Source organism: Psychrobacillus sp. FJAT-21963 (assembly GCF_001420585.1).
Classification (GTDB): Bacteria; Bacillota; Bacilli; order Bacillales_A; family Planococcaceae; genus Psychrobacillus.
Window position 1 is genome coordinate 495,194 of the sequence record NZ_LJIY01000002.1, and the last position, 57,671, is coordinate 552,864.

The 57,671-nt window shown below is 34.8% G+C and carries 50 protein-coding genes, 1 tRNA gene, 1 pseudogene and 3 other annotated features (1 of these 55 cut by a window edge); of the genes and pseudogenes, 43 read left to right on the top strand and 9 right to left on the bottom strand.

The genetic code is table 11. The annotated features are described in order from the left end of the window. Positions 1 to 607 precede the first annotated feature (607 nt). Positions 608 to 850: a binding site (T-box leader), on the top strand. Between the two features lie 53 nt (positions 851 to 903). The 8 genes and pseudogenes from ileS to AN959_RS08325 all read left to right on the top strand — a co-directional run bounded on the left by ileS (position 904) and on the right by AN959_RS08325 (position 10,428). Beyond that, the gene (gene ileS / locus AN959_RS08290) at positions 904 to 3,993 is read left to right on the top strand and encodes an isoleucine--tRNA ligase (RefSeq protein ID WP_056829813.1); all 3,090 of its coding nucleotides are present in this window, start codon (positions 904 to 906) and stop codon (positions 3,991 to 3,993) included. 886 nt (positions 3,994 to 4,879) lie between these two features. Further along, positions 4,880 to 5,097 (top strand) — a binding site (T-box leader). A 177-nt stretch (positions 5,098 to 5,274) separates the two neighbouring features. Continuing rightward, on the top strand, positions 5,275 to 6,306 hold the full coding sequence (trpD, locus tag AN959_RS08300; protein ID WP_056829816.1) for an anthranilate phosphoribosyltransferase: 1,032 nt from the start codon (positions 5,275 to 5,277) through the stop codon (positions 6,304 to 6,306). After that, complete coding sequence (trpC, locus tag AN959_RS08305) at positions 6,303 to 7,094, top strand: indole-3-glycerol phosphate synthase TrpC (protein WP_056829818.1); 792 nt, start codon at positions 6,303 to 6,305, stop codon at positions 7,092 to 7,094. The genes trpD and trpC overlap by 4 nt, the downstream gene beginning before the upstream one ends. Then, positions 7,091 to 7,711: a phosphoribosylanthranilate isomerase gene (locus AN959_RS08310; RefSeq protein ID WP_056829820.1), complete on the top strand. Its 621-nt coding sequence runs from the start codon at positions 7,091 to 7,093 to the stop codon at positions 7,709 to 7,711. Before trpC ends, AN959_RS08310 begins: the two co-directional genes overlap by 4 nt. Further along, on the top strand, positions 7,698 to 8,900 hold the full coding sequence (trpB, locus tag AN959_RS08315) for a tryptophan synthase subunit beta (protein ID WP_056829822.1): 1,203 nt from the start codon (positions 7,698 to 7,700) through the stop codon (positions 8,898 to 8,900). Before AN959_RS08310 ends, trpB begins: the two co-directional genes overlap by 14 nt. Then, the gene (gene trpA, locus AN959_RS08320) at positions 8,897 to 9,688 is read left to right on the top strand and encodes a tryptophan synthase subunit alpha (RefSeq protein WP_056829824.1); all 792 of its coding nucleotides are present in this window, start codon (positions 8,897 to 8,899) and stop codon (positions 9,686 to 9,688) included. Before trpB ends, trpA begins: the two co-directional genes overlap by 4 nt. A gap of 57 nt (positions 9,689 to 9,745) precedes the next feature. Continuing rightward, positions 9,746 to 9,895 (top strand): annotated as a pseudogene (locus tag AN959_RS22020) (transposase); the annotation flags it as partial. Positions 9,896 to 10,158: 263 nt separating this feature from the next. Continuing rightward, the gene (locus AN959_RS08325) at positions 10,159 to 10,428 is read left to right on the top strand and encodes a YqhV family protein (RefSeq protein WP_053589571.1); all 270 of its coding nucleotides are present in this window, start codon (positions 10,159 to 10,161) and stop codon (positions 10,426 to 10,428) included. A gap of 47 nt (positions 10,429 to 10,475) precedes the next feature. On the opposite strand, the gene AN959_RS08330 is transcribed toward AN959_RS08325, so the two are convergent. Both AN959_RS08330 and AN959_RS08335 read right to left on the bottom strand, forming a co-directional pair. Further along, positions 10,476 to 11,717 carry an MFS transporter gene (locus AN959_RS08330; protein WP_172794335.1) on the bottom strand — a complete coding sequence of 414 codons (1,242 nt, stop codon included), beginning with the start codon at positions 11,715 to 11,717 and terminating at the stop codon, positions 10,476 to 10,478. Between the two features lie 96 nt (positions 11,718 to 11,813). Continuing rightward, positions 11,814 to 12,452 (bottom strand): LysE family transporter, encoded by a 639-nt coding sequence (locus AN959_RS08335; RefSeq protein ID WP_056829825.1) that lies wholly within the window; start codon positions 12,450 to 12,452, stop codon positions 11,814 to 11,816. Between the two features lie 165 nt (positions 12,453 to 12,617). On the opposite strand from AN959_RS08335, the gene AN959_RS08340 reads away from it, so the two are divergent. The 15 genes from AN959_RS08340 to AN959_RS08410 all read left to right on the top strand — a co-directional run bounded on the left by AN959_RS08340 (position 12,618) and on the right by AN959_RS08410 (position 27,893). Beyond that, positions 12,618 to 13,514 (top strand): N-acetyltransferase, encoded by an 897-nt coding sequence (locus tag AN959_RS08340; protein WP_056829827.1) that lies wholly within the window; start codon positions 12,618 to 12,620, stop codon positions 13,512 to 13,514. 17 nt (positions 13,515 to 13,531) lie between these two features. After that, positions 13,532 to 14,017 carry a tetratricopeptide repeat protein gene (locus tag AN959_RS08345; protein ID WP_056829829.1) on the top strand — a complete coding sequence of 162 codons (486 nt, stop codon included), beginning with the start codon at positions 13,532 to 13,534 and terminating at the stop codon, positions 14,015 to 14,017. 95 nt (positions 14,018 to 14,112) lie between these two features. Further along, positions 14,113 to 14,484 carry a hypothetical protein gene (locus AN959_RS08350; RefSeq protein ID WP_056829831.1) on the top strand — a complete coding sequence of 124 codons (372 nt, stop codon included), beginning with the start codon at positions 14,113 to 14,115 and terminating at the stop codon, positions 14,482 to 14,484. Between the two features lie 147 nt (positions 14,485 to 14,631). Further along, positions 14,632 to 15,528 carry an aminoglycoside phosphotransferase family protein gene (locus AN959_RS08355; RefSeq protein ID WP_056829833.1) on the top strand — a complete coding sequence of 299 codons (897 nt, stop codon included), beginning with the start codon at positions 14,632 to 14,634 and terminating at the stop codon, positions 15,526 to 15,528. A gap of 80 nt (positions 15,529 to 15,608) precedes the next feature. Then, complete coding sequence (locus AN959_RS08360) at positions 15,609 to 16,184, top strand: 1-acyl-sn-glycerol-3-phosphate acyltransferase (RefSeq protein WP_056829835.1); 576 nt, start codon at positions 15,609 to 15,611, stop codon at positions 16,182 to 16,184. Between the two features lie 149 nt (positions 16,185 to 16,333). Continuing rightward, a complete protein-coding gene (locus AN959_RS08365; protein ID WP_056829837.1) occupies positions 16,334 to 17,137 on the top strand; it encodes a DUF4097 family beta strand repeat-containing protein in 804 nt (267 codons plus the stop codon). 565 nt (positions 17,138 to 17,702) lie between these two features. Further along, on the top strand, positions 17,703 to 18,509 hold the full coding sequence (locus tag AN959_RS08370) for a YitT family protein (RefSeq protein WP_056829839.1): 807 nt from the start codon (positions 17,703 to 17,705) through the stop codon (positions 18,507 to 18,509). Positions 18,510 to 18,598: 89 nt separating this feature from the next. Next, positions 18,599 to 19,546 (top strand): aminoglycoside phosphotransferase family protein, encoded by a 948-nt coding sequence (locus tag AN959_RS08375; protein WP_216598634.1) that lies wholly within the window; start codon positions 18,599 to 18,601, stop codon positions 19,544 to 19,546. Between the two features lie 103 nt (positions 19,547 to 19,649). Further along, positions 19,650 to 21,014: a sigma-54-dependent Fis family transcriptional regulator gene (locus AN959_RS08380; protein ID WP_056829844.1), complete on the top strand. Its 1,365-nt coding sequence runs from the start codon at positions 19,650 to 19,652 to the stop codon at positions 21,012 to 21,014. Between the two features lie 166 nt (positions 21,015 to 21,180). Continuing rightward, positions 21,181 to 22,503, top strand: a complete 1,323-nt coding sequence (brnQ, locus tag AN959_RS08385; protein ID WP_082460887.1) for a branched-chain amino acid transport system II carrier protein — start codon at positions 21,181 to 21,183, stop codon at positions 22,501 to 22,503. Positions 22,504 to 22,684: 181 nt separating this feature from the next. Beyond that, complete coding sequence (locus AN959_RS08390; protein WP_056829846.1) at positions 22,685 to 24,268, top strand: spore germination protein; 1,584 nt, start codon at positions 22,685 to 22,687, stop codon at positions 24,266 to 24,268. Beyond that, entirely contained in the window at positions 24,269 to 25,459 is a 1,191-nt protein-coding gene (locus tag AN959_RS08395; protein ID WP_056829848.1) for a Ger(x)C family spore germination protein, read from the top strand. It abuts the gene before it with no gap. A 5-nt stretch (positions 25,460 to 25,464) separates the two neighbouring features. Then, positions 25,465 to 25,692, top strand: coding sequence for a hypothetical protein (locus AN959_RS08400; RefSeq protein WP_056829850.1), 228 nt, complete (start codon positions 25,465 to 25,467; stop codon positions 25,690 to 25,692). Between the two features lie 20 nt (positions 25,693 to 25,712). After that, positions 25,713 to 26,825: an endospore germination permease gene (locus AN959_RS08405; RefSeq protein ID WP_056829852.1), complete on the top strand. Its 1,113-nt coding sequence runs from the start codon at positions 25,713 to 25,715 to the stop codon at positions 26,823 to 26,825. A gap of 111 nt (positions 26,826 to 26,936) precedes the next feature. Further along, a complete protein-coding gene (locus AN959_RS08410; protein WP_156350761.1) occupies positions 26,937 to 27,893 on the top strand; it encodes a tyrosine recombinase XerC in 957 nt (318 codons plus the stop codon). Between the two features lie 204 nt (positions 27,894 to 28,097). On the opposite strand, the gene AN959_RS08415 is transcribed toward AN959_RS08410, so the two are convergent. Continuing rightward, complete coding sequence (locus AN959_RS08415; RefSeq protein WP_056829854.1) at positions 28,098 to 29,843, bottom strand: glycoside hydrolase family 13 protein; 1,746 nt, start codon at positions 29,841 to 29,843, stop codon at positions 28,098 to 28,100. A gap of 364 nt (positions 29,844 to 30,207) precedes the next feature. On the opposite strand from AN959_RS08415, the gene AN959_RS08420 reads away from it, so the two are divergent. The 8 genes from AN959_RS08420 to AN959_RS08455 all read left to right on the top strand — a co-directional run bounded on the left by AN959_RS08420 (position 30,208) and on the right by AN959_RS08455 (position 39,337). Next, positions 30,208 to 31,500: an extracellular solute-binding protein gene (locus tag AN959_RS08420; protein ID WP_056829856.1), complete on the top strand. Its 1,293-nt coding sequence runs from the start codon at positions 30,208 to 30,210 to the stop codon at positions 31,498 to 31,500. A gap of 144 nt (positions 31,501 to 31,644) precedes the next feature. Beyond that, positions 31,645 to 32,925 carry a carbohydrate ABC transporter permease gene (locus tag AN959_RS08425; RefSeq protein WP_056829858.1) on the top strand — a complete coding sequence of 427 codons (1,281 nt, stop codon included), beginning with the start codon at positions 31,645 to 31,647 and terminating at the stop codon, positions 32,923 to 32,925. Further along, positions 32,925 to 33,767, top strand: a complete 843-nt coding sequence (locus AN959_RS08430) for a sugar ABC transporter permease (protein WP_056829860.1) — start codon at positions 32,925 to 32,927, stop codon at positions 33,765 to 33,767. The genes AN959_RS08425 and AN959_RS08430 overlap by 1 nt, the downstream gene beginning before the upstream one ends. Positions 33,768 to 33,788: 21 nt before the next feature. Then, positions 33,789 to 35,318 carry an alpha-amylase family glycosyl hydrolase gene (locus tag AN959_RS08435; protein WP_056829862.1) on the top strand — a complete coding sequence of 510 codons (1,530 nt, stop codon included), beginning with the start codon at positions 33,789 to 33,791 and terminating at the stop codon, positions 35,316 to 35,318. A gap of 85 nt (positions 35,319 to 35,403) precedes the next feature. Beyond that, positions 35,404 to 37,068, top strand: coding sequence for an alpha-glucosidase (locus AN959_RS08440; RefSeq protein WP_056829864.1), 1,665 nt, complete (start codon positions 35,404 to 35,406; stop codon positions 37,066 to 37,068). 114 nt (positions 37,069 to 37,182) lie between these two features. Beyond that, on the top strand, positions 37,183 to 38,229 hold the full coding sequence (locus AN959_RS08445; RefSeq protein ID WP_056829866.1) for a LacI family DNA-binding transcriptional regulator: 1,047 nt from the start codon (positions 37,183 to 37,185) through the stop codon (positions 38,227 to 38,229). Between the two features lie 201 nt (positions 38,230 to 38,430). After that, positions 38,431 to 38,997, top strand: a complete 567-nt coding sequence (locus AN959_RS08450) for a GNAT family N-acetyltransferase (RefSeq protein WP_056829868.1) — start codon at positions 38,431 to 38,433, stop codon at positions 38,995 to 38,997. Between the two features lie 82 nt (positions 38,998 to 39,079). Continuing rightward, complete coding sequence (locus tag AN959_RS08455; RefSeq protein WP_056829870.1) at positions 39,080 to 39,337, top strand: phage holin; 258 nt, start codon at positions 39,080 to 39,082, stop codon at positions 39,335 to 39,337. A 50-nt stretch (positions 39,338 to 39,387) separates the two neighbouring features. Here AN959_RS08455 and AN959_RS08460 read toward each other — a convergent pair whose 3' ends face one another. Next, positions 39,388 to 40,206 carry a GNAT family N-acetyltransferase gene (locus AN959_RS08460; RefSeq protein ID WP_056829872.1) on the bottom strand — a complete coding sequence of 273 codons (819 nt, stop codon included), beginning with the start codon at positions 40,204 to 40,206 and terminating at the stop codon, positions 39,388 to 39,390. 276 nt (positions 40,207 to 40,482) lie between these two features. Here AN959_RS08460 and AN959_RS08465 point away from each other — a divergent pair, with 276 nt between their 5' ends. Beyond that, positions 40,483 to 41,775, top strand: a complete 1,293-nt coding sequence (locus AN959_RS08465) for a CitMHS family transporter (protein ID WP_056829874.1) — start codon at positions 40,483 to 40,485, stop codon at positions 41,773 to 41,775. Positions 41,776 to 42,123: 348 nt separating this feature from the next. Continuing rightward, the gene (locus tag AN959_RS21860) at positions 42,124 to 42,246 is read left to right on the top strand and encodes a hypothetical protein (protein ID WP_256363922.1); all 123 of its coding nucleotides are present in this window, start codon (positions 42,124 to 42,126) and stop codon (positions 42,244 to 42,246) included. Positions 42,247 to 42,345: 99 nt separating this feature from the next. Here AN959_RS21860 and AN959_RS08470 read toward each other — a convergent pair whose 3' ends face one another. From AN959_RS08470 to AN959_RS08480, 3 genes are all read right to left on the bottom strand, one after another. Next, positions 42,346 to 42,567, bottom strand: coding sequence for a (4Fe-4S)-binding protein (locus AN959_RS08470; RefSeq protein ID WP_053589545.1), 222 nt, complete (start codon positions 42,565 to 42,567; stop codon positions 42,346 to 42,348). 29 nt (positions 42,568 to 42,596) lie between these two features. Next, positions 42,597 to 44,267: a ribonuclease J gene (locus AN959_RS08475; protein WP_053589544.1), complete on the bottom strand. Its 1,671-nt coding sequence runs from the start codon at positions 44,265 to 44,267 to the stop codon at positions 42,597 to 42,599. Between the two features lie 514 nt (positions 44,268 to 44,781). Continuing rightward, positions 44,782 to 44,853, bottom strand: a tRNA-Asn gene (locus AN959_RS08480). 141 nt (positions 44,854 to 44,994) lie between these two features. Here AN959_RS08480 and AN959_RS08485 point away from each other — a divergent pair. The 5 genes from AN959_RS08485 (at position 44,995) to AN959_RS08505 (ending at position 49,614) form a co-directional block, all read left to right on the top strand. Continuing rightward, positions 44,995 to 45,783, top strand: coding sequence for an ion transporter (locus tag AN959_RS08485; protein WP_056829875.1), 789 nt, complete (start codon positions 44,995 to 44,997; stop codon positions 45,781 to 45,783). A 299-nt stretch (positions 45,784 to 46,082) separates the two neighbouring features. Continuing rightward, positions 46,083 to 47,393, top strand: a complete 1,311-nt coding sequence (locus AN959_RS08490; protein ID WP_056829877.1) for an aspartate aminotransferase family protein — start codon at positions 46,083 to 46,085, stop codon at positions 47,391 to 47,393. Between the two features lie 22 nt (positions 47,394 to 47,415). Beyond that, complete coding sequence (locus AN959_RS08495) at positions 47,416 to 48,210, top strand: transporter substrate-binding domain-containing protein (protein WP_056829879.1); 795 nt, start codon at positions 47,416 to 47,418, stop codon at positions 48,208 to 48,210. Positions 48,211 to 48,239: 29 nt separating this feature from the next. Continuing rightward, on the top strand, positions 48,240 to 48,899 hold the full coding sequence (locus AN959_RS08500; protein ID WP_053589540.1) for an amino acid ABC transporter permease: 660 nt from the start codon (positions 48,240 to 48,242) through the stop codon (positions 48,897 to 48,899). Continuing rightward, entirely contained in the window at positions 48,892 to 49,614 is a 723-nt protein-coding gene (locus AN959_RS08505; protein WP_056829882.1) for an amino acid ABC transporter ATP-binding protein, read from the top strand. The genes AN959_RS08500 and AN959_RS08505 overlap by 8 nt, the downstream gene beginning before the upstream one ends. Positions 49,615 to 49,974: 360 nt before the next feature. Here AN959_RS08505 and AN959_RS08510 read toward each other — a convergent pair whose 3' ends face one another. Next, a complete protein-coding gene (locus AN959_RS08510; RefSeq protein WP_082460889.1) occupies positions 49,975 to 51,819 on the bottom strand; it encodes a penicillin-binding transpeptidase domain-containing protein in 1,845 nt (614 codons plus the stop codon). A 281-nt stretch (positions 51,820 to 52,100) separates the two neighbouring features. Here AN959_RS08510 and AN959_RS08515 point away from each other — a divergent pair, with 281 nt between their 5' ends. The 3 genes from AN959_RS08515 (at position 52,101) to lysS (ending at position 55,371) form a co-directional block, all read left to right on the top strand. After that, complete coding sequence (locus AN959_RS08515) at positions 52,101 to 53,285, top strand: GTP-binding protein (protein ID WP_056829886.1); 1,185 nt, start codon at positions 52,101 to 52,103, stop codon at positions 53,283 to 53,285. A gap of 57 nt (positions 53,286 to 53,342) precedes the next feature. Continuing rightward, positions 53,343 to 53,492, top strand: a complete 150-nt coding sequence (gene rpmG, locus AN959_RS08520; protein ID WP_053589536.1) for a 50S ribosomal protein L33 — start codon at positions 53,343 to 53,345, stop codon at positions 53,490 to 53,492. Positions 53,493 to 53,557: 65 nt separating this feature from the next. Then, positions 53,558 to 53,823, top strand: a binding site (T-box leader). A gap of 87 nt (positions 53,824 to 53,910) precedes the next feature. Further along, complete coding sequence (gene lysS, locus AN959_RS08525) at positions 53,911 to 55,371, top strand: lysine--tRNA ligase (RefSeq protein ID WP_056829888.1); 1,461 nt, start codon at positions 53,911 to 53,913, stop codon at positions 55,369 to 55,371. 107 nt (positions 55,372 to 55,478) lie between these two features. On the opposite strand, the gene AN959_RS08530 is transcribed toward lysS, so the two are convergent. Next, positions 55,479 to 55,748: a hypothetical protein gene (locus AN959_RS08530; RefSeq protein WP_056829890.1), complete on the bottom strand. Its 270-nt coding sequence runs from the start codon at positions 55,746 to 55,748 to the stop codon at positions 55,479 to 55,481. A gap of 607 nt (positions 55,749 to 56,355) precedes the next feature. Between AN959_RS08530 and AN959_RS08535 the strand changes: the two genes are divergently transcribed. Next, positions 56,356 to 57,072 (top strand): SDR family oxidoreductase, encoded by a 717-nt coding sequence (locus tag AN959_RS08535; protein ID WP_056829892.1) that lies wholly within the window; start codon positions 56,356 to 56,358, stop codon positions 57,070 to 57,072. Between the two features lie 214 nt (positions 57,073 to 57,286). Continuing rightward, a protein-coding gene (locus tag AN959_RS08540; RefSeq protein ID WP_056829894.1) for an alpha/beta fold hydrolase crosses the window boundary here: on the top strand, positions 57,287 to 57,671 show its 5' portion. 365 nt of this gene lie beyond the right edge of the window; the window shows 385 of its 750 coding nt (coding positions 1-385); the start codon lies at positions 57,287 to 57,289; its stop codon lies beyond the right edge, outside the window.

The following is a 57,671-nucleotide window of genomic DNA, read 5'->3' on the forward strand; positions in this document are numbered from 1 at the left end:
TATTTAAAGAAAAATTTATTAATAAATGGGAGGATTTATAAATTGAAAAAGAGAATTGTATTTTTAGCCCTTTCTAGCATGGCCATCTTAGCTTTGAGCTTTACAACTAATTCAAAACAGATGGTAGAAGAAGAAACTCCAAGACCAACAACTATAGAAAATTCGTATATTTGAAAATTTTACAAGTGAAGAGATTTTGAGTACTGAAACGTGACACTCATTAGCTTGAAGGAGACATTGAATAGATTCTTCCTCTTGGCTCCAACAAACTTATGAGTGTCTTGTTAGTTTTAACCATATTACATAAATTGGGTTCATCTTTATGTAAAATTAGTGAGAATCGGATGGTTCCCATGGAAAATCGGGTGGTTCAACTGATTAATCGGTTGGATCTTTCAAATAATCGGGTGGCTATATACTAAAATCGGATGGTTTCATCAGAGTTTTCTATTGAAAATGATGAATGGACAGATTTTTTGATTTATTTTCAAAATAATACTGGAGTAGATAAAGTTAGAAAATCATTTGAGTAACTGGAACAAATTAAGCATATATTAAATTGACAGAACAATTTGATGTATGTTAAATTTATCCACAATAAAACCATACAAATTCGTTGATGAGAAAAAGTAGTTGTTGAAACTGTTCCAAAGAGAGCCGGCAAATGCTGAAAGTCGGTGTTCAGTTCATAGATGAAAATCCTCTCTGAGAAGTCGAGCTGAAAATGAGTAAGTGAGACCGGGTGTCTACCGTTAAAAGGAACACGTATGATTGTACGTGGCTAAGTGCTATTGTGTAACGAGAGTTCCAATAGAATTAGGGTGGTATCACGGTTAAACCCGTCCCTTTATACAGGGACGGGTTTTTTGTATGTTTTATTAATAAAAATAGGAGTGATATCGAATGGTTAAATCGAACGAAAAAGAAACTGTTCTACAAAGAGAAGCACGGATTCGAGCGCAATGGTTGAAAGGTGAAACCTTTAAGAAATCCATTGAGTACAGAGAAGATAGCCCGTCTTTTGTCTTTTATGAAGGACCACCTACTGCTAATGGCTTACCTCATGTAGGTCATGCATTAGGTCGGACAATTAAAGATGTCGTTGCAAGGTATAAAACAATGACAGGATATCAAGTAATACGTAAAGCTGGTTGGGATACACATGGTTTACCAGTCGAGCTTGGAGTAGAAAAGCAATTAGGCATTTCTGGGAAAAGCGAGATTGAAAAGTATGGTGTAGAGGCTTTTATTGAAAAGTGTAAAGAAAGTGTATTTACTTATGAAAAGCAGTGGCGAAATTTTACTGAACAGCTAGGTTATTGGGTAAATATGGATGATCCATATTTAACATTAAGTAACACTTATATTGAAAGTGAATGGAACGTACTCGGTACAATTCATGAAAAAGGATTACTTCAGAAAGGTCATAGGGTTTCTCCATACTGTCCTAGTTGTCAAACTTCTCTTAGCTCACATGAGGTATCACAAGGTTATAAGACTGTGAAAGACTTATCTGCTACGGCAAAATTTAAAATAACGGATCGAGAAAATGAATATTTTCTAGGATGGACAACGACTCCTTGGACTTTACCAGCAAATGTTGCATTGGCCGTTAACCCTTCGATGAAATACGTTCGAGCAAAACAAGGGCAAAACATATATATTGTTGCGGAAGCTTTAGTTAGCACTGTATTAACAAAAGATTTTGAGATACTTTCTATTCATTTAGGGGAAGATTTAAAAGATATTTCTTATATACCTCTATTTAATTTTGTTGATGTGGAAAAAGGACATAAAGTGGTATTGGCTGATTATGTATCATCAGAAAGTGGAACAGGCATCGTTCATATTGCTCCAGCTTACGGGGAAGAGGATTATAAAGTAGTGAAAGAAAACGAATTATCCTTCATCAATGTTGTAGATGAAAAAGGAATGTATACTTCTGATGTAAAAGGCTTTGAAGGAAGGTTTGTAAAAGATTGTGATGTGGATATTGTTCGTAATCTTGCGGAAAGAGAATTACTTTTCAATAAAGAAAAGTACGAACATAGTTATCCGCATTGCTGGCGTTGTGATTCGCCTCTTTTGTATTATGCAAGTGAAAGCTGGTTTATCAAAACAACAGCTCTAAAAGATCAATTTTTACGTAATAATGAAAGTGTTACTTGGCAGCCAGAGCATATTAAACATGGGAGGTTTGGAAACTTTTTAGATCAGATGGTAGACTGGAACATCAGTCGAAAACGCTATTGGGGTACACCTCTGAATATTTGGGAATGTGAGGAATGTAAGCATGAAATTGCACCCAAAAGTATCGAAGAATTAAAACTTCTCTCAATACAGCCTTTTGATGACATTGAATTGCACAAACCATATGTAGATAACATTAAGTTGAATTGTGTATGTTGTAACGGCACGATGATCAGAACACCTGAAGTAATTGATGTTTGGTTTGATAGTGGTTCAATGCCATTTGCACAATATCACTATCCCTTTGAAAATAAAGAGTTATTTGAAAAACAATTTCCTGCAGATGTAGTTATTGAAGGAATCGATCAAACTCGAGGGTGGTTTTACAGCTTACTCGCCGTATCCACTTTATTTACGGGAAAAGCACCTTATAAACGTGTAATTTCTACAGGTCATATTTTAGATGAAAATGGACAAAAAATGTCTAAAAGTAAAGGGAATGCACTAGATCCAGTAGAGTTAATTCAAAAATACGGAGCAGATGCATTAAGATGGGCGTTATTAGTTGACAGTGCACCATGGAATACTAAACGTTTTTCAGAACGGATTGTACAAGAGGCTAAATCCAAATTAGTCGATACATTAGATAATGTGCATAGTTTCTATTCTTTATATACTAATTTGGATAACTATAGTCCAGATGCGCAATATGAAGTAAAAAATAACAAATTGGATGAATGGATATTATCACGATTGCATAGCACTATTAAAATAGCTCGAATGAACTTTGATGCTTATCATTTTACAAACGCTGCAAGGGAAATCGCAAAGCTATTAGAAGAACTAAGCAATTGGTATGTTAGACGATCCCGAGAACGATTTTGGTCAAATGGCATGAATTCGGACAAAGCAGCTGCATATAAAACGCTCTATGAAGTTTTAACAAAAACTAGTCAATTATTAGCACCATTAACGCCGTTTATAGCAGAAGATGTGTTTATGGACTTGACAGGTAAAAGTGTACATTTATCAGATTTTCCCAAATCTGAAGAACACTTCATAAATCAGAAGCTTGAGAAAGAAATGGATGCAGTCCTTCAAGTAGTGGAGTTAGGAAGGAGTATAAGGAATACAACTTCATTGAAAATAAAACAACCATTAGGAAGTTTATCTCTAATGAGTTCGCAACAAGATGTAAACTGGGACTTATACGAAGATATCATCAAAGAAGAGTTGAATGTAAAGCTATTCCGGCGGATAGATAATGATGATCAGTTTGTTTCTACTAAATTAAAGCTGAATTTTAAAAAATCTGGTGCGAAGTTTGGAAAGCAGTCGAATGCAATAAATACTTTTCTACAAAACTTAGACGAAGAACAAGTTAAAAAATTTATACAAATTGGTTATTTAAATATGAGAAACGCTGAAGAATTACAAGTTTTAGTAGAAGATGTGCAGATTGAAAAAGTAGCGAAGCAAGGCTATGCTTCTGCTACAAGTGGAGATTATACAGTTACATTAGACCTTTCATTATCTGAAGAACTGATTCAAGAGGGAATGGCACGTGAATTAATCCGAGCGATACAGTCATATAGAAAACAGTTAAAGCTACCAATCGATATGCGTGTAGATATAATAGTAAAAACGGATGAAGAGCTACAAAGAGTAATTGAAAAGTTTAAGAATATGCTGCAACAAAACTTGTTGATGAATAGTTTAACATTTACTCAAAATGAAATGGTTGGTACAGAAATTGTAATAGGAAATCATACAATATTAATAAAACTTAAACCAACAAATTGAAACGATGCGATAGAGAAATCAGGCTTTCAGAAGCTTACCGCTCGCTTTCCGCGGGCGAGTGGTGAGCACGCTTGGGCCAACTCGATGTTGGTCATGAAGGCGTCGCCTCAGGACGAGGCGCCCTTAGCATTCCTTCCTCTAATACGCTGATGGGGCTGAAAAAGTATAGAGAATTTGACTTTCCTAAATAATGTCGACCGATAAATAAGAAAATCGTTGAAACGGCTCCCTTTCCGCGGGCCTTACCTTAGCCTCCTCGCTGCGCTGCGGGGTCTTCGGTTAACGCTATTCCCGCAGGAGTGTCGCCTTTTTCAACGATTTTCTATAAATATTAATGAAATATAAGTGATAAAAACTTGCTCTATTAATGGCATGATGGTTTTCCAATTGAAAAGCAAATAATAGTTGATTGGAGTGGAAGGCGGCGACTCCAGCCGGAATAGCAAATGTTTTCTGCACCGAAAGCGAAGCGTCAGGTGCATGAGGTGAAGACCCTGGACTGAGCGTAGTGAAGGAAGCGGCTGAAGCCATGCCGGCGGAACGCGTCCGCCTGGAACGTAATTTAACGGGTCTAACATAAAAATCAGTATGTGAAAACTTTGGTTCACATACTGTCATGATATCTCATTGAGGATTTTTTCAGTAACTCGCTAGGCCCCTGCAGGGTCACGTCTGTCTAGCTTTTTCTGTAGGAATCGAGCGAACGCTTCTCCAAACCAATAAATGCTACATTAAATAATTTATTATANATTATAAAAATATAATTTGACAATTGTAAGTATTCCTACTATCATAGTAGTAACTTTTATGTTCGGAAACGGGTAGAAGGAACCGAGAGCGGTTTCGCCCATTGAACAGACGAGCCGAGACTAGATGAGCATAGCTGAGAAATTGTTTGAATAAGAAGAGTAGCATTAGTTTGCAATGAAGAGAGTCAGTGGTTGGTGAGAACTGATTTGTATCTAGTGTGAATGGACTTATGAGAGCTATCTTGAGAACGACTATTCGTTTTAGAGGTAGACGTATTTCCTACGTTACAGGATAATGAAGTGGGAGCATTAAGCTCCAACTAGAGGTGGCAACGCGGTCAAAACCGTCCTCTTCAAAGGGATTCTTCTGAATTCCTTTGAAGAGGGCTTTTTTTGTTTTTTAGAAATCAAAGCACTTGCAGTTGTCTCAGATTTTTTATACGAAACAACACTTTAAATAAATCGAGACACAGATATGCAAATGCATATTGATTATAAGAAATTAGTTGAGATGAGAAGAGGAGAGATTGAGATGAGAGATTTTATTGAAAAAGTAGAGAAGCAAGAGCAATTATTGTATGACGAAATGGTGGAGGCATCTCGTCTGATGTTTCAAGAAAACACCAATTTACAAGATATTGTTGATTTTTTAATTGCTCTTTCGAAAAAAGGAGAAACAGCTGTAGAAGTTGCTGCTCTTGCTACAGTAATGAAGTCTTTGGCAATCCAGCTTAATGAACCACCTGGGGAGTATATGGATAACTGTGGTACAGGTGGAGATGGTTTAAATAGCTTTAACATTAGTACAACATCAGCATTTGTTCTAGCAAGTGCCGGAGCGACTATTGCCAAGCATGGAAATAGAAAAATCTCAAGTGCAGCAGGTAGCTCAGATGTATTAGAAGCTATAGGAATTCAACCTTCTATCGGTGCTGAAGCATCAATTGAACTGTTAAAACAAGAAGGTCTTACTTTTTTATATGCACCGAATGTTCATCCAAAGTTAAAACGTATTAGTAATGCGCGAAAGCAAATAGGAAAACCAACTATATTCAATCTAGTTGGACCTTTAACGAATCCTGTGGCACTTAAAACACAATATACAGGAATAAATAGAACAGATTTCACGATGGAATATGCAGAAGTATTACGAATACTTGGTAGAGAAAGAGCTATTGTCGTAAGTGGAGCTGGAGGTATGGATGAAGCATCCTTAGCAGGCAAAAACAAATTGGTTCTTGTAGACAAAGGTGATCTTATCCCATTTACCATTACACCAGATGATGTTGGATTATCATCTGCCCCTGTTACAGCAATACGTGGAGGAGACGGAGAAGCAAATGCAAAAATTATGCGAAAAGTTCTTCAGGGAGAAAGTAGTCCTTATTTAGATACAGTCCTATTTAATAGTGGTATCGGCCTCTTTGCGACCGGCATCGCGAGCTCTATCCAAGAAGGAGTTAAAATTGCGTCTGATACTATTCTATCTGGAAAAGCGCTAGAAAAATTAGAGGCAGTAATAGCTTTCAGTGAAAAAGCGGTTGTGCAGGAGGTTGTGTCATGACAACTATTTTAGATAAGATTCTAGAAAAGAAGAAGGACCAAATTGAGGAAATGTTAAAAGAGAATTTGCAAAAGAAAAATATACAAATCACAAGACCTTCACTTTTTGAAGTTATGTATCAAAATAATCATTTACAAGTAATTTCGGAAATAAAACGTGCTTCCCCGTCGAAGGGATTGATAGCAGAAGGTGTAAATCCTAGCGAACAAGCTACAGCCTATTACCAAGCTGGAGCTGCTTGTATATCCGTATTAACTGATACACCCTTCTTCCAAGGAACTTTTTCTGATTTAGAAGAGGTAGCTCGAATTGTGCCAATCCCAATATTGTGTAAAGATTTTGTAATACATCCTATTCAAATAGATTACGCTAAAAATGCAGGTGCCTCTGTTGTTTTACTTATTGTAGCGGCGCTCAGCGAAGAAGAGTTAGCTAAACTTTATTCGTATGCAATAGATCAAGGGCTTGAAGTATTAATGGAAGTACATGATGTAGAGGAATTGAAACGTGCCCTACAGCTCGATGCGAAGCTTATTGGGGTAAATAATCGAGATTTGCGTACATTTGAGGTCGATTTAGCTCGTACCGAAGAAATTGCATCTATCTTTCCTTTCCATGAGGAACGTGTATTAATAAGTGAAAGTGGTATTTGGACTTCTGAGGACGCATCTAAAGTTGCAGGATATGGAGCGAGTGGTGTCCTTGTAGGAGAATCGCTTATGAGAAGTGGAGATATCAAAAATGCAATAAGTTCTTTACAAGTGAAGCGTGGTGTTATAGCCAAATGACGAAAGTAAAGATTTGTGGATTGATGGAAAAAGAGGATGTAAGAGCAGCGATTGATGCTGGTGCTGACGCAGTTGGTTTTGTATTTGCACCAAGTAAACGAAAACTTACGATTGAACAGGCAAAAGAACTAGCTAAAGAGGTTCCGGTGGGCGTATTAAAGGTAGGGGTATTTGTTAACCCAACAGCTAAGGAATTAGAAGATACTGTAAGGGAAGTAGCATTAGATATAGTTCAGTATCATGGCATTGAAACGCCAGAATTTATTCAAGTGCATAATTACCCTTCCATAAAAGCATTTTCTGTACGAAGTGAGGAAGATGTTAAGCATTCCAAGCAGTATGACACAGATTTTTTATTGTTTGATGCACCCCAAGCCGGTAGTGGTATTGTGTTTGATTGGCGATTAATGAAAGGGCACGAGGTCAAGCAAGAAAAGATAATATTAGCTGGAGGATTAAATCCTACAAATGTGAAAGAGGCCATAAAACGTGTAAATCCTTATATGGTAGATGTCTCAAGTGGGGTAGAAATAGACGGTAGAAAAAATAGCGAGCTGATTCGAGCATTTATTAAAGCTGTTAAAGATGAGGAGAGAGAAGCAAATGGTCAAAACTAATGAGGAAGTAAAAGCTGGTAGATATGGACGTTTTGGCGGACAGTACGTTCCTGAAACATTGATGACCGCATTAAATGAATTAGAACAAGCGTATGATGAGGCAATTGCGGATCCTTCTTTTTTAGAAGAATTGAATTACTATTTAAAGGAATATAGTGGACGTGAAACACCTCTTTATTTTGCAGAACGACTTACACAATCACTTGGTGGAGCAAAAATATACCTAAAACGAGAAGATTTAAACCATACAGGAGCACATAAGATCAATAATACGATTGGTCAGGCAATACTTGCAAAACGTATGGGGAAAAATAAAATTGTTGCAGAAACAGGAGCAGGTCAGCATGGGGTTGCAACTGCAACCGTATGTGCATTATTCGATATGGATTGCGTTGTTTTTATGGGAAAAGAAGATGTACGTAGACAAGAATTAAACGTATTTCGGATGGAGTTGCTTGGGGCGAAGGTCGTTTCAGTTGATCAAGGCTCAGGAACTCTTAAAGATGCTGTCAATGAAGCACTTCGGTACTGGGTATCCAATGTAGAAGATACCCACTATATTTTAGGTTCTGCCCTTGGGCCACATCCATTTCCTAGAATTGTTCGAGATTTTCAACGTGTAATAGGTGTTGAAACTCGAAAGCAAATATTCGAAAAGGAAGGAAGATTACCAGACGCTGTAGTTGCATGTGTAGGTGGCGGAAGTAATGCAATCGGTATGTTCCACCCTTTTGTTGAGGATGATACAGTATCTTTATACGGTGTAGAGGCAGGTGGAAGTGGTATCGCTTCAGGTTTACATGCTTCAGCAACTGCAGAAGCAAAAGAAGGCGTATTGCATGGAGCATATATGTATATTTTACAGGATGAAAATGGATTTATCCAAGAAGCACACTCTATTTCAGCAGGTTTAGATTATCCAGCAGTTGGACCTGAACATAGTTATTTACATGATATTGGACGTGTAAAATATACATCTGTAACAGATTCAGAGGCACTCGAAGGCCTACAATTACTTTCAAAAAAGGAAGGTATTATTCCAGCTTTAGAGAGTTCTCATGCTGTTCATTTTGCTGCAAAATTAGCGAAGGAAATGAATGCAGACCAAATTTTGGTAATATGTTTATCTGGACGTGGCGATAAAGATGTTCAAACAGTACGAGATGCGTTAGGAGGTGCAGGGAAATGACTAAAACAAAACTAACAGCGGAAATTGAGGCAGTACTTTCAAAAGGTGAAAAAGCGTTTATTCCGTATATAATGGCTGGTGACGGAGGACTTGAATTATTAAAAGAGCAAATTCTCTTTCTTCAAGAAAATGGAGCAACTGCCATTGAAGTGGGAATTCCTTTTTCTGATCCTGTAGCAGATGGTCCTACCATACAAAGAGCTGGAGAACGTTCACTTGCCAATGGTACAAATCTTCGATTAATTATTCAAGCGTTAGATTCTTTTCATGAAAAAGTTCATATTCCACTTATATTAATGACATATTTCAACCCGATTTTAAGTTATGGTTTAGAAACATTTTCGAAAGACTGTCAACGAATTGGTATTGCTGGATTGATCGTTCCAGATGTACCTGTCGAAGAAAGTAATCAACTAAGAGCGTCCCTTCAAGATACTGATATAGCACTAGTTCCGCTAGTATCTTTGACAAGCCCACCTGAGCGTATTGCAAAAATTATTGCATTAGGGGAAGGATTTATTTATGCAGTTACTGTAAATGGTATTACTGGCGTTCGAAATGGTTTTGATGAACAGCTAGAGCAACATTTAATATTATTAAAAGAACTATGTCCTATTCCAGTACTCGCAGGATTCGGAATCTCCTCGCCAGAACAAGTAGTATCCATGGGTGCTATTACAGATGGTGTAATTGTAGGAAGTGCAATAGTAGAAGCGTTCCACTTGAATAACAAGGAGAAAATAGTCGAGCTTATACAAGCTTCCAAAAAACAAGTTTCCATATCATAATCTATCAACGATTAATACTTATAAAAATTTGCATGTAGAGATTTAAATAATTATGAATTTGCCTATTCGAATGGTTTTTTGGAAGGTATTAATAATTCATCAAAAGTTATTAATGGAAATGACGATGGTTATCGTAAGTTCGAGTATTTTAAGGCGAAGATTTTACTTAGTCATTTATATAAAAAAGTAGGAAATCATCTTGGATAGCAGCTTTGTTTGTAGCGAAAGGGAGGCGACACCACCGGGAACAGCACGAGCTGAAAAAAATTAGTTGAAGCCGTGCCCGGGGTAAGCGTCCGACCCGTAGCGAAAATCATCGCGCCATTATCAAGAAAGGGTGCAGTGAAATTATTTGAACAATATTACCACACCCCAACTTTAGATTTAGCACCTTTTTAATTTGCATAATCGTTTGTATTAACTCGTATATATATAGTAGTGGGTTATAATAAGTTGGGGAGCGGGTATTCATTTTAATAGAAAAGGCGCTATTTTTTATCATTTTACTAAGATTGATTTCAGGAAGTATAGAAATAACAGCTGCTTTATTTATGCTAAAATTTAATGATTTAGAAAAAGCATTTTATATTAATACATTACTTGCTCTAGTTGGACCAACTGTTTTAATCGTTACTACAGCAATTGGACTATCCGGATTAGCTGAAAAAATATCTCTTACACGAATTATTTGTCTTTTTGCAGGAATATTCCTTATCATTTTTAGTTTAAAGTCAGATTAAATATAAAAAGGATCGCTTCAGCGTAATAAGCTGTTCGATCCTTTTATTTATTTTGACGTCGATTTGCTTTCAAACTCATCAACTTTAACGTATTTAAATACCAAAAATAAAAGAAGAAGGCCAATGATCCCTCCAATAATATAACTTATATTGAGGTAGTTTTTCATTACTAAGGACATGATAGGAGGGCCAGCAGCAACACCTATAAACCTTGCAGAGCTATAAAAAGAAGAGACTGTTCCACGTTCTTCTTTTCTAATGTTCTCAGTTATAATTGCATCTAGAACGGGTAAAAGTGCACCTATAGCAATACCTACAATACTCGTTACGATTAATAGAAGAATAAGTTTTTCTTTTACAAAACCGACGAAGACGACACTTGCAGAGGTAATAATCAAACTTAGTACCATCATTCTTTTGATGGTCTTAATATCACCCTTAATGTTTCTACCGGTAATAAATGATGAAATACAAAGTAACAGTAGAGGAATAGCAATTACGAAACCTTTCTTAATCCCTTTTATGTTGTGTGTTATTTCTAGCATCTCGGATAAAAAGAAAAGAACTCCAAATAATATAAGCATTACGAAAGCTCCATTAAGAAATACGGTAAATAACCACTTACCTTCTTTTTTGAATGTTTTCTTTACATTACCAATAAATTCTTTGAGTTTTACAGGTTCATCGGAATCTTTTGGCACTTTAACAAAGAAAAATATTAGGATAATGGAAATCAAGCTGAATAAAGAGATAGAAAAGAACGGTAAAAACCATAGAATGGCTGCAAAAACAGATCCTAAGATAGGACTTAACACTTTTCCGAAGGTGTTCGAAGTTTCAATTATTCCTAAACACGAGCTTGTTTTTTCATCATCATCTTTATATAAGTCTCCGACTAGTGGTAATACGATTGGCATAGCTCCAGATGCTCCAATTCCTTGTAGAATCCTTCCTATAATAATCCATGTAAAAGGATTCTCCATTTTCCATGATGCATATCCAGCTATCAGACCACCAATAAGTGCAAGAATAAGACTCGGTAAGATAATTTTTTTCCTTCCCAGACGGTCAGATAAATAACCTGCTACGGGAATAAGTAAAATTGCAGCAATTGAATAACTTGTTATGATCATACTGGATTGAAAAGATGTAATTCCAACTTTTTTCTCTAAAATAGGTAGTACGGGTATAAGCATGGAGTTTCCAAGAGTCATGACGAGGGGGATTGATGCCAAGCTGACGATACACCATACACTAACCTGTGAATCCCCTCTGTTTATATTATTCATTATCACACCTCAACTTCTTATTGTTACAGGTATGATTCCCATGCACCAACGTATTATCCTTGAAAATATTTTTACAAAAAACGTAAAATAGTTAATTTAGTTTATTAAATTTATAAGGGAACGATAAGCTTGAATACCAAAATATATTCCAAATCCAATCATGGATAACGAGGAGATAAGGGAAATAATTTTCAAAAAAGGGCTCGATAAGATTTTTCGCGTGCTACTCGATAGGATAGACATTATTAAGTCTACTAAAGAGATACCGACTAATATGGTTAAACTGTAAATGATCACTTCATATCCAGTTAAATTCCCATTTCCCCCAATAAGTATCGAACCATAAATTCCTAACCAAAATAGAATAGTTAAAGGGTTCATTAGAGCCATTAAGAACCCTGCTAAAATAGAGTGTCTTAAACGGATCACTTTTCGAAATTTTGGATCCGTTGATATAGTATGGAGAGTCATGATATTTTCAATCCCTGTATACGTTAAGACAAAAAAACCGAAAGACCAAAGAAATGTCTTCATATAGGGAGAGTCAATGAATTGGGCTACTCCAAAATATACCATTAGCATATAAAGTATGTCTGTTACAATTGCACCTAAACCAAAAAACCAAGCATGATAAAACCCATTTTTAATACCAGTATTTAATAATGTTGCCTTAACAGGGCCGATAGGTGCTGCTAACGAAACACCTAATAGGAAATAGGTAATTAAAGAATTCATTTATTAGCCCTCCGAAATGTGATGTCTTAGAATCATATTCAAAGTGAACGAGCTATACGACTACTCCAAAGAAAATAATAATGAAAATTTTTTGTTGTTTCTGTTATTCTAAAATTATAAATAATTTCAGAGAATTCAAATATCACTTCAGATGAGGGTTAGAAATTGACAATAACATTTACCATTCCAACAGATTTAAAAAAAATGGCACACTTTCTAGCAAGCTTAAATAGTAATTCGAACTACCATATTGGTTATTGTGGAGAAAATGAAAATGAAATTTACCAAACACTTCTTAGCGATTTTTCTGTTTTAGAATCTTCAAATTCGTTCATTGTCGCATATGAAAATAAGGAAATCTTAGGAGCAATAGGCCTTGATATAGACGAAGGAAATAAACAGGCAGAAGTGTGGGGTCCTTATGTTAAAGATCCAGAGAGGTTTCAAGTTATAGCAACTCAATTATGGAGCAAGCTGTCTATTCTAAACCAAAAGACCGTAAAAAAGTATTCATTTTTTATAAATACAGAAAACACCTTAGTAAGACAATTTGTGTTGGATATGAATGGCATCGAAAATGGAAATTATTATATTTTGCATGCAAGTGCAGATAACATTGTTTGTGAAGAAGAACAAGAGATTATTTATTATGGTCCATCCTATTATGATTCTTTTGTAAATCTACATGAACTATCTTTTCCAGACACTTATTTTAAAGCGGATGAAATCATAAGTCGCATAAATGATTATAACCACTTATTAATTTACAAGGATAAAGATGAAGGGATAAAAGGATATGTGTATGTTGAAGCTGACCCTGACCCAAAACATGGAGAAGGCTCGATAGAATATGTATCGGTTTATCCTGAATATCAAAAACAAGGAGTTGGCACAAAGCTTGTACGAGCGGCTTTAAATCATCTAATCTTTAAGGATTCATTAATCGAAATTACTTTATGTGTTGGAGCAGAAAATGAAAAAGCAGTTCATTTATACAAAGCTTCTGGATTTCAAGTTAAACACGAATTAACTTATTTAAAAAAAGAAATCCCATCTACATAACCCTGGAGGAACAAAAGTTGAATGAAATAATGGAGATTGCGCTTAAATTAAGAGAAGAAGGAAAGAATAAGGAATCAAATCAGTTGTTGATCAAGTTAGCAGAAGCATTTCCTACTGATGCTATACTTCAATATCAATGTGCCTGGAGCTTTGATGTTTTAGGGGAAGAAGCAAAAGCTGCACCCTATTACGAAAGAGCGATTGAATATGGACTCCCTACAGAAGAATTAGAAGGTGCTATATTAGGCTTGGGAAGTACATATAGAACATTAGGAGAATACGAGAAATCAAAAAAGATATTTCTTAAAGGGCTTAACTTGTTCCCAAACAATAAGGCATTAAAAGTATTTTACTCGATGACTCTTTACAACCTAAACGAACATAATAAGGCTATGGAAATACTACTATCCAGTTTGCTGGATTCTACAAACGATGAAGAGATTATACGTTACCAAAAAGCGATCCGTTTTTATTCAGATAAATTAGATGATACGTGGAATTAATAAGTAACTGTGATAAGAATACTCACTTTATTCTCCAAATAGAATGTATAAGCACTTATTTTATTATTCTATTTCAATGGAGGAAAACGAGAAAAATGGGTATTAAATTTATTAAGATTTCGGTTGTTTATTTTGCCATAGGGGTGATCTTAGGTCTTTACATGTCTATGGTGCATGACTATGCATTAAAAGGAGTACATGTACACATCAATCTGATAGGATGGGCTTCTTTTGCTCTAGCTGGTTTTGTGTATCACTTATTCCCAAGTACAAGCAACAACTTGTATGCTAAGTTACACTTCTGGAGCAGCAATATTGGGCTTCCTATGATGATGATAGCTTTGGCAGTTCTAATATTAAATGGAGCTCAAATAGCAACTGTTTTTACAGCAATCGGTGGGGTATTAGTTGTGTTCAGCATTATTATGTTTGCTATAAACGTGTTCTTGAATTTGAAAGCTGTATAAAAAATTCGGATTCATTCAAAAGCCAGTCTCTTTTCTTTTAAAAGAAGAGCAGATTGGTTTTTTTGTTGTGTCATTGGGTGTAATAATTTAGTAATATTAATGCTAGTGTTGGAATTTTTAAAAAACAAAATTAGAAGGAGGTAAATGATGTTTAAACAAGATATTCCATTTCTAAAAAAATGTACATCTTATCAAAAAATAGATGAAGGTTATTCGGAAGACGAGAAATGGTGTGTAGATGGAATATACTTACTTCGTTTTTCTCCACAAACAGATATAAAAAAGTTAGAAATGCAAGCGGAACTAATAAATGCTGTTCATGCACTCGATTCCCATATTCCATTTGTACATAATATCGGAGTTTTTAATGGGAAAGCCTATATGATTTTGGACTATATAAATGGAGAAAATGGGGAAACTGCCTTGCCGATTAAAAGCGAAACGACTCAATACGAAATTGGCCTGCAGGTAGGAAAGACACTTAAGAACATGCATAGTATTTCAGCTCCTGTAGGGTATCCAAGTTGGGATGAAACACGGGGAAATAGAATAGCTAGACAAGCACCGCTGTTTGAAGAAATTGTTAGAAAAAATCCTAAATATAAATGCATATTGCCATTTATAAAGGAAAATCTTCATTTATTAAAAAATCGACCAAGTAGTATTCAACATTATGATTTTCATCCTGGTAATATATTAATCGATGAAAACCGATTTTCAGGCTTAATTGATATGCAAAAAATACGATATGCAGATCCTATCAATGAATTTTATAAGATGGAATATTTTAATGTACAGACAAGTAAAGCCTATTCATGTGGAGTAGTGGATGGTTATCACAACATGGAGGAGATCCCTTTCTCTTTTTGGGAATTACATCGGTTGTATGCAGCAATGCATATTGTGTCTGCAGAAGTATGGGGCCATGAAATTGCAATTAAACAGTTGGAGAAGTTTCAAGGATATACAAGGTTTACACTAGATCAGTTTGACAATTTTACGTTAGACGTTCCTAAATGGTACAACAAACCTAATTATTTTTAACCTTAAGTCTAGTTTTTTTAAAATTATTCTTTATAATTAGCACTAGGTACTAAAACTAGATGATAAAAAAGGTGAGAATTATGTATCGATTTACATTAACATTAGCAAAAATAATTGTACGGTTGTTTGGGAAAGTAGAGGTTCAAAACAAGCATTTGTTACTTAAAAACGAAGGATATATTGTTACTTGTACACATAGAGGATGGTTAGAAATAGTAATTCTAGGGATGTGTATCCCAAGTCCGATTCATTTTATGGCAAAGAAAGAGCTTTTTCAAAATAAAATAGTTGGTTCATTTTTGAAAAAAATAAATGCATTTCCTGTGGACAGAGAAAATACTTCTCCAAGCAGCATAAAGAAACCTGTAAAATTATTAAAAGCTGGAGAAGTAGTTGGAATATTTCCGAGCGGCACACGCACTGCTGAGGAAGTGCCTTTAAAAAGAGGTGCTGTTACGATAAGCAATTTAGCTAAAGCACCAATTATTCCTGCACTTTACGTTGGACCGCGTACACTAAAAGAGTTATGGAATATGAAAAAAGCAACGATTATCTTCGGTGAACCAATATATATAAAAACCAATAACAAAGAAGAATTGACCGTATATACAGAGCTATTAAACGAAAAAACGAAAGAATTAGAACAACAGATTTAGTATTTCAACTTAGTTTCTCCAATTATATACGTACTTTTAAATACGTCTTAAGGCTGAGATCATTTCACTTCTTCAGGCCATTGGAATGATTTCTGCCTACCGTATAATAAGGTTATAACAAGTAAACCATTAATTGGGGGATATAGAAGATGAATCTAAAGAAAATTGCTATCATATCATTGTTTATTTTATTGGCGGGAGCAGCAATTAATATTGTCTTGAACTTAAAAGATACACTCGTGCTGAAATCAGACGAAATAATTGTGAAAGATCAATCATACAACAATATTCAGATAACGTCTGATAATGCTACTGTAGAACTTTTACCTTCGAAAAGCGAAGAAGCAAAAGTTGTATTCTCTGGAAAATCAAAAAAAAGAACGAAATACAATTTTTCCGCTGATGTAAAAGGAGATACGTTGGAAATTGAATTAATAGAAAAACGCTGGGATTTCATTCAGTTTGGTTTTTCCTCTCTAAATACTAAGTTAACAGTATATGTACCAGAAAAAGAATACAATGAGTTAAAAACAGAGTTGGAAAATGGACGTATCATAGTGGATAATGCGCATTTCAAAGATGCATTTCTAGTTACTAACAATGGTTCTATCCAATTAAAAGATATTCAAGCAGAGAACGTAAATGTTGAATCTGATAATGGACAGATACTAATGGAAGAAGTAGATGGTAAGATTAAAGCGGAAACAAACAATGGACGAATCATATTTCTTTCAACTAATTTAGAAAGATCTATTGAGTTGGAAACAGATAATGGATTTATTGAAATACAAACTGACAAAGAACCTCAAAATGCTACAATTGATGCAAATGTAGATAACGGTAAGATTGATATCTTCGGTTCATCCAACAAACAATCTATATTTGGAAACGGTGAAAACTTAATCAAGTTAGAAACAGATAACGGAAAAATTACGGTTAAAAATACAAAATAGCAAAAAATGTTTGAGTATAAAATTTATAGGTAAGACTGTAGACAAACTTTAAGGATTTTGAGTTTTTCTATAGTCTTTTTTCTATTAAAATAAAAAAAATGATAAATAGAATTACGATTTCCGCTCGCGGCGGACGCTTTCCGCGGGCGGGGCCGAGCCGCTTCCGCTCCAATCGTTATATTGGATAATTACAATGATATAAGTTATGGATTTACATTTGCTGCCTTGAATTTGAAGAAACTCACCACTTTGAAATGGCTACGAGCTTAAGTATAAGGAAAAATGCTCAAAAAGTATTCCTTAAACTTAAGCTTGGTTTTTTCCTCGCCAAAATACATAATTATTGGCAAAAGGTATCGAGAGAAAGACCACTCGATACCTTTTGTCGAGAGTCTGATCTATTGATTAAAATCTATCGGCTTCTTCTTGTTGACTTGCTTAATTTTCTCTGATAAATTAAATTCTATCTAAATTTATAATGAATAAAACCTGTAAAAGATGTGAAAACTCGTCCTTTAATGAGGGCGAGTTTTTTTATGAAAAGGTAAGAAGGAGTATTAATTTTATGAAAAACTTAATAATTATCATCAGTTCACTCATTATAGCATTTGGTTTCAATTGCTTCCTAGTTCCGCATGGTATTTTGAGTAGTGGAATCAGTGGAATCGCTATTTTGCTTGGAATAATTACACCATTTGATACTGGTATCTTGAACTTTGCCCTAAATTTACCAATTATCATTTTAGGTTATTTTAAACTTGGAAAAATGATAACCTTTAATACGCTTTTATGCGTTGTTTCTCTTTCTTATTTCTTGTATATAATACCAACTGAACCAGTTACAAATAACATTTTGCTATCATCTATTTTTGGTGGGATTATAGGGGGACTTGGAGTAGGAATTATCTTAAAGTACTCAGGTACTTCAGGTGGTTTAGATATCATTGCCATTATTGTATCAAGAATGAGTAATGTAAGTGTTGGCATGTTACTAACTGCCATGAATGGACTGATTGTTTTAATATCTGGTACGATTTTTAACTGGGAAATTGCTTTATATACACTTTTATCTATTTATCTTACTGGAAAAATGGTGGACACCATTTATACGAATCATGAAAAATTAACGATGCAAATTGTTACTACACAAGGGGAACTGATTCGAAAAGAGCTTTTGACTACGATTTATCGTGGTGTAACAATTACTGATGGATACGGTGGTTATACATTAGAGCAGAAGCAAATTTTGATGATGGTCGTTACCCGATACGAAACTATGCAAATAAAACAAATAGTACGTAGGCATGATAACAATGCTTTCATTAACATATTTGAAACAATAGAAGTAGACGGAAAATTTGCTAGGAATTAAATTGAAAGCTGATGCCACCCAAGGTATCAGCTTTTTTTATTTACTCATTTTTGTCTTTGCTGTTTCGTGGAATAGGGTTACACTTTAAAATGAAAATTGAAAATGAAATTAGGGAAAAGGAGTTTTCATATAGTATGTACCCAGAAAGATTTGAGAAAAAAATAATAGGGGCTTTTGATGAAAACGGAAAGGAATTCTTATATTCCTTGGAGACGACCATAAATGAATTTTTACATAAATGGAACCTAATTTCAGAGGGGCCAGTCGATAATTTGTCTTATAATTATGTTTTAAAAGTAAAAGATCAAGATGGAAACCCTGCCATTTTAAAGCTAGGTGTTCCAGATTACGATTTTAAGAATGAGATTCGAACACTCCAAACTTATAACGGTAAGGGGTGTGTAAAATTATTAGATGCCGATGCTGAAAAAGGTGTAATGCTGTTAGAGCATTTACTTCCTGGAACTATGTTAAATACAGTGGAGGAACAGGAGGCTATTAAGTATTTTGCTAAAGTATGGATGGAGATTCGGAGAACGATCAAAGGAAATTCTGATCATCCTTTCATAAAAAATTGGCTAAGTGCATTTGATCGATATTTAGAGACCTATTCTATTGAAGAGGGACCAATATCAAATGATTATATCTACTTGGCAAAAACTTTCTATAGTGAAATATCAGATTCTTCTAAAGGTAATGAACTATTGCATGGAGATTTACATCATGAAAATATTTTATTTTCGGAAGCTTACGGTTGGATTGCTATTGATCCAAAAGGAGTAATTGGTGATACCTATTTTGATTTAATTTCTTTTCTCACGAATCAGTTGTTTGATAAACCAAATCCTCAGCAATTCTTTAAGAATAGGGTGGTTTCTCTTTGTGATGAGATGAATTTGGACAAAGACCGGCTTTTGAAAGCTGGCTTTACAATGTCTACTTTATATGCATGTTGGGGAATAGAGGATAATGATCCAGAATGGAAACGTTCTTTTACATGCGCGCAGTGGTTTAACGAACTAAGGGGTATCATATAATTGGTTACGCTACATCTAAATAGACTATAATAACAGAAAATATTGTATCTCAGTTGATCCCAATCTTCTCGAGTTGCTTAGTAAAGAAAGGACGGGCAAATATATGAATATCAATGAAATATATCATTTGTCTGATTATGACAATGTATTAATAGTCGATGAAAACGGGATAACAATTTTTTACGATCTGGCAGATTTAAATATCTTAAAACAACTCGGTCTTAGACCAGAAGAGTTTTTGCGAAAAAATGTTACATCTTTTTATCAAAACTTTACGAATGAAGATAGTACTTTAATGACCGTATTAAGCACAGGTGAAGCGTTATGGAATATAGAACAACGATTGACATCAACGAATGGTTTTTCTTATCTATCAAAAAGCGCTACCTTTCCTATAAAGAAAGGAGATTCAATTATAGGGGCTATCGAATTTTCTAAGCATTTTTACGAAAAACAAGATATGGAGAAGCTTGAACGATTTGCTGATCATAAAATTTATAGAAAAAATAATACAATCTATACAATCGATAATTTAATTTCTGAAAGTACTGTTATGCAAGAAGTAAAAAATAAAATTAGCAAAGTTTCCAATACTGATTCAACCGTTCTTATTTATGGAGAAACTGGGACCGGAAAAGAGATTGTTGCTCAATCTATACATAATTTAAGTACTCGATATACTCAGCCATATATATCTATAAATTGTGCGGAAATCCATGAGGACCTCTTGGAAAAAATTCTTTTTGGGACCGAAAAAGATAGTTCGACTTTAACACCGGTTATTACTGGTTTGTTAGAGCAAGCTAATGGCGGGACTATCTTTTTAGATGAAGTGAACGCATTGGATATTAAACTACAGGCGAGGCTATTAAAAGTAATTGAAGACAAAACGATCAGAAGAGTTGGAAGTAATCAGGATATTCACTTGAATATCCGTCTAATTGCTGCTACAAATGAGGATCCAGATAAGTTAGTAAGTGAAAAGGGATTAAGGGAAGATTTGTATTACCGTTTAAGCGTTTTCCGAATAGACTTACCTTTATTGGCAGAGCGAAAAGAGGATATTAGAGTCCTTACAAATTATTATATTCAATTTTATAATCGTCATATGCAAATGAAAATCGATCATATAGAAGACGATGTTTTACTTGTATTTCAGCAATATAACTGGCCAGGAAATGTTCGAGAATTAAAGAATGCTATTGAAACAGCCTATAATAATGCAAGTACAAAAAATATTACTCTGAATGATATACCTTCAAAAATTTCGAAATTCAAAAATAAATTGGTAAATATATTAAAATCAGATAAACTTATAAATTTGAAAGATAAAGTGGAGGAATATGAAAGAGGTTTGATTGTTCTTGAGCTACAGCATACTGGTGGGAAATTAGCCGAAACAGCAAGAAGACTAGGAATATCCAAACAATTACTTAAATACAAAATGGAAAAATATGAATTAAGGTAAAAATATTTTTACAAAAGGGGGTGAAAAATTTACCTCCTTTTATTATTGTCACTAATTAATTATTATAAGGATAACTATTAGAAAATTAAAAATAGACGAACTGCTCTTGATTTCTTGTTAATTTTGTAAGGGTTTTCAAAGTGGTTTTATGAAAGAGGGGTCAAAAATGAGTAAAACAGTTCAACATAGTTTATTAGTAGGATTTGCTTTATTTGCAATATTCTTTGGGGCAGGTAATTTAATTTTTCCGCCTTCCATTGGTAACGCTTCTGGAAGTGAATGGATTATAGCATTAATCGGTTTTTGTGTTACAGGAATCGTTTTGCCGCTTCTAGCAGTGATCGCTATATTAAATGCTGGAGGGAAATTTGAAGATTTAACGAGACCAATTAGCCCTTGGTTTTATAAAGTATTTAACTTATTATTAATGGTTGGTATTGGAATGTTCGTTACAATCCCACGTATGTCTGCAACGACGCATGAACTTGGTGTTCATCAATTGTTTCCAGGCGTTCCTTCCATTGTGACTATCATAGTATTTTTTGCTATTTGTTTTTACTTTGCTATGGATAAATCAAATGTAATCGATAAGATTGGTAAAGTCCTTACACCTTTGTTAGTCATTATTCTTCTATTTATCGTAGGAAAAGGTATTTTTGATCCAATTGGTATACCGGAAGTCTCAAATATTAAAAATGCTTTTTCAAATGCTTTTATTAGTGCTTACCAAACTGGAGATGTTGTAACAGGAATATTTTGTGCGCCTATATTTATAGCGGCTATTGCTAGTTATGGGTATAAGGGACAACAAGCACGTAGAATGGCTATTACTGGAACGATTATTGCCGGGTTAGGATTACTCGTTGTATATGGTGGATTATTATTTCTTGGAGCATCAGGAAGCGGATTATTCCCAACTGATATTGGAGATACAGCTTTAGTATCTGCGTTAATCGATATTTCACTTGGAGGTTTTGGTGCAATTGCCTTAGCAATCGCTATAGCATTGGCTTGTTTAACATCTGCTATTGGAGTTGTTGCAGTAATTGCAGATTTCTTGAATGATCTTACTAAAGAAAAATTAAGTTATCGTACTTGGGTTTTAATTATTTGTGTTACTGGAGTAGTTATCGGTTCATTTGGTGTCGAAAATATAGTGAATTATACAATGCCAATTTTCACAGCTTTATATCCCGTAGCAATCGTATTAGTTATATTAGGTACTTTCCGAAATTTTGTACCAAATGCTGGTTCATTTAGAGGAACAATCTTATTAACATTTATCGTTAGTTTAATAGAAACAGTTAGTTCTTTAGGGGTTAAAGTTCCATTATTATCGACATTTGTTACAAAATTACCATTGAGCTCAGATGGATTCAGCTGGTTAGTGCCAGCAATCGTAGGTTTTATTATTGGCACAATTCTTGACAAGTCTAAAGATCAACAGAATGACTCAATTAAACCAACTAAACCTATAGAAGCAGAATAAACATAAAAATTCGCATGTTAGGTGTTTTATGTAAGAGTTTCTGAGTGAAAATATATATATTGAAATACCAAGAGTGAAATGAACTCTTGGTATTTTTTTATTCTTATTCTAGTTAAAAAAGATTAAAACAACTAGTGATTGGTAATGCTTTCTTTATAATAGGAAAGAATTGAGGGAGATAATGAGTTTCTTTAAAAATAAACATAATATTGTCCTAAATCCCTTGTCTCCGCCCGCTAGTAAGAAAGTTGAGTCAAAGGACATGACTTTTTTATATTCAACCCTAAAAGAAAATTTACAACTTATAAAAGATTCCCTCGGAGAAAGCACAGATATTATTTTTCGTGAGCTTAAATTCGGTCCAGGTGGTGCTATAAGTGCCGGAATTATATATACAGATGGATTAAGCGATACAAGTTCTTTACAAAATTTCATTATGGAAACTTTGATGCTGGATTTTAAAAATAATGAACTAGAGACTAATCCTAATCTGATGAACAACTTAAAGGACTTCGCAATGACGGTTGGTGAAATTAAAGATTTAACTAGATTTGAGGATTTATTCACTGCTTTGTTATCTGGAGATGCGATATTTTTAGTCGATGGCTATTCGACTGGATTTATCATCGGTAATAAGCACTGGATAGAACGGGGAGTAACAGAACCATCAGCCCAAAGCGTTATTAGAGGTCCAAGAGAAGCATTCTCTGAAAATTTACGAGTTAATACTGCATTGATTCGAAGAATTATAAAAGACAAGAATTTATGGATGGAATCATCAGAAGTCGGGAAACGCACTAAAACAAATATTGCAATAATGTATATAAACGGAGTAGCTGATGAAAAAGTAATCCAAGAATTGCGACAAAGACTAAAACGGATAGATATAGATGGAATATTGGAAAGTGCAAATATTGAGGAGTTTATACAGGATTCTCAATATTCTCCTTTTCCAACTGTATATAATACAGAACGTCCAGATATAGTTTCAGCTGCATTATTAGAAGGCCGAGTAGCACTTTTAGTTGATGGGACACCTTTTGCATTAATTATTCCAGCATTATTTGTTCAGTTCTTTCAGTCTTCTGAGGATTATTATCAGCGTACAATCATGGCCAGTTTTATTCGATCTCTTCGATTTGTATCATTTGGAATATCCATGCTAGCTCCTTCCTTTTATATTGCTGTTATTACATTTCATCATGAAATTATTCCACCGGATTTACTCATTAGTTTGGCAGCACAACGTGAGGGAGTTCCTTTTCCTGCTTTTATAGAAGCAGTTATTATGGAACTTACCTTCGAAATATTACGCGAAGCAGGACTTAGAATGCCTCGTGTTATTGGTTCAGCAATGTCAATAGTAGGGGCATTTGTTATTGGAACCGCTGCGGTAGAAGCGGGTATTATTTCGGCAGCAATGGTTATCGTTGTATCTATTACTGCTATATCAAGCTTTGTATCCCCAACGTATGATATTGCAGTTGCCGGAAGAATACTACGTTTTCTTTTTATGATTATAGCAAGTGCGTTTGGATTATATGGCATACTCATAGCCTTAATCGCACTATTATTGCATTTATCTAGTTTAAAATCTTTTGGGGTTCCCTACATGTCTCCACTAGGACCATTTAGTGCTTCTGGACAAAAAGATACGTTTGTTCGTTTACCAATTTGGAAGATGTTATTTCGTCCTAGTTTAATATCAAAAAATAAAAGAAGACAAAATTACTCAAAACCATCTAGAGAATCAAGGGGAAAGTAAATGAAGAAATGCTTGATTGTTTTATCATTACTTAGTCTGATGTTAACTGGCTGTTGGGATAAACGAGAATTAAATGAGTTAGCTTTAGTAATGGGGCTAGGAATAGATAAGATAGATGATGAATATCTTGCTTCTATTCAAGTCGTCTTACCTGGAGAAGTTTCTCCTATAAAGGGAGGTACTGGTCGTTCTCCTGTTACTCTGTTTATAGCTAAAGGTAAAACTATTAATGAAGCGATTCGGAATGTAACATCCATTTCACCAAGAACATTGTACTTCGGACATCTTCAAATGGTGATTATTGGAGAGGAGTTGGCGCAAGAGGGAATTGGTTCCCTTTTAGATTATTTATCAAGATATTGGGAAGTTCGATCAGATTTTTATTTAGCTATTGCAAAAGATAGTACTGCTGAAAAAATATTAAACGTGCAAACTACTTTAGAAAACATACCTGCTAATAATTTCTTTCATATACTTAAAACATCCGAAGAAAGTTTATCCAGTACCACTGCAATGACACTAGTTAAACTTATTACTGATTTAGAACGAGAGGGTAAAGAAGGTGTTTTAACAGGAATTAAAGTGTTAGGAGATGAAAAGAGCGGCTCTAGTAAACAGAATGTGAAGACTATACTTCCTTCTGCATATTTAAAATTGGAAGAGATAGCTGTATTTAATCATGACAAGCTCGTAGGCTGGTTGTCTCCAGAGGAAGGTAAAGGATATAACAGTATAACGAATCATGTAAAAAATACGATAGGAATCTTGTCTTGCCCTGATGAAGGGACATTAAATGTGCATGGAATTACTTCTAAGACAAAATTAAAAAGTAAAATGGCGAATGGGAAACCAGAAATAGAAGTAAGTGTTCATCTCACTGGGAATGTTGGGGAAGTGGATTGTCAAATTGATCTAAATAAAGAAGAAACCTTTAAAAAGCTAAACAAGCTCTACGAAGAGGAAATTAAAAAAAATATAAATGATACGGTTAAATTTGTACAAGAGGATTTGGGTTCAGACATTTTTGGATTTGGTGCGAAAATCCATCAAGATCATCCAGAGGAATGGAAAAAATTAAAGAAGAATTGGGATGAAGAGTTTAAAGAAGTACCTGTCAATATAAAGGTAAAAGTTGAAATTAGACATACGGGATCTGTCATTAATCCGATTCTAAAAACGATAAAGGATTGAAACTTGTGGTAAGTAGTATAGGTATTTTATTGTTGGCGACTGTGATAGTAATTATGGAGGTTCCGTCACTTGTACAAAAAAAATTAAAAAAAGAATTAATAGTATTTATAATTCTGTTAGTGATCGGAGTAGTTTCAGGTATTCTATATTCGTTTGATGTGAAAAAGATGTCACCAGTAGATATACTCTCTTATATTCTTCAACCAATTTACAATCTGTTTAGTAAAAGTTAAGTGATAGAGGATGTGCAAGGATGCAAAAAGAAAAAATAAGTTCCTTTCAATTTTTAGTTTTGGTTATTTTTTTTACAATTGGTTCAAGCATCCTTTATGTTCCATCTATTCTAGCTATTAAAATTGAGCAGGATTCTTGGATTGCTACTATTGTAGCCACATTGGTTGGGCTGCTTGTTATTTGGTTATATACAATTATTTCTCTGTGGTTTCCGAAACTAACCTACATTCAAGTAAATGAAAAAGTCTTTGGAAAAGTGTTAGGTAAAACCTTTTCAATAATCTTTGTACTTATGCTTTTTCTATACTCATCCGCATTGCTCGCACACTCGGGTACATTTTTAATAACACAAATGTACCCAAAAACACCGATGGCTCCATTAAATATTTTAATGGCCATTATTATTGTGATGGGGGTTCGTTTAGGGATAGAAACAATTGCTCGTTCTGCAGAAATTTTAATATTTGTTTTTTTTATTCTTTTTATTATTCTGAGTTTATCCATAACTCCACAGATAAATTATGAGAATATCGAGCCATTTTTTCAGTCAAAACCTACTACGATTCTTGAGGCATCGTTTGTGTTGATTATTGTTTCAACAGTGAATTCAATTACCTTATTGGTTATTTTTCCTGCTTTTTTGAAAGAGATTAAGAAAGCAAGGAGAAACTTTTTTATAGGTAATATTGTTGGTAGTATTGTGATCATCCTAATCACCTTTTTGTGTATTCTTGTATTAGGTTCTAATACTACAGCAAGACAAGTTTATCCAAGCTATGCCTTAGCGAAAGTGATTAATGTAGGCGATTTTTTTACACGAATAGAGTCATTAATGGCTACCCTTTGGATTTTATGTTTATTTTTTAAATCTATTCTATATTTCTTTGCTGCCATTTTTGGATTGTCACAAATATTAAATATAAAAGATTATCGCCCGTTGACGTCACCTATAGGAATCATTATGGTTGTACTTTCCCTCCTATTTTTCCCAGATATTATGGATCAATATAAGTTTGATTCAAAATTAGCGATAACACTGTCAAGCATTGTTGGAATTGTTATTCCTATACTGCTTATAGGGGTTTATATGCTACGTAAGAAAAAATTGAAGAAAGATCCACAGCACTTATAAAAGTAATTTAAGTGTTTGAAACGTTTCGTCGTTTTAAATAAGGTTCCCAAATACATATTTGGGAACCTTATTTTGTGATAAAATAGGAGACAAAGAGGTGAGGTGAAAGAATTGCAAAGAGAGATACCGAAAATAATGAAGGACTTTTTAGTTTACTTAACAACTATTAAAGGAAAATCTTTAAGAACGAGAAAAGAATACGAGTACGACCTTAAATTGTTTTTTCGTTTTTTAAAGGCGATTGAAGATGACATAGATCCAGGTGAAATACAGACGATAAACATATCGGATATAAACATTGAATGGATTAGAGAAGTTACTTTAGAGGACATTTACTTGTTTTTGGAGTACTGTGAGGTCCAAAGAAATAATAGCACTGCTTCTAGAGCAAGAAAGGCAGCAACGATCAAATCATTTTTCAAATATTTAAAAGGAAAAAGAAGATTATTGGAGTATAATCCTGCAGATGAATTGGAGTCACCGAAAATAGGGAAAAAGAAACCAATTTATATGAATCAACAGGAAGCTGAACAGTTTATAGCAGCAATTAGAAGAAATAATCACTATTACCGTAATTTTAGTATGGTCATGTTCTTTTTAAATTTAGGGATTCGCGTTTCTGAACTATGCAATTTAAATATTAATTCGATACAAGGCAATTTGCTAAGTGTTATAGGTAAAGGTGATAAAGAACGAACAGTATTTATGAATAATGTATGCTTGAGATCTCTTGAAATATATAAAGAGAAGGAGAGAAAGTACATACATGGTGCAAGTAACCTTGAAGCGCTCTTTTTGTCCCAAAAAGGAACGAGACTTACCCGTCAAACCGTTGCAAAGATTATTAAACAAATTAAGGAAGACGCTGGTATACAAAAAGAAAAAATAACCCCACATAAGTTAAGACATACTTCCGCAACAATCATGTATAAGAATGGGGCTGACATTCGAAGTCTACAACATATTTTGGGTCACACAAGTGTTTCTACTACTCAAATATATACCCATGTGGAGGATAAGGAGATTCAACAAGTAATCGATAATAATCCATTTAATCATTTAGAATAAAATAATATTATTATGTAAACTAAAATGATTTTATGGATTTAGATTATCAAAATAAAAGCNATCATTTAGAATAAAATAATATTATTATGTAAACTAAAATGATTTTATGGATTTAGATTATCAAAATAAAAGCAAACCGTCTCTTAACTAAAGAGACGATTCACTTCTATTTTCATTTAATGTTCATGTCAGTCTATTCAATGCTTAGTGCGTGTAAGAGAGGATACAAAAACCATTTGCTCCTATATTAATTTGTAAAGACTCCATCTCCGTTTCGGAACTATAAAGAACCGAATAATCTAGATTTTCTTCTAAAGGAAAAGCTTGTTTTAAAGAGCTAGGGTTAAGTAAAACGATAATTGATTTGTTGTCAGAGTATTTTTGATAACCAAATATACCATTTTCTTCTGTTGGGAAAAGGAACTTTACCGATCCTTCATTTGCCAATAATTTCTCTTTTTTTCGAAGTGTAATTAAAGTACGAATATGATTCTTTAACTCATCATGATGATTTTCAGTGTTCCAATCCATACATTTTCTACAGCCAGGATCCAATTCACCTGTAAGACCGATTTCGTCACCATAATAAATACAAGGGGTTCCCATAAATGTTAGTAAGATAGTGAAAACCTGCTTTGTACGCTTTACATCATCTTCGCATTCAGTAAGAATTCTTGAAGTGTCATGACTACCAACTAGATTAAAAGTAAAATCAACTATATTCTTCGGGTAACTATAGTATACTTTACTCATATTTTCTACGAATTGTTTAGAACTGATCGTTTTCTTTGCTAGCAGATTCAATACATTTGTTTTAAATGGATAGTTCATCACTGCATCAAACTGATCTCCTCTAAGCCAAGGCATAGAATCATGCCATATTTCCCCCAGTATATAAATATCCGGCTTTGCATCTTTGACTACAGTCCTGAACTCACGCCAGAAGGGATGGTCTACTTCATTTGCTACATCTAGTCTCCATCCGTCTATATCAAATTCTCTTATCCAATATGTCCCTACTTCAAGCAAATATTTTTTTACTTCTGGATTAGAAGTATTTAATTTTGGCATGGAGTCAACAAAACCAAATGCTTCGTAATTAGGTTTTGATCCACCTTGGACCGGAAAGCTATGAATGTGAAACCAATCTTTAAAACTAGAATTCTCACCTTTTTCTAAAACATCTTGAAAAGGAGGGAAATAGTATCCGCTATGATTGAAAACAGCATCAAGCATAACTTTAATGCCACGTTGATGACATTCAGTAATCAGCTTCTTTAAAGAGTCAGCGTCTCCAAACTGAGGGTCAAGTTCCATATAGTCGATCGTGTCGTACTTATGATTTGAATAAGCTTTAAACACAGGTGTTAAATAGATTCCATTCACGCCTATATCTGTTAGATGATCTAAGTGTTCTGTAATTCCTTCAAAATCTCCACCAAAGAAATTATTCACTGCTGGTGGCTCGCTACCCCATGCTTTAGCATTTTCAGGGTTTATAGAAGGATTCCCATTAGCGAAGCGCTCTGGGAAGATTTGATACCAAACAGTGTCCTTCACCCAACTTGGAGCATTGAAAAGTTCATTCTTATGAAGATAGGGAAAACAGAAATAATAATCACTGTCAGTAGGGGGGATATCATAAAATCCTTTTTCAGTATAGATGGATTCTTCAGTTAGGGATGTTAGTCTAAATCCGTATCGAATTCTACTAGTCTCGGAATAAGCATCCACTTCCCAGTAATCAAACAAATCGTCGTTTCCAACTAGGTTCATTGGAATTTCAGAAAACTGCCATTCTCCATTTTCCCATATATATGGATCACCCATAATTAATGAAGCCGCCTGTATATTACTTTTTTTCGTTTTAAGCCGTATTTGAAGGGTGTGATTGTCTAGTAAATATGCAAAATTGTCACTCGGTCTGTGAAAAATAGCTGCTTTTTCCATAACTTATCTCCTTTTGATGTTTAATCTCTTTCAGTACAATATTAAAGCTTTGGGATAGTAATACATGAAGCATTATAAATACGAATGAATAACGAAATATTAAATATTTTTTGAAAAAATAAAAAAGGGGATTGTGTACTCTTAGAATAAATGTATAATAAAACCATAAGTTGTGCAATCGCTTTCATAATTTTTATGTAAATAGTAATCTCTTAATGCCTTGAGAAATCAGTTCTAAAGAGATATTTGAAAAAATATATTTCTCTAACGAATTATATGTTAGCGTTTTCATTTAAATAATTGTGCAAGCGTTTGTCCAACTTGGGGGAAGTCGAGAAAGAAACAAATAGGAGGGGTTAAAGAAATGAAAAAGTCACTATCCATGATATCCATGCTTGTTCTTATTGTTGCAATACTTGCTGCCTGTGGACCAGATCGGGAAAGAACTACTCCAGTAAGCTCTAATGTCAATGAAAATACTGAAAACGCATCAGATGAACCTGCAAAACCAGAAAAACTAGTTGTATGGGAAGATACAGATAAATCAATTGCTTTGAAACCTGCAATTGAGTCTTTCGAAAAAGAAACAGGTATTAAAGTCGAGTTTAAAGAATTAGGTATGGCTGATAAAATGCGAGATCAGCTTCGTTTAGATGGTCCTTCTGGGACTGGAGCAGATGTCGTTACTTTACCGCATGATCAAATTGGTCAGGTTGTTACAGAAGGTTTAATTCAAGAAATAGAAGTAAGTGACGAAGTACTGTCAACTTTCACGGAATCTTCAGTGAATGCACAAAAATACGACGGTAAACTTTATGGATTACCAAAAGCTACTGAAACTCCAGTATTTATCTATAACAAAGCTTTGATGCCAGAAGCACCTAAAACAATGGATGAAGTATATGAGTTCTCAAAGAAATTTACAGATGGTAAACAGTTTGGATTTATCGCTGTGTGGGATGACTTTTACTTTGCTCATGGTGTAATAGCTGGGATGGGCGGATATGTATTTAAGGATAATGATGGTGCACTTGATCGTGAAGACGTTGGGTTGAATAACGAAGGAGCAGTTGAAGGAGCCGAATATATTCAAAAATGGTATAAAGAAGGATTGTTCCCAAAAGGAATCATAGGGGAAAGTGGTGGCTCTACTAGAGACGGACTTTTCAACGAAGGAAAAATTGCTTCTGTAATGAACGGACCATGGGCTTTCCAAAGCATGAAGGACGCTGGAATCGATATTGGGATTTCTGCTATGCCTACTCTACCAAATGGAGAGCATATGAAAACGTTTATGGGAGTTAAAGGTTGGCATGTAACAGCATTTACAGAGCATAAATATTGGTCTACAAAATTGGTGGAATGGTTAACAAACGAAGAGAATGCTAAAACTCGTTTCGAAACTACACAAGAAATCCCACCTGTAAAAACGTTGATTGAAGATCCAATTATTGCTGAAAATGAAGGTGCAAAAGCTGTAGCTCTTCAATCTCAGTATGCTGTACCAATGCCAAACATTCCTGAAATGAGTGAGGTTTGGGGGCCAGGTGCATCTGCATTGCAAACGATTGCTACAGGCAAAGCAGAGCCGCAAGCAGCAATGGATGATGCAGTAAAAACGATTAAGACAAATATTGAAACAAATCACCCTAATTAATGTTTGAAGGCAAAGGCATGTTTCCATCAGGAAGCATGGCTTTGCTTGTATATTAGTATTTTCATACAAAAAAATAAAAGCAAATGCTTGCGCAATAGTAGAGAAAACTCTCCTTTCAAAGGAAAGAAGGAGGCAACATGGGCAATGGACAGAAATGTCACAACCAAACATAAACGAAATGCGGGCATATTATCGATAATTCCTGGCTTCGGACAATTTTATAACAGACAGATTGTGAAGGGTATTATTTTCCTCGTATTAGCTGCAGCATTTTTTGGTAGCTTTTCTCAAACTTTAAGTTGGGGATTTTGGGGATTATTCACACTTGGTGAAATTCCAATTCTTGACCATTCCATCTTCTTGCTAATAGATGGAATTATCGCTTTGCTTGTAGCCATAATAGGTTTAGTTATCTATGCTTTTAACATTTATGATGCTTATTATAATGGAAGAAAACGAGATGAAGGCTTTTCTTTAAACAGTGTGAAGGAACAATATCATAACCTCTTGGACAATGGCTTTCCATATTTGATGATATCCCCTGGTTTTTTATTGTTAATCTTCGTTGTTATATTTCCTATCATTTTTGTTATTCTACTATCTTTTACTAACTATGATTTGTACCATTCTCCACCTGCTAAACTAGTTGATTGGGTAGGAATTCAAAACTATATTGATATCTTCAAATTGGATCTTTGGAGAAAAACATTCTTTGGAGTACTTGGATGGACTATAGTATGGACATTCGGAGCAACGACACTACAAGCAGCAATAGGAATCTTTTTAGCTGTATTAGTCAATCAAAAGGACTTGAAAGGAAAGGTAGTTTTTCGGACGATTTTGATTCTGCCATGGGCTGTACCGGCCTTTATCTCTATTCTAATTTTTTCTGGAATGTTCAATGAATCTTTCGGAGTAATTAATATGAGTATACTCCATTTTTTTGGTATTGAACCCCTTCCATGGATGACAGAAGAGTTATGGACACGTGTAGCCTTAATTTTTATTCAGTCATGGCTAGGCTTTCCATTTGTTTTTGCAATGACAACTGGGGTTTTACAGTCAATTCCTGATGAATTATATGAAGCTGCAAACGTGGACGGTGCTTCCATTTGGCAGAAATTTCGTAGTATTACTTTACCAATGGTTTTATACGCAACAGCACCGATTCTAATCACGCAGTATACATTTAATTTTAATAATTTCAATGTAATCTTCCTTTTCAACGGCGGGGGACCAGCTTTACCAGGGCAAAATGCCGGAGGTAGTGACATATTGATTTCCTGGATCTATAAATTAACGATGACTTCTGGTCAATACGGAAAGGCAGCGGCAATAACGATGCTATTATCAGTTGTTATAATTGCTGTTGCATTATGGCAATTCAAACGGACCAATTCATTTAAAGAGGAGGATATGATGTAATGACTAATAAGACTGAAAAGATTATCAGACTAACAGTTTCATATCTTCTCCTACTTATTGCAGTTGTGGTTGTCATTTACCCACTTCTTTGGGTAATAGGATCATCCCTTAATCCTGGACAAAGTCTTTCTGGATCCTCCATGTTTCCAGAAAATCCTACATTCAAGCATTATCTAGATCTGTTTGATACAGAAAAGTCTAATTATATTTTATGGTATATAAATTCCATGAAAATTAGTTTAATCACAATGGTTTTAGCTGTAATAAGTGTTTCTCTCACTGGTTATGCCTTTTCTCGTTATCGTTTTTTTGGACGAAAAAATGGGCTTCTTACTTTTTTGGTCTTGCAAATGATTCCTAACTTTGCTGCTCTTATAGCAATTTTTGTTCTCGCACAAAGAACAAATCTCTTAGACACTCATTTAGGGCTGATTCTTATATATGTAGGAGGACAAATCCCAATGAATACATGGCTGATGAAGGGATATCTTGATACTATTCCAAAGGAGTTAGATGAATCAGCTAGAATGGATGGTGCTGGACATCTTCGCATCTTTTGGCAGATTATTATGCCACTAGCCAAACCAATTATTGCGGTAGTAGCTCTATTTTCATTCATCGCTCCTTTTGGGGATTTTATCCTTGCTCGAATTATGCTACGTTCAGAGGAAAAATTTACGATGGGTGTTGGTTTATATGAATTGGTATCCAAGCAGTTCGGTAATGAGTTTACTACTTTTGCTGCCGGCTCGGTTTTGATTGCTATTCCAATTACCATCTTATTCTTGACTTTCCAGAAATACTTTATATCTGGCCTTACATCAGGTGGTACAAAGGGGTAAGAATTTGCCGGGAGGAAAGACATGAAAAAGTGTATTGTACTATTTGTATTAACTTTACTTTTAATTACTAATTTTAAATTTCAGCCTGTTCATGCAAACGAAGAGCGAAAGATGCAGGACGAGACCATCTATATGATTATGGTGGACCGATTCAATAACGGAGATGTTCGTAATGACAACGAAGCAAACCCAAATGACCCGCTTGCGTATCACGGTGGTGACTTTAAAGGCGTCATCGACAAGCTCGACTACTTAAAAGAAATGGGTTTCACAGCAATTTGGCTGACACCAATCATTGAAAATACGGAAAAAGGCTATCATGGCTATTGGATAAATGATTTTTATAAAACAAATGATCACTTCGGTACGATGGAAGAATTCAAGACCCTCGTTAAAGAAGCTCATGATCGAGATATGAAGGTTATTTTAGATTTTGTCGTTAACCATGTAGGACCTAACCATGAGTGGCTATCCGATTCTAGTAAACAAGATTGGTTTCACGAAAAAAAACCAATTTCTAATTGGGACGATCCAAATGAAGTGGAGAATGGTTGGCTTTATGATCTACCAGATTTAAATCAGGGTAACCCGGAAGTAAGAAAGTATTTAATAGATGCGGCAAAATGGTGGATTAACGAGACAGATATTGATGGTTACAGATTAGATACAGTAAAGCATGTTCCAAAGGATTTTTGGACGGAGTTTTCAGCTGCTGTTAAATCAGAAAAAGATTCCTTCTTTCTCATTGGTGAGGTATGGCATGATAATCCTAATGTAATTATAGGGTATCAGGATACAGGTATTGATGGGTTTCTTGACTTTTCGCAGAATGATAGTTTACGTACTGCTTTTGAAAAAACGGACCAATCATTAGGTTGGCTATTTTCAAATAATGATCGTAATCAAAAGACATTCGATAGACCTGAAAAGTTGGGGCAGTTTTTGGACACTCATGACATACCGAGGTTCGCTCATCTGGCAATTAACAATAACCAAGATCCGGTTACTCAAGTGAAGCAAGGTTTAACTTTTTTATATACGGTTCCTGGAATACCAATTGTTTATTATGGAACTGAAAACGCGATGGATGGCGGAAATGACCCGGATAATCGTAGAATGATGGAATTTAATTCGAATGACGATTTAATTAACTATCTATCCAAGCTTGGCAAGTTGAGGCAAGACTTATCATCACTCACAAGAGGGAACATGGAACTTTTATATGAAGAAGAGGGAATGGCGGTATTCAAACGTACCTATCAAGCAGAAACAGTTGTTGTAGCAATCAATAATACTTCAGAAAGCCAAAAGGTAGTGCTTACGGAAGGACTTGAAAAAGGAAAAGAATTAATAGGTCTGCTTAATGGGGGAAACTTTAAATCAGATGGGAAGCAATATTCCATTGAACTTAAAAGTGGCCAATCAGAAATATATGAACTTAGAAACCGCGGTGGAATTACTTGGATATATATAGCCGGTTCTATAGTTATTTTATTTGCAGTCTCCCTATATGTTTGGATTAAAAAGAGAAAAAAACAAAATGTGAATTAGCGAATGGCACGAACATATGCGCTCCAGTCGACTGATTACAGTAATATACTTTGTAAAGCTCAGAACGAGAGGAGTACTTCGTTATATGGAAAGAAAATGGTGGAAAGAAGCAGTATGTTATCAGGTGTATCCTAGAAGTTTTATGGATAGCAATGGGGATGGGATTGGTGATTTACGCGGAATCATTTCAAAGTTAGATTATTTGAAGAATTTAGGGGTAGATGTAATTTGGATTTGTCCGTTTTATAAGTCACCTAATGCTGACAATGGTTATGATATTAGTGATTATCAAGGTATTTCAAAACAGTACGGAAACATCGAGGATTTTGATGAATTATTAAAACAGGTACATGCAAGAGGCATGAAGTTGATACTAGATTTGGTAATCAATCATACAAGCGATGAACATCCTTGGTTTATCGAATCCCGCTCCTCCAAAGATAATCCTAAGAGAGATTGGTATATTTGGAGAGATGGTAAAGAAGATGAAGCTCCAAATAACTGGGAGAGTATCTTCTCTGGAAGTGCATGGGAGTACGATTTGTTAACAAAACAATATTATCTTCATTTGTTTGCTATTAAGCAGCCTGATTTAAATTGGGAAAACCGAGAAGTTCGAGAAGAATTATTCAATATGGTTAACTGGTGGTTGGATAAAGGAATAGATGGATTCCGTGTAGATGCAATCAGCCATATAAAGAAGCGCGATGGAATGCCGGATATGCCTAATTCTCAAGGAGTAAAATATGTCTCTGCTTTTGAAATGCATACAAACCAACCTGGTATACAAGACTATTTAAAAGAGTTAAAAGAGGAAACTTTTTCAAAGTACGATATTATGACTGTTGGTGAAGCTAACGGAGTCAGCTTGGATGAAGCTGATGAATGGGTTGGGGAGGAAAATGGGAAATTTGATATGATTTTTCAGTTTGAGCACCTTGGCTTATGGAATAAGGAGCTAGATAAAACGGTCGATGTCATCGGACTTAAAAAAACACTGACCAAATGGCAGAAAGGTTTACACCTTAAAGGCTGGAATGCTCTTTTCTTAGAAAATCATGACCAACCACGTAGCGTTTCTAGTTGGGGAAATGATCAAGAGCACTGGAACGAAAGTGCAAAAATGTTGGCTGCATTCTATTTTCTTATGCAGGGTACTCCTTTCATCTATCAGGGGCAGGAAATAGGGATGACAAATGTCAAATTTCCTACCATTGAAGACTATGATGATATCGGCATGAAGAATTACTATACTCTCGAGATTGCTAAAGAACGTTCACATGAGGATGTAATGGAAACAATTTGGACGAATGGACGTGACAATTCTAGAACGCCAATGCAATGGGATAATACGTTAAACAGTGGATTCACCGATGGTCTCCCTTGGATGAAAGTTAACCCTAACTATTTGAAAATCAATGTAAATTACCAACTGATTGATGAAAACTCTATTTATCATTTCTACAAAAGGATGATCCAGTTGCGAAAAGATAACCCGATTTTTGTTTATGGGGAATATGATGTATGGCTTGAAAATCATCCTGATGTATATATATATACACGCTCATTCTTGGGTCAGTTTGCAGTTGTGCTGTGTAATTTCCGGCATTATGAATCGGAACTGAAGTTAGATGATCTTCCAAACCTTGAGGCTGAATTATTACTATTTAATTATGAAGATACTCCTAGTCAATTAACAAAGGATGTTTTCCTAAAGCCTTATGAAGTAAGAGTATATTTATTCAAATAGTAAGAAATGTATATGGAGGCTCCCAGTTTTAAAAATATAGTATTAGATACAATGTTTTAATGGAAACGATGATTTTGTATAATGTTATTTATGGAAGAGAGTGAGGGAATTTTAATGGCTATTACGATTAAAGATGTGGCAAAATTGGCAAATGTTGCACCTTCTACAGTTTCTCGGGTGATTGCAAATAGTCCTCGTATTAGTGAAACGACGAAGAAACGTGTGAGAGAAGCGATGGAGCAACTAGGATACCATCCTAATTTTATTGCACGCAGTCTTGCAAGCCAATCCACTAAAGTGATAGGTCTTGTATTACCTCACTCGTCTGGTGTGTTTTTTCAAAACCCATTCTTTGCAGAGGTTATTCAGGGATTAAGTGAAGGTGCGCATGAAAAACACTATGCACTTCAAATGACTACTGGGAAAACGGAAGAGGAGTTATATCATGGAGTTGTGCAAATGGTCCAGGGGGGAAGGGTAGATGGAATAATCCTTTTATACTCTCGTATAGACGACAAAATTCTTTCCTATTTAAAATATAGAAAATTTCCTTTTGTCGTGATAGGTAAACCTTTTGACTTTGTGGAGAAAATTACTCATGTTGATAATGATAACTATTTAGCAGCAAAAGAAGCTACTGAATACATAATTGGTCTAGGACATAAAAAAATTGGCTTTATTGGAGGTAGTCCTAGTCTAACTGTAACGATGGATCGTTTGCTTGGATATAAAGAAGCTCTGAAGGATTCTAACATAGTCCTAAATGAAGACTATATTATTCACGAGGAATTTTTACGTGAGGGTGGACAAGAAGCAGTAATGGAACTTCTTAGAAGAAGCATTCCACCTACAGCCTTTATTGTTACAGATGATTTGATGGCTTTGGGAGTAGTTAATACACTGACAGAAATGCAAATTGACATTCCAACGGAAGTATCAATTGTAAGCTTTAATAACGCATTATTTGCTGAAATGTCCAGGCCGCCACTTACTTCAATTGATATTCATATTGTAGAACTAGGCTATCAAGCTGCGAGGAGTTTAATTCAAATGCTAGAGAATGAAAATGAACCAGTCAAACGAATAATCATTCCTCATCATTTAGTTGTTAGACAGTCATGTGCGGTTCCAACAGAGCTAATAAGTTTGGATGCAGAGTAAAAGTGATCATACATAATGGGTGCTGCAATTCTACCGAGCATGAAAACTAAGTAATATTGCCACTCACATAAGTGAGTGGTAATATTTTTTCATAGAGATTGTTTGCTGTTCATGAATAGAATTCCGTGAAAGTTGTTTAATAATAATATTATGTAAACTAAATTCTATGAAACATGTAAAATTAAGGGGTTGGGATAAATAATGTTTACTTTCAAAATGGATGATAAAACCGAGCTGAAAATGCTTGACTTGCAAGATGCACAACAAGTATATGATTTAACTATTCGTTCAAAAGATACGTTAAGAGAATGGCTACCATTTATAGACTACACGAAATCAATTGGAGATACTCAAAATTTTATACAGTCTACTATGAAGCAATTTAGTGAGAATAATGGATTACAGGCTGGTATATGGTATGAAGGAAAAATTGCAGGGGTTATCGGTTTTCACAAAATTGATTGGAACAACAAATCTACAAGTATAGGCTACTGGCTTGGTGATGGTTATAGAGGCTTAGGATTAATGACAAAATCGGTTAAATCTTTTGTCCATTATGCTTTACTAGACTTAAAGTTAAATAGAGTAGAGATACGGGCAGCTGTAGAAAATAAAAAAAGTAGAGCAGTACCAGAAAGATTAGGATTTACTGAAGAAGGTTGCGTACGTGAAGCAGAGTGGTTATATGATCACTATGTAGATCATGTTATTTATGGGATGCTTGCAAAAGATTGGCGTCAAATGGATAGCGATAATAAAAGACATTAAAAGATAGTCCAATGCAGAAACCCGTTAAGACATATGATTATAGTATATAAACATATTATTTTCTTAAGGAGGGGAATCTGTAATGTCAAATAATGATAAACTAGCACCATTCGATAAAATGATGATTATACGGTCTATTATTCTTTTTATAGCCTGGATCAATCAATTTTTAGTTATGAAAGGGTATAGTCCACTACCATTTAATGATGAAGAGCTAGAATTAGGAGTGACGCTTTTAGTAACTTTTTTAGTTTCTATTTGGGCGTGGTGGAAGAATAATGATGTTCGCTATAAAGCGCGAAGAAATACGCAATATTTAAAGGATAAAGGACTCAAATAAGTAATAGAGAACCAAAGCGATGATAAAATCGCTTTGGTTCTATTTTTTTGTTATTGATAATCGTAATAATCTTGCGCATGGACCACTTTGAATCCAATTGATTCATAAAGTTTGAGTGCATGTGCATTTTTAGTTTCTACCTCCAGATGAACAGATTGTCCAGAGTTAGATTGTTCGAGTACTACTTGTTGTAATACTTTTCTTCCTATACCTTTGCCTTGATGTGTAGGTAAGATGGAAAAACCATATATCCAAGCCTCTCCATCTTCTCTTCTTATGCGAATTTTCCCGACTGTTTCATTTTCAACATCAATCATTAACATATCGGAGTCCTTATCTTGGGTAATTCTGACTTCCATTTCTTCGGCATCTAATGCGGGTAACCCGAATGCTTCAACAGACAAGCGGATACGCATATCTAAATCATTGTCATTTGCGTGGCGTAAGGAAAATCCATCTACTGTTTCTAACACCTTTTCTTCCCATGTCATTTGATGTTCTGAGAAACTGTATATTGCACCTTGTTTTGTTAAAAATGCTTTCGCTTCAATTGAACTAGCTGGAGCATTTAATAAAACTCTTCTAAAAGATTTTTCTTTGACAACTTCCATACCTTGTTTAAATAAGAGAGTAAAGTAATTTTTTCTACGCTCACTTGGTTTAACCATTCCACATACTTCTACTGTTGAACCGAAAGGATATAATGCTAAAAAAGCTATTAATTCTTCATTTTCATAAAGCAAAAAATCCAATTCTTTGGAAGTACGATTACGAAGCATCTCCCAATTTAGCTTTAATTGAATGTGATCATGATTCTCACATTCTTTTTGTAGTTTTTCTATATCTAGTAATTGCTTTTTAGTTAACATAAGTTCTCCTTTTAATATATACAAAATAAATGACTTGGTTTTAGTTTACAATAATTTTTTGAAAATACAATCACTTAAGCTATATATAAAGTATGAAATTCCAGTAGGGAAGTTAATCTATATATGAACGTTTTTTGTTATTTCTTACATTTATTAATATTCTAAAAATTATGTTGACCTAGAGAAATATATTGCATAAAATATACTCTATGTACTTATTACACTACTAAGCTAAAGCGTTATTAGAAAAGTAAAAAAGAGAGGAATTATTATTTTATGTTGTCAATTTTAGGATTTTGTATGATTGGTATTTTTTTAATATTAGTTATCACTAAAAAACTGTCCGTGGTTGTTGCTTTCATCAGTGTTTCTGTTGTATTTGCATTAATAGGTGGTTTTGCAGGTGATATGGGTGAGATGATGATGGCCGGGATTCTCAATGTAACACCAACAGCGGTTATGATTGTTTTTGCTATTTTGTATTTTGGATTAATGATTGATGTAGGATTGTTTGATCCAATGGTTAATAAAATCTTAAACGTCGTAAAAGGGGATCCTTTAAAGATTGTAGTTGCAACTGCTATCATTACTATTTTAGTTGGGCTTGATGGAGATGGTTCTTCAACGTTTATGGTTACTGTTTCGGCAATGTTACCTCTATACACTAGACTTGGGATGAATCGCTTAATATTAGCTTCGGTAGTAGGACTGGCTGCTGGAGTGATGAATATTATTCCATGGGGTGGACCTTTGGTTAGAGCTTCAGCTAGCCTTCAGGTAGATGTATCTGACTTGTTTATACCATTGATTCCTGTTATGGTTTCAGGACTATTATGGGCACTTTTTGTAGCATACATATTAGGCAAGAGAGAAAGAAAGAGATTAGGCATTGTTAAATTAGAGGAAACTTCCACTGCATCTCTTGAGATTGCGGCAACAAGTAAGGGGACTTCTACTAAATATTGGTTTAATCTATTTTTAACGATTGTTCTTATGGTTTTACTTGTAATGGATGTGTTACCAATTGCCATTTTGTTTGCGGTAGCTTATGCTATAGCACTTTTTGTCAATTATTCAAATGCTCAGAAACAGCAAGATCAGATTTTAAGCCATGCAAATAGTTTTGTTATGATCAGTACGATGGTATTTGCCGCTGGTATTTTTACTGGAATTTTTAGTGGAACAGGTATGATGGATGCAATGGCATCTACTTTAGTTTCTGTAATTCCTGAATCACTTGGAAGCCATTTGCCTGTTATCGTAGCTATTACTAGTATTCCAATGAGCTTTGTGTTCTCACCGGATGCTTACTATTTTGGTATTCTTCCCATTCTAGCTGAAACGGCTGCCGGTTTTGGTATTGACCCAGTAGAGATTGGACGTGCCGCTTTGCTTGGACATTCAACAGCTGGATTTCCACTATCTCCTTTAGTACCTGCAACATTTATATTAATTGGACTAGTTGGAGTGGATTTTGGAGAGCATCAAAAGTTTTTATTTAAGTGGGCATTTGGAACGACGATTGTCATGACCATAACTGCTGTGCTTACTGGAGTAATTTCGTTGTAAAATCAAAAAGTACCGTTCTAATTTATAAATAGAACGGTACTTTCAGACTGTAGACAAACTCAAAGAAATTAGAAATTGTCTATAGTCTTTCTTTATTTACAATACATAGTAAGAAATCGTCAATTTCCGTTTCAGGCGCTACACTTTCCACGGGCACGGCCTCAGCCTTCTCCCTTGCTCCTGCGCAAGCTCGTCGCAAAAATTAATTTCGCTATGCTCAGTCCGGGTGCTTTGGCTCGTGCTGTTCCCGTAGGAGTCTTCGCGCCTTCCACTCCAATCGACTAGTGTTGGCTAATCTAAAAAGTGTTGAGTTTTTAAATCTTCTAAGACTTTCAGGTGTTGAATATCATGATGACTAAAAACCAAATCAATGAAAGTGAACAACTTGAAATGCTAACGATTGAGAAGCTTGTACCGAAGGACCCACTTGAACATGGAAGCTGCCTAATGCAAGTTGAAAACGTCTCGTAGAGATTTACTCACTCATTAAATTCAGGGGAATTTTGAACTCAAATGCTTTCAAAATTGACAAAGTACCGTTCTAATTTATAAATAGAACGGTACTTTTCGTTATTTGAACTTATTTTCCTTATATAGCAAAGCACCGCTTGGGCAGGTAGCAATTACTCTTTTTACATCCTCAATTAGTGCTGCATCAGGTTGAATCCATGGCTTTCGATTCACATTGAATACAGAAGGTAAATATTTCACGCAGTTTGCTGCATGAGTACATTTATTTAAATTAAAATAGACATCAATATCTTGGCTTGTGTATATTTTATAATCCTTCATTCTAGCCTCCTGGATTGTTCATACGAGATTTAAATGTCAATCATTATTGGAAGAATCATTGGTCTTCTTTTCGTTTTCTTATATAAAAGATGTTCTACAGATTTTTTAATATTTTGTTTTAGGACACGTTGATTTTTATTTTTATCTTGCAGCTGGTTGATAGTCGATCGAACTGAATTATTTACTTCATTAATTAATTCTTCTGCGTCTGGACCATACACGAAACCTCTAGAAATAGTGTCCGGACCGGTAACTATTTGATTGTTAGATTTATTGATTGATGTGACGATAACTAGCATGCCATCTTCTGAAAGTAGTTTTCGATCTCTTAAAATAATATTCCCAACGTCTCCTATTCCAAAACCATCCACAAACACATTTCCAGATTCAATAGTTCGGGTATGTCTAGCTTCTTCATTTTCTATATCAACTACACCGCCATTACTGACAATAAATATATTCTCTTTTTTCACACCAACTGATTCTGCTAATAAGCTGTGATGTCTTAGCATTCGATACTCTCCATGAATAGGAATAAAGTATTTCGGTTTCATTAGTGTTAGCATAAGTTTTAGTTCCTCCTGGCATGCATGACCTGAAACATGCATCCCAGTAACACTACCTGAGCCATAAATTACTCTAGCTCCTAATTGAAATAAATTATCGATAATTTTAGAAATACTTCGCTCGTTTCCAGGAATAGGACCTGCTGCAAGAATCACAGTATCATCAGGCAAAACTTCTACTTGGCGAAAATTAGAACTGGCTAGACGTGCTAAAGCAGCCATAGGCTCTCCTTGACTTCCTGTACAAATGATCACTACTTTTTCAGGATTCATTGATTGTACTTCACTTGCATCAATAATCATTCCTTCTGGAATCTCTAAATAACCACGTTCTCTTGCAACTGCTACAACATTAACCATGCTACGGCCGAGCAATGCAATTTTTCGATTTGTTTTAATAGCTGCTTGAACTATTTGTTGTATACGGTGAACATTGGAAGCAAAAGTGGAAATAAAAATCTTTCTTGGCGCTCGACGAAATTCCTCTTCTATATGATCGCCAACAAGCTGCTCCGAAGGAGTAGAACCTGGCCTTTCAGCATTCGTACTTTCTGATAATAATAGCAATACACCATTTTGACCTAATTCCGCCATTTTATGAATATCTGGAGATTGATTGTCCACGGGGGTTAGATCGAACTTAAAATCACCAGTATGTACGATTGTACCTTGTGGTGTATGGAAAGCTATGCCTAAGCAATCAGGGATACTGTGGCTAGTTCTGAAAAATGTCGCGTTAATAGTACCTAATCTAAGTTTTGATTCTGAATCAATCAATAGAAGTTTTGTTTCTCTTAATAAGCCATGTTCTTTTAATTTTATTTCAATTAAACCTAGTGTTAAGTTTGTTGCATAAACAGGCACTTTTAATTGTTTTAAGAAATAGGGGATACCTCCGATATGATCCTCATGACCATGGGTAATAATCAAGCCTCTGATTTTTTCAATATTATCCTTTAAATAAGAAACATCTTGAATGATTAAATCAATTCCTAGTAGACTTTCATCTGGAAATTTAGATCCGCAATCAATCACAACAATATCGTCATCAGACTGTATAACATACATATTTTTCCCTATTTCATTTACGCCACCGAGAGCAAAAACAGCTATTTTAGAATCAGTTGTATACAATTTTCAGTACCTCCATATTAAATTTATATATATACAAGTATGGCCTTTTAATTGGGTTTTATAAGGTGTTATTAAAAAATCCTCTCAATCCAAAAAGATAGAAAGCACCTCTTCATAAAAAGAGGTGCTCAGACAAAGTATCCCGTGAGTTCGTCTCTTGGGGAACTTTGTCAATTTTCACGTTCATTGATTTGATTTTTAGTCATCATGATATTCAACACCTATCGTCTTAGAAGATTTAGAAACTCAACTCTTTTTAAATTTGCCAACACTAGTCGATTGGAGTAGAAGGCGCGAAGACTCCTACGGGAACAGCACGAGCCGAAGCACCCGGACTGAGCGTAGCGAGGGAGAAGGCTGAGGCCGTGCCCGTGGAAAGCGTAGCGCCTGAAACGGAAATCGACGATTTCTCACTATGTATTGAAATAAAAAAAAAGACCATGACAATTTCAAATTTCTTTGAGTTTATCTACAGTCTGAGCACCTCTTCATACAAAGAGGTGCTTTATCTATACTCCGGAGGTAGGACTCGAACCTACGACCAACCGGTTAACAGCCGGTTGCTCTACCACTGAGCTACTTCGGATTAATAAAATTTTCTAATTATATTGTTACCATCCTGATGAAAAATTATTCGTGAGATTTATTTTTATGATCTTATAAGTAATATATTTCAATTGAAAAGGGTATAGAGAGAAAGGCGTGATAGATATAGGAGAGTGAAAAGATGAAAAATAAGACTATTATATATGAATTTGTCATCTTCTTGTTTATCTTATTGTACTTAACAATAATTGTCACAAGCTATTCAGGTAGTGAAATTTTGACAGCACAACAAATTAAATGGGCAGACTATAGTTTTATTATCTATTTCTCCATTGAATATATCGTTAGATTATATAATTCAAATGACAAGAAAAAATTTGTGAAAGAAAACATATTTGACCTTATTGCACTCATTCCGTTTGATGCTTTTTTCAAAGTTGCTCGTCTTATGCGTTTAGTTCGATTAATAAGAATTATTAAAGTATCAAAGACATTACAAGAAATTTTTAAGTCAGGCGGATTATCAAATGTTTTTATATTTACTTTTCTAATCATGACCTGGGGAGCAGTTAGCAATTATATTTTAGAAAAGGGAGAGAATCCAAATATAAATAGTTTGGTCGATTCCATATGGTGGTCAATTGTGACTGTTTCTACAGTAGGATATGGTGATATCTCACCGGTCACAATCGGAGGAAGGATTATTGCAAGTATTCTTATGTTAGTAGGTATTGGTTTAATAGGATCTATTACAGGAAGTATGGCAATTTATTTCTCTAATATTGAACAAACAGTTGATCCAGAAGACGATCCACTCGTTAACAATGAGGACGATTTAGATACATATATTAGGAAGCAACTAAAAAAAATTGACAAATTAAATGAGGAAGAATTTGATCATTTACTAAAATCAATCAATGTATTGTACCAGAAAAAAAATAACGTAAGAGGGGATTCAAATGATGTGTAAAAAGTGTAAAGGGACTGGGAAAATTAAAATTACTTTGCCTATTCCAATCGAAATAAAATGCCCTATTTGTAAAGGGAAGGGAGTAATTTAGAAAATTATATGCGTACATGATACTAAAGAAGCAACCATCAATTGGCCGTGTGAGTTAAAAACATCAACGGCTTTTTTTGTTCACAAATGTATTTNCAAATCTATTTTTGAATGATTTGAATGTATATATTCTTATTTACAATTATAAAAATCCATTTCGTCCATAATAATCGGTAAACAAACTTGAAAGAAAAGTGAAGGTGAACAACATGAGTAACTGGCTAGAGCTTTATGATAATATGGGAGATTATTTAGCACCAAGTATGGCTAAGGATCATCCGAATATTCCAATAGTGAAAGAAGAGGGCTGTTATTACTATGGAGTAGATGGTAAGACTTACTTGGATTTCACATCTGGAATCGCTGTAGCGAATACAGGGCATCGTCATCCGAAGGTTGTACAAAGCATTAAGGATGCCGCTGATCAGCTTGTACATGGACCATCAGGCGTCATAATGTATGATTCGATTTTAAAACTTGCGAAAAATCTTGGTGATGTATTACCTGGTAACTTAGATTGCTTTTTCTTTGCAAATAGTGGAACTGAGGCAATTGAAGGTGCTTTAAAGCTTGCAAAATTTGTAACCCAACGTCCTTACGTTGTGTCATTTACCGGGTGCTTCCACGGTCGTTCTCTTGGTGCTTTGGGTGTAACAACGTCGAAGAGTAAATATCGAAAGTTTTTACAACCTTCGCATTTGTCTTATCAAATTCCTTATGCGGACGTAAAGGGTTGTCCTGAAGGATTGGATCCTGAAGTTTACTGTGTAGAACAACTAGAGAAGGATTTTAAACGACTCTTTAATCACCAAGTTACTCCCGAGGAAGTAGCATGTGTTATTTTAGAACCAGTTTTAGGTGAGGGTGGTTACATCATTCCACCGAAAGCATGGGTAAAGAAAATAAGAGAAATTTGTGATCAGCATGGTATTTTATTGATATTTGACGAAGTGCAAACAGGATTCGGACGAACAGGAGAATGGTTTGCTGCGCAATATTTTGACGTAACACCAGATATTATGGCTATAGCGAAAGGTATCGCATCTGGTTTACCGTTAAGTGCCACTGTTGCTTCCAAAGAATTAATGCAACAATGGCCTTTAGGAATGCATGGTACAACATTTGGAGGAAATCCTATAGCTTGTTCAGTAGCGTTAACAACTTTAGAAATTCTTCATGAGGAAAAACTAATTGAAAACTCTAAAGTAGTTGGAGCTTATGCTACGGAGCGTTTAAAAAGACTTCAATCAAAATATTCCATAGTAAGTGATGTACGTTCAGTAGGCTTAATGATTGGAATTGAAATTTCTAACCCAAAAACAGGCGAGCCAGATGGACAAGCGGTAATGAAAATTCTTGATTATGCATTAGAAGAAGGTGTTCTATTCTACCTTTGTGGAAACGTCGGTGAAGTTATTCGGATGATTCCACCATTAACTATTACAAAAGAACAAATAGATGACGGCTTAGAAATGTTAGAAAAAGCAATTATTCGTTTTATTCAAGAAAAATCAAACTGAAAAAGAAGAGGAGTCAACAATTATGAAAAATAAACTATTTTTATTCATGTTAGTACTTGTTATGTCTATTTTAGGAGCATGTGGAACTGCGGAAAAAGAAGAATCAACAAATGGCGAAGGTTCAGCAACAGAGGATAAAAAGGTATTGGTAATGGGGACGTCTGCTGACTACGCACCATTTGAGTTTGTGGATACAGAGAATAGTAATGAAATTATTGGATTTGATATAGATTTAGCTAATGCAATTTCAGAAAAAATTGGATTTGAAGTAGAAGTAAAAGATATGGATTTCAACAGTTTAATCCCGGCATTACAAGCAGAAAAAGTAGATTTTATATTAGCTGGAATGAGCCCAACTCCTGAACGTGATGAGGTAGTAGACTTTTCAATTCCTTATAACGAAACAGTACAAATGGTAGTGACTAAAAAGGATAGTGGTATCGAAAAAGTAGAAGATTTAGCTGGTAAAACCGTGGGAGTGCAAATTTCTTCTATTCAAGAAGAATTAGCAAATGAAGTAGCTAAAATAGTAGATATGAAAGTAGAAAGCCGTAACCTTATTCCAGAAGTAGTACAAGAATTAATGACAAAACGTTTTGATGCAGCGATTATCGAGGATATTGTAGCAGAAAACTATGTACAAAGAAATGCTGAACTAACTTATTTCCCAGTAGAGGTAGATGAAGCAGATTATAAAGTTGCTGTTTTACCTGAAGGAAGCGACTTAAAAGCTCAATTTGATCAAGCAATTCAAGAATTAATTGATAGCGGTAAAATTGAAGAGCTTCAACAAAAATGGTTTGTTGTGGAAGAATAAATAGTAAGTAAAGAAAGGAGGGGGACGTTGTGAACTTAGATTTTACAGCAGTCTTACCCTCTATTCCTTATATTTTAGAAGGAATAGGTATAACGCTTCAAATCGTATTGTGCGCAACCATCATTGGTTTCTTATTAGGAATTTTATTAGCTTTATTTAAAATTGGACGTATTAAATTGTTGCGCTGGATTGCGGATATATATACATCCATTTTTCGGGGAACACCGCTCGTATTACAATTAATGATCATTTACTATGCAATACCACAGTTATTAGACATTCAAATTGATCCAATGCCTGCTGCTATATTAGCATTCGGTTTAAATTCTGGTGCTTATATTTCGGAAATCATTCGTGGAGGTATTAATGCAGTTGATAAAGGCCAACAAGAGGCAGCCCTAGCATTAGGAATTCCATATTTTAAAATGATGAAAGATATCATTTTACCACAGGCATTAAAGAACATTCTACCAGCATTAATGAATGAATTCATTACACTAAACAAGGAATCTGCAATTGTAACAGTTATTGGAGCCCTAGATATTATGCGCCGTGCCTATGTTGTCGGAGGCTCAACATATCGATATTTGGAGCCATTATTAATTGCTGGTGTAATTTATTATATTATGACGCTCATTTTGACATTCCTTGGGAAAATGCTAGAAAAGAGGATGAGTAGAAGTGATTAAAGTAGAAAATTTGCATAAATCATTTGGAAAAAATGAAGTATTAAAAGGAATTTCGACTGTCATTAAGGAAAAAGAGGTAATTGCAGTAATTGGACCATCCGGTTCAGGAAAATCGACGTTTTTACGTTGTATGAACTTATTAGAAGAGCCTACAGAAGGCGTTATTACTATTGGTAATGATGTTGTAACAGATAAACAGACAAATATTATGAAGGTAAGAGAAAACGTAGGAATGGTATTCCAACACTTTTACTTGTTCCCTCATAAAACAGTACTAGAGAATTTAACGTATGCTCCAATTAATGTGCAAGGAATTTCAAAACAGCATGCAATAGAAAAAGCAGATATACTATTACGCCAAGTTGGCCTATTTGAAAAACGAGACGAGTATCCAAATCGATTGTCAGGTGGACAAAAGCAGCGTGTTGCGATTGCACGTGCTTTAGCGATGAATCCTTCCGTTATGCTTTTTGACGAACCAACCTCAGCGCTTGATCCAGAAATGGTAAAGGAAGTACTTGCTGTGATGAAGTCACTTGCTGAATCAGGAATGACGATGGTTATTGTGACACATGAAATGAATTTTGCGCGAGAAGTAGCAGATCGTATATTATTTTTAGATGGTGGCCAGCTTGTAGAAGATACACCACCAGATCAGTTTTTCACGGAACCTAAATCAGTACGAGCGAAAGAATTTTTACAAAAGGTATTATAAACTAGTGAAGCAAACCCAAAGTAGTGGGTTTGCTTTTTTTATATATGATTACAGAAAGAATTTGGTTATGTACAAACAAAACAAAAGAACGGGTACAGTAATATACTTATATATTTTTTGACCTTTGTTGTTTCTTTTATATAAGAGGTACGAACTGGACCAACAATCATGAGAACAATGAAGAGAGGGAAAATAACTGATTCTGTTACTTCCATCACTAGAAAAGTTATTGACTGCGTAGGATTGAGTGGTGGAGGTGCTTTATTATTTAAGATATTGGAGAGAGGTATGATTGTATTTCTTTATAGAAAAATGCACATGACGAAATATTATTTCATCATGTGCAATCTGATTCATTTATTAATTTGTTGTATATACATGGATTGTTCCATCCAATGGAATTAAGCTATTTTCTTTTGGTAACTGAGAAAGTATTTGATTACCATCACCATGCCAAACGATTGAAAAAGGATACATATACGCAGTTATTTCCTCTTTCTTAGTACCTACTAGATTTGGAACTCTAGTTTGTGGTACATCACCCCATCTATACTCTTTTTCGATTTGTTCACCGGATCCAGTTTTTTGAAGTGTGTCTTCTAAAATTTGTCCTACAATCGGAGCTGCTATAACCCCACCAAATTGAGCACTATGTTTTGGGTTATCAATTGCTACGTATACGATGAGTTCGGGATTGTCTGCAGGAGCAAAACCTATAAACGAAACAATATATTCACCGTCGACATATCTGCCATCTTTAACTTTTTGAGCGGTTCCCGTTTTACCACCAATTCGCAATTGGTCTCTAAATGCATTTCTACCAGAACCTTCTGCAACAACATGCTCCAATGCATCACGTACTTTTGCTGATGTTTCTTCCCGAATTACTTGGCGTTTCATTTCTGGTTCAGTACTGGATAATAGCTCGTTTGACACTCCATCTAAAACGTTCTTAACGATATACGGTTTGTATAAGTAACCACCATTTATGGCTGCAGCAACTGCTTGCACTTGTTGAATAGGGGTAACGGAAATACCTTGACCAAACGAGGTAGTTGCAGGCTCGATAGGACCATAATTCTCTTCACTAAACAAGATTCCCGTTGATTCTCCAGCCATACCCGACTCGGTAGATTCTCCAAAACCAAATTTACGAATATATTCCGATAATCTATCTTCTCCTAATCGCTGACCAAGTTCGATAAAACCTGGGTTACATGAGTTTTGGACTACTTCTAAGAATGTTTGAAGTCCATGCCCATCTCTTTTCCAACATCGTAACTTTACACCATCCACTATTGCATATCCTGGATCATAGAAAGTATCTTTTTCTAAGTCTACAACATCTTCTTCAAGTGCAGCGCTTAATGTAATAATTTTAAATGTTGAACCAGGTTCAAAAGTCATCCAAACAGGTAAATTTCTATTGTAAATCGCTTGGTCTACCTCTTGGTACGATAATGGATCAAAATTTGGTGCGGAAGCAAGAGCCAAAATTTCTCCATTATTAGGATTCATCACTATAGCGACACCTTGAGTTGCCTCATATTTTTGCATCGCTTGAGATAATTCACGCTCTACCACTTGCTGAATATGTAAATCTACAGTTAATTGAATATGATTTCCTGTTAATCCATTTTTCCAACCATCATCGACGTGAGGAAGTGGAATGCCTTTAGCATCCGTATATAAACGTATAGCAGAATCTTCTCCTTTTAATATGGAATCATATTGATATTCTATTCCGGCAAGACCTTGTGCATCAGAGCCTGTAAATCCTAATAATCTTGATAGCATATTACCATGTGGATATTCCCTAATATAATCAATCCCGGCATAGAGACCTTTAATATTTTTGTCTTGAATTTCCATAGCAAGCTCTGAGGTTATATTTTTACCTGCAGGAGCCAGCTTTATTATGGAAGCTCTTTTGGATAATTGTTCTAAAATAACTTCTTCTTCTGTTTTTAAAAGTGGTGCAATTTGCTCCGCAACTTTTTTTGGATCATCATTTTGTGAGGGCATATAAAAGAGTGTTGGTGATAGTTTGTTCCCAACTATCACTTCTCCATTTCTGTCCAAAATGTTTCCTCTAATGGAGGCATAGGGTAACTCTCGATCCCAGCTTTCTTTAGCTTTTAAAGTAAGCTCTTCAAACTGAAAGACTTGCAGGTGAATTAATTTCAACATTACTACTATAAACATGATAAAAGTTACAATCCATATTGTTCGAAGCCGAATAATTTGTTTAACTTTGGAAATCTCATTTTCCCCTTTTAAACTTTTTAGATAACATATGAAAATTTGATTTTGAATATGTCCTAGTAAATGTAGTGATTTAGTTTTTCTAATTTGGAAGAGTAGTACTTGACTGGTTTACAACTTCGAATAAATAAAAATATACATTAGTATTGCACATTAATTAAATAAATTGTATTATATAAATCGTAACCATTACGATTTAAAATGAATGAAGGAGGAAATGTATGAATAAAAAGATACCGGTCACCGTTTTAAGCGGTTATCTAGGAGCAGGAAAAACTACAGTACTGAACTACTTATTGGCAAATAAGGATGGAAAGAAAATAGCTGTAATAGTAAATGACATGAGTGAGATTAACATTGATTCTCAACTTATCCAGAACGGGGGTTTTTCACGAACTAAAGAAACATTAGTCGAACTGACAAATGGTTGTATCTGTTGTACACTTCGTGAAGATTTGATTATGGAAGTCGAGAAGCTCGCTAAAAATGGGAATATCGATTATTTAGTTATTGAATCGACCGGTATTTCTGAACCTATACCTGTAGCACAAACATTTACATACATTGATGAAGAAGTTGGTATCGATTTATCTAAATTTTGTACGTTAGATGCCATGATAACTGTGGTAGATGCCTTCCGTTTTTGGAGTGATTATGAAAGTGGAGAATCGCTTCTTGAACGGAAACAAACAGATGATGTTCAAGACATTCGGGATGTTTCGGATCTATTGATTGATCAAATTGAATTTGCAAATATTTTATTGATAAGTAAAACAGATTTAGTCACACCTGAATATTTGCAAGCATTTAAATCCTTTTTAAAAAAATTAAATCCTGAAGCAGCTATTGTTCCAATGGTAAATGGGGCAGTTGCCCCGGAGGAAATTTTGGACAAAAGACTTTTTGACTTCGAGAAAGCAAGCCAAGGTGCTGGATGGATTAAAGAATTAAATGATGAACATATCCCGGAGACTGAGGAATATGGAATAACATCTTTTGTATATAGAAGAAAACGCCCATTCCACCCAGAACGTTGGTACGATTGGTTGAAAGCTTTTCCTCAAGAAATTGTTCGGTCCAAAGGATTCTTCTGGTTAGCAACTCGTAATAATATGTCAGGTATACTATCCCAAGCTGGATCTTCAATCCAAATTCAGGGTGCTGGTAATTGGGTAGCATCTCTCTCGAAAGATGAACAACAAATGATATTACAAGAAGACTCTTCTTTGACATCTAGATGGGATGACATTCTTGGAGACCGACTGACAGAAATGGTATGGATTGGGCTTGAGATGGATAGATATGAAATTGAAACCGGTCTTGATTCATGTTTATTAACAGATGAGGAAATGGTTAGTGACTGGACAAAATTATCGGATCCACTTCCTCCGTTTAGTTCAAATTGAACTATTATTTGACACATAGCATTTCCGAAATTGGTACGCAAATTAGGAGGAAGATCAATGAGGTTAAAAATCACCCTTGCTTGTACAGAGACTGGTGACCGCAATTACATTACGAAGAAGAACAAACGTAATAACCCAGAACGTATAGAGCTGAAAAAATATTGTCCTCGATTACGTAAAGTGACTTTGCATAGAGAAACAAAGTAATAAACATTAAAGATATATTGACTAAACTAAATATATCGATTAATATTATTNTTAAAAAATATAGGAAAATAGCGATGAAGAGAAGAGTAATTATGATTAATTATTTCCAGAGAGCTCCTATTGGTGAGAAGGAGTATTAATTATGCTAGTGAAAAAAGGCTCGGAGCTTCGCACGGATCTAAGACATAATCTTAGTGATAATGCGACGGGATCTCCCGTTATAGAGATAGGGTATAATCAATGTGTTAATTGCCGTACCCGAAAAGGTTGATATGGTGACATATCAATAAACTGGGGTGGTACCACGAAGCTAATAACTCTCGTCCTCAAGATTAATAATCTTGGGGGTGGGGGTTTTTTTGTTGTTTATAAATACAGTAATTACATGTGACAATATAAAAAGTATGGAGTGATTAAAATGAGTAATGAAGAAACAATACGAAGAATAGAGAAAATAAGGTTGCTTAAATCTCAGGGAATAACAGTATATCCTGAAAGATATGATACAAATTATGAACTTATTGAAGCGAAAATGCTGGAAGATGGAACTTCTGGAGTACAAGTTGCTGGAAGAATAACAGGTATTAGAAACTTTAATCATTTAAGTTTTATAACTATATCCAACATATACGGAGGTTTACAACTACTATTGAAAAAAGAGGAAGTTGGTGAACCTACTTATAATCAATTTCATCATTTATTGGATATTGGAGATTTTATCGGAGTTACAGGAATTATGTACACAACTAAAACAAATGAGAAAACACTACGTATTGAAAGTTATAAGTTTCTAGGGAAGGCATTGCATTCTCTTCCGGAAAAATGGCATGGATTAAACGATATTGAGTTAAGGTATAGGCAACGCTACTTAGATTTAATAATGACAAAAGATACGCAAAATCGTTTACTAGCTAGAACAAGTTTGGTTCGATCTATTAGGAGATTCTTTGAAGAACAGAATTTCTTAGAAGTTGAAACTCCTATATTACAACATACTTCATCTGGTGCAATAGCAAAACCTTTTAAGACCTTTCATCATTCTTTGGATACGGAACTGAACTTGCGAATTGCACCAGAAACTTATTTGAAGAGATTAATTGTTGGAGGCTTTACAAAAGTATTTGAATTTGCAAAGTGCTTTAGGAATGAAGGAATCAGTCCTCAACATCTTCAAGAATTTACAATGGTTGAAGGATATGCAGCTTATTGGAATTATGAAGATACGATGAAATTAATGCGTGAAATGGTTCTGTTTGTTCTTGAAAATACATTTAATACAACTTCCATTATGATGCGAGGTCAAAAAATTGATTTTTCATTAGAGTGGGATATTGTATCTTTTAGAGATTTAATATTAAAGGACACAGGAATTGACATAGATCTTTATCCAGATGTTAAAGATTTATACATGGAAACGAAGAGAAAAAATATTCAAATAGAACATTCGGATATTCAATCTTTAGGTAGAGGTAACTTCATAGATCTGCTTTATAAGAAAATAAGTAGACCTCAAATTGTAAAACCAACTTTTTTAATTCAACATCCAATTGACTTATCACCATTAGCAAGAGCTAATGACAATAATTATTCGCTAACAGATCGTTTTCAATTAGTAGTAAACGGTTCAGAAATTATTAATGCATATTCAGAGCTAGTTGACCCGTTAGAGCAAAGAAGAAGGCTAGAAGAACAAGCTCTCCTTAAAAGTAATGGTGATTTGGAAGCTATGGAGATGGATGAAGAGTATTTAACAGCTATGGAATATGGAATGCCTCCAATTTCAGGTTGGGGATTTGGTATTGAACGATTATTAATGGTTCTAACTGATAGTGAAACGATAAAAGATTGTGTTTTCTTTCCATTAACTAAAAAGCTTTAAGACAATTGCTATTCCTTTCTCAATAAAAAGATTTTAAAGACAAAAGCATTAATCCAATGGGATTAATGCTTTTCTATATGTTTGTGCTTATATAGGAGAGTATACAATTATTTATGAAAATAAGGGTTTACATTGTTTACTTGTTTTTTTAGTTTTTCTAATTCAGAGCTTAAATAGTCAATCTGTTTTTGCATACTTTTATTATCACTGTTATCACTTTTATTGTTTTCTGCTTGACGCTCTTCTTCTATTGCAAGCACTGCTGATATAGTTGAAAGAAGATCACCAAACGTTGACACTACTCCGGCAATAACAGCGAGTTTTGCTGATTCACTGACGGATTGGAGGTTTTCGTTATTATCTTGATTAAATACCAAATAGTTGCCCTCCAGTTATATAATGATCACTATATTATTGTATGCAAATCCTTAGCTAATAGTGAAATGTATTTGGATAAAGGATATGAAATTTGATATATCTTTTCATTAAAAAAAGACACTCCCAATGGAGATATCTTTTAATAAATATAAAAGTATAAAGGTAAAAATATTCTACGAGACTGCCGAATTTGTAAATGGCAGTCTTAACGAGGTATGTCTTAAAGATTTTGCTTTAGCTACAGGAGCAGCTTTAACAGGGGAAGGCATGATAGTAAACCATACAAATAGGTAAAACCAAAGCCTTGGACTTTTGATAAGCTTACTGAACTAATATCTGAAATCTCATGTAAACGAGTTACACATAAAAAAGTTTCACTTAATGATATGAAGGATTATCTTAGCAGTGTTGGACTATGTGCTCCAGTCGCTGAAATTATTTCAGGGATTTACCAAGCAGTAGGCGAAGGGGAAATAGAAAAAAATTCTTATGATTTAACAAATATTATTGTTCAACAAACGCCATTAAAATAACTGGTACAACAAGCATTAAAAGCATAACGTATAGAAGTAATTAATAATATGGATGAATGGGGAGGTCTTTTCTATGTCATTTCAAGGAAAACGTGTAGTAGTTGTTGGTGGTACTTCTGGTATTGGATTGGCGACTGCCAAAGCGTTTCTCGATCAATCTGCTCAAGTAGTAGTTGCGGGTCGTTCTACTTCTAAATTAGCCGAAGCAAAAAACAACTTGGGTAAAGGTGTGGAGGGGTATGAATTAGATTTTCGTAGTAATGAAAGTATTGCCGCTTTCTTTAAGAAGGTAGGAAATTTTGATCATTTAGTAATCACTGCAGGTGAGGGAACTATGGGTCTATTTAAAGAGCTGCCAGTGGAAACTGCGAAAGAAGCTTTTAACAGTAAGTTCTGGGGTCAATATGCTACAGCCCATGCAGCACTGCCTTACTTAAATGAAGCGAGTACTATTACGTTTACATCAGGTGTATATGGTCAACGTCCACCACAAGGTGCATCGACGTTTGCTGCAATAAACTCAGCAGTTGAAGGATTAGTTCGCGGGCTTGCTATTGAACTGTCGCCAATGCGAGTAAATGTTGTAGCTCCTGGAACTGTAAATACTCCAATTTACGCCGGTATGCCAGATGACCAACGTGAAGGGATGTTTAATAGGATCGCTGAGCAGCTCCCTGTAAAACGAATCGCTCAACCAGAAGATATTGCTCAGTCTTACGTTTATTTGGCAAAAAACGGATTTACAACTGGATCTGTGGTCGCAATTGATGGTGGGGCACGTTTAGTATAAAAAAAATTGAGAAGACATTTCTTTTAAGGAATGTCTTTTTTATTTTGTTAGGACCTATTGATGCTTTCCATACTTGGCATGAAGAAAAATTTTTGCTAGAGGCTACTCTAAATTTTAAACCTCTGTAGTATTAGTTAAGAAGGAAATAACAAAATTCAACGAGAATATATTACTAAACCCATTGTTAAATAAGACAAACTGAGTGAGGTGTAATTTGAAAATAGAGAAATATAAAATAGAGACATTAAAAGGAAAGTTACAATATAGTATTAGCGGAAACGGTAAACCAAATATTGTACTGATTAATGGTGGCTCTGGACCAATAGAAGCTTGGATGAAAATACTACCAGAAATTTCGAAAACATTCGCTGTATTTTCTTATAATCGTTTTGGTATTGGTGGAAGTGATAAACCGAAAGAACCTCAAGATGGACTGGCGATTGTAAAAACTCTCCATGAAGCACTTAAATTAGTAGGATTTGATCCACCACTCTTATTAGTTGGACATTCATTAGGTGGATTATATGCAAATTTATATGCGCGACTTTATCCGAACGATGTAGCTGGAATAGTCTTTATAGAATCAAGTCATCCGAAGG

Excerpts from the sequence above, each read along its gene's own strand:
- ileS (WP_056829813.1), top strand. The coding sequence starts at position 904 with ATGGTTAAATCGAACGAAAAAGAAACTGTTCTACAAAGAGAAGCACGG.
- trpD (WP_056829816.1), top strand. The coding sequence starts at position 5,275 with ATGAGAGATTTTATTGAAAAAGTAGAGAAGCAAGAGCAATTATTGTAT.
- trpC (WP_056829818.1), top strand. The coding sequence starts at position 6,303 with ATGACAACTATTTTAGATAAGATTCTAGAAAAGAAGAAGGACCAAATT.
- AN959_RS08310 (WP_056829820.1), top strand. The coding sequence starts at position 7,091 with ATGACGAAAGTAAAGATTTGTGGATTGATGGAAAAAGAGGATGTAAGA.
- trpB (WP_056829822.1), top strand. The coding sequence starts at position 7,698 with ATGGTCAAAACTAATGAGGAAGTAAAAGCTGGTAGATATGGACGTTTT.
- trpA (WP_056829824.1), top strand. The coding sequence starts at position 8,897 with ATGACTAAAACAAAACTAACAGCGGAAATTGAGGCAGTACTTTCAAAA.
- AN959_RS08330 (WP_172794335.1), bottom strand. The coding sequence starts at position 11,717 with ATGAATAATATAAACAGAGGGGATTCACAGGTTAGTGTATGGTGTATC.
- AN959_RS08335 (WP_056829825.1), bottom strand. The coding sequence starts at position 12,452 with ATGAATTCTTTAATTACCTATTTCCTATTAGGTGTTTCGTTAGCAGCA.
- AN959_RS08350 (WP_056829831.1), top strand. The coding sequence starts at position 14,113 with ATGGGTATTAAATTTATTAAGATTTCGGTTGTTTATTTTGCCATAGGG.
- AN959_RS08355 (WP_056829833.1), top strand. The coding sequence starts at position 14,632 with ATGTTTAAACAAGATATTCCATTTCTAAAAAAATGTACATCTTATCAA.
- AN959_RS08360 (WP_056829835.1), top strand. The coding sequence starts at position 15,609 with ATGTATCGATTTACATTAACATTAGCAAAAATAATTGTACGGTTGTTT.
- AN959_RS08365 (WP_056829837.1), top strand. The coding sequence starts at position 16,334 with ATGAATCTAAAGAAAATTGCTATCATATCATTGTTTATTTTATTGGCG.
- AN959_RS08370 (WP_056829839.1), top strand. The coding sequence starts at position 17,703 with ATGAAAAACTTAATAATTATCATCAGTTCACTCATTATAGCATTTGGT.
- AN959_RS08375 (WP_216598634.1), top strand. The coding sequence starts at position 18,599 with ATGAAAATTGAAAATGAAATTAGGGAAAAGGAGTTTTCATATAGTATG.
- AN959_RS08380 (WP_056829844.1), top strand. The coding sequence starts at position 19,650 with ATGAATATCAATGAAATATATCATTTGTCTGATTATGACAATGTATTA.
- brnQ (WP_082460887.1), top strand. The coding sequence starts at position 21,181 with ATGAGTAAAACAGTTCAACATAGTTTATTAGTAGGATTTGCTTTATTT.
- AN959_RS08390 (WP_056829846.1), top strand. The coding sequence starts at position 22,685 with ATGAGTTTCTTTAAAAATAAACATAATATTGTCCTAAATCCCTTGTCT.
- AN959_RS08395 (WP_056829848.1), top strand. The coding sequence starts at position 24,269 with ATGAAGAAATGCTTGATTGTTTTATCATTACTTAGTCTGATGTTAACT.
- AN959_RS08405 (WP_056829852.1), top strand. The coding sequence starts at position 25,713 with ATGCAAAAAGAAAAAATAAGTTCCTTTCAATTTTTAGTTTTGGTTATT.
- AN959_RS08415 (WP_056829854.1), bottom strand. The coding sequence starts at position 29,843 with ATGGAAAAAGCAGCTATTTTTCACAGACCGAGTGACAATTTTGCATAT.
- AN959_RS08420 (WP_056829856.1), top strand. The coding sequence starts at position 30,208 with ATGAAAAAGTCACTATCCATGATATCCATGCTTGTTCTTATTGTTGCA.
- AN959_RS08425 (WP_056829858.1), top strand. The coding sequence starts at position 31,645 with ATGGACAGAAATGTCACAACCAAACATAAACGAAATGCGGGCATATTA.
- AN959_RS08430 (WP_056829860.1), top strand. The coding sequence starts at position 32,925 with ATGACTAATAAGACTGAAAAGATTATCAGACTAACAGTTTCATATCTT.
- AN959_RS08435 (WP_056829862.1), top strand. The coding sequence starts at position 33,789 with ATGAAAAAGTGTATTGTACTATTTGTATTAACTTTACTTTTAATTACT.
- AN959_RS08440 (WP_056829864.1), top strand. The coding sequence starts at position 35,404 with ATGGAAAGAAAATGGTGGAAAGAAGCAGTATGTTATCAGGTGTATCCT.
- AN959_RS08445 (WP_056829866.1), top strand. The coding sequence starts at position 37,183 with ATGGCTATTACGATTAAAGATGTGGCAAAATTGGCAAATGTTGCACCT.
- AN959_RS08450 (WP_056829868.1), top strand. The coding sequence starts at position 38,431 with ATGTTTACTTTCAAAATGGATGATAAAACCGAGCTGAAAATGCTTGAC.
- AN959_RS08455 (WP_056829870.1), top strand. The coding sequence starts at position 39,080 with ATGTCAAATAATGATAAACTAGCACCATTCGATAAAATGATGATTATA.
- AN959_RS08460 (WP_056829872.1), bottom strand. The coding sequence starts at position 40,206 with ATGTTAACTAAAAAGCAATTACTAGATATAGAAAAACTACAAAAAGAA.
- AN959_RS08465 (WP_056829874.1), top strand. The coding sequence starts at position 40,483 with ATGTTGTCAATTTTAGGATTTTGTATGATTGGTATTTTTTTAATATTA.
- AN959_RS21860 (WP_256363922.1), top strand. The coding sequence starts at position 42,124 with ATGATGACTAAAAACCAAATCAATGAAAGTGAACAACTTGAAATGCTA.
- AN959_RS08470 (WP_053589545.1), bottom strand. The coding sequence starts at position 42,567 with ATGAAGGATTATAAAATATACACAAGCCAAGATATTGATGTCTATTTT.
- AN959_RS08485 (WP_056829875.1), top strand. The coding sequence starts at position 44,995 with ATGAAAAATAAGACTATTATATATGAATTTGTCATCTTCTTGTTTATC.
- AN959_RS08490 (WP_056829877.1), top strand. The coding sequence starts at position 46,083 with ATGAGTAACTGGCTAGAGCTTTATGATAATATGGGAGATTATTTAGCA.
- AN959_RS08495 (WP_056829879.1), top strand. The coding sequence starts at position 47,416 with ATGAAAAATAAACTATTTTTATTCATGTTAGTACTTGTTATGTCTATT.
- AN959_RS08510 (WP_082460889.1), bottom strand. The coding sequence starts at position 51,819 with ATGTTTATAGTAGTAATGTTGAAATTAATTCACCTGCAAGTCTTTCAG.
- AN959_RS08515 (WP_056829886.1), top strand. The coding sequence starts at position 52,101 with ATGAATAAAAAGATACCGGTCACCGTTTTAAGCGGTTATCTAGGAGCA.
- rpmG (WP_053589536.1), top strand. The coding sequence starts at position 53,343 with ATGAGGTTAAAAATCACCCTTGCTTGTACAGAGACTGGTGACCGCAAT.
- lysS (WP_056829888.1), top strand. The coding sequence starts at position 53,911 with ATGAGTAATGAAGAAACAATACGAAGAATAGAGAAAATAAGGTTGCTT.
- AN959_RS08535 (WP_056829892.1), top strand. The coding sequence starts at position 56,356 with ATGTCATTTCAAGGAAAACGTGTAGTAGTTGTTGGTGGTACTTCTGGT.